Consider the following 49,289-nt stretch of genomic DNA (forward strand, 5'->3'; position numbering starts at 1 on the left):
CGGGTAAATCGGCAAGGATGCCGATTTAGCCGCGCCGGGCCATGGATGGCCCGTCGCGGCGGCCCGCGGAACCGGGCCGGAGTGCGGGCATGCCGAGCCTAGGCGAGGCACCGAGTGGTGGGGCAAAGACCTTTTGGTTACTTTTGGGGCGTTTGCCAAAAGTGACCCGCTGTAAGAGCGGAACCATAAGTAGCCGTTACCTAAATAACGGATATGTACTCAAAAAAACTCACACCCAGAAACAATTCCCCCCACACTCCGCCGCTACCAAAACTGTTCCCATGACGCGCACGTAACCCCCGCCTGTGACCTTTCTCTACGGCAAGGTGCCATCACCGCAAATGCAGTTACCCGCCTACACACTTAAACTCGGAAAAATCACGCACCCTTTTCGCGCATGCATTTCCTACACTGCCCTTTCCTGGATCAGAATCCACGGCGAAACCACCACCGCCCACAAACTCGGGTCCCGCTCAACCAGGTCCAATGCCCGCGTCGCAGACACCTCGCCAAGACTCCCCGCAGCCAGCCAGGCAGCGACTTTCTCACGGTTGTCCTCAGCCATGCCCTCGGCGGCCTCGATCAAATCCAGCCCGGCGTCGACCCACAATAGGGCACCCTTGGCAAAGAACGGCTCAAGCTCCTTCCAGGAAATTTCGGCAGTTTCACCAAGCAGCTTGGCATAGAGGGTGCTAGGTTCTTGCGTCATGGGAGTTCACCTGAAGAAAAAATCGGCGCAATCATACCGTCGAGCCCCAGGCAGAAAAACCCAGTTGCAAATGAGGCACCGAACGAAAGTGTCAGGAAAGCCAAGGATTGCCCGAAACTCTGGCATCACCCCGCCGCAATTCTGTCTTTTTCTTTCATTTAAGCGACATACCCGGGTTTTGCCCCCAGCAGCCAGCTTTTCAAGCGATCAACCGGCGCTCTACACTGTACCGGTACAGTTGCCAGGCCGCTGCCGGGGGATATCCGAGATATCTGATCCGGTTCTGCAGCTCACAAGGCCGCTAGAACTATAAAAAATACAACAGTAAGAGTGGAGCACTATGAATAAGGCTACTAAGCAGATTTCCAAACTGTTTGCCGCTATGGTCCTGGCCGGGGTTGCCAGCCATTCGTTCGCAGCTGACACCATCAAGATCGGTATTGCCGGCCCTAAAACCGGCCCTGTGACCCAGTACGGCGACATGCAGTTCATGGGTGCCAAGCAGGCCATCGCCGACATCAACGCCAAGGGCGGCGTAGATGGCAAAATGCTCGAAGCCAAGGAATACGACGACGCTTGCGATCCAAAACAAGCCGTGGCCGTAGCCAACAAAGTGGTCAACGACGGCGTCAAGTTCGTGGTCGGTCACCTTTGCTCCAGCTCCACTCAGCCAGCATCCGACATCTACGAAGACGAAGGCGTGATCATGATCACCCCGGCTGCCACCAGCCCGGAAATCACGTCCCGTGGCTACAAGCTGGTCTTCCGTACCATCGGCCTGGACAGCGCCCAGGGCCCAGCCGCCGGTAACTACATCGCCGACCACGTGAAGCCGAAAGTCGTAGCTGTTATCCACGACAAACAGCAATACGGTGAAGGCATCGCCACCGCCGTTAAACAAACCCTCGAGAAGAAAGGCGTGAAAGTTGCCCTCTTCGAAGGCATCAACGCTGGCGACAAAGACTTCGGTTCGCTGATCCAGAAGCTCAAGCAAGCCAACGTCGACTTCGTCTACTACGGCGGCTACCACCCTGAGCTGGGCCTGATCCTGCGCCAAGCCAAGGAAAAAGGCGTGAACGCCAAGTTCATGGGCCCTGAAGGCGTCGGCAACGACTCCATCTCGCAAATCGCCCAGGGCGCGTCCGAAGGCCTGCTGGTTACCCTGCCGAAATCCTTCGACACCGATCCTGCCAACAAGGCAATCGTTGAAGAGTTCACCAAGAACAAGCAGGACCCAACCGGTCCGTTCGTGTTCCCGGCCTACTCGGCAGTTGAAGTGATCGCCGGCGGTATCGCTGCCGCGAAGAGCGAAGACACCGCCAAGGTGGCAGCGGCCATCCACGCCGGTACCTTCAAGACCCCGACCGGCGACCTGAGCTTCGACGCCAAGGGCGACCTGAAGGACTTCAAGTTCGTGGTCTACGAATGGCACTTCGGCAAACCAAAAACCGAAGTTTCCCCTCAGTAAGCCAGGCGTTACTGGTCAACAAGCCCACTGTGCAAGCAGTGGGCTTTGTTTTACGAGGTTTATGGGCCTGTCACCCGCGATCCGGGCGCTGGCTCACCTGAAAATCTTAAAACCGTCACCAGCGGTTCGCTGGCAAACGCTTTGTGCAACCTGATCACAGAACAGGGCACCGAGCCGGAAATTGACTCCACCAGTGAAATGCGTATCGGGTTTTTAGGAGCGCTGTAATGCCTGAGATCTATCATTTTTTCCAAACGCTGGTTAACGGCATGACCGTTGGCAGCACCTATGCCTTGATAGCCATTGGCTACACAATGGTTTACGGCATCATTGGAATGATTAACTTCGCCCATGGCGAGGTGTACATGATTGGTTCCTACGTGGCCTTCATCGCCCTTGCCGGGCTGGCCATGCTGGGTATCCATTCCCTGCCGCTGTTGATGACCGCCGCATTCCTGGCGTCCATCGTCGTAACCAGTGCCTATGGCTACAGTATCGAACGCGTTGCGTACCGCCCCTTGCGTGGCAGCAACCGCTTGATCCCGCTGATCTCCGCGATCGGCATGTCGATTTTCCTGCAGAACACCGTATTGCTGTCCCAGGACTCCAAGGACAAATCCATTCCCAACCTGATCCCGGGGAGCATCTCCTTCGGCCCAGGCGGCGCACAGGAAGTGCTGATTTCCTATATGCAGATCCTGGTCTTCGTCGTCACCCTGGTGGCGATGCTCGGCCTGACCCTGTTCATCTCCCGCTCCCGTCTGGGGCGCGCCTGCCGGGCCTGCGCCGAAGACATCAAGATGGCCAACCTGTTGGGTATCAACACCAACAACATCATCGCCCTGACCTTCGTCATCGGTGCCGCACTGGCGGCCATCGCCGCTGTATTGCTGAGCATGCAGTATGGCGTGATCAACCCCAACGCCGGTTTCCTGGTGGGCCTCAAGGCCTTCACCGCGGCGGTATTGGGCGGCATCGGCAGCATTCCGGGCGCGATGCTCGGCGGGCTGGTGCTGGGTGTGGCTGAAGCCTTTGGCGCCGACGTATTCGGTGACCAGTACAAGGACGTGGTGGCATTCGGTCTATTGGTTCTGGTGCTGTTGTTCCGGCCGACCGGCATTCTGGGCCGTCCGGAGGTTGAGAAAGTATGAGCAGATATCTTAAATCGGCGTTTTTCAGCGCCTTGCTGGTCTGGGCCGTGGCCTTCCCGGTACTCGGGCTCAAGTTGAGCATTGTCGGGATCAACCTTGAAGTGCATGGCACCGGTCCCGTGACGTTGACCATCATTGCCCTATGCTCGGTGTTGATGTTCCTGCGCGTGCTGTTCACCCAACAGGTCGGTGCGCTCCTCAAGTCCAACCGTGGCCCGTTGGTATCGCCCAAGGTCAGCCAGTTCCTGACCCTGCCGCGCACCCAGCGCTACATCATCATCGGCCTGATCGTGGCCGCGCTGATCTGGCCGTTCTTCGGTTCCCGTGGTGCGGTGGATATCGCGACGCTGATCCTGATCTACGTGTTGCTGGGCCTGGGCCTGAACATCGTGGTGGGTCTCGCCGGCCTGCTCGACCTGGGCTATGTGGGCTTCTACGCGGTGGGTGCCTACACCTACGCGCTGCTCTCGCACTACCTGGGCTGGGGCTTCTGGATCTGCCTGCCACTGGCCGGCATGGCGGCGGCCACATTTGGCTTCCTGCTGGGCTTCCCGGTACTGCGCTTGCGCGGTGACTACCTGGCGATCGTGACCCTGGGCTTCGGTGAAATCATCCGTCTGTTCCTGCGTAACCTCACCGATATCACCGGCGGCCCCAACGGCATCAGCAGCATTCCCAAGCCGACGTTCTTCGGGCTGACGTTCGACCGCACCGCGGCCGAAGGCATGCAGACGTTCCACGAGTACTTCGGGATCGACTACAACCCGGTGAGCAAAGTGGTGTTCCTGTACCTGGTGGCCCTGCTGCTGGCACTGGCGGCGCTGTTCGTGATCAACCGCCTGCTGCGCATGCCGATCGGCCGTGCGTGGGAAGCGCTGCGCGAAGATGAAATCGCCTGCCGTGCACTAGGCATGAACCCGACCGTCATCAAGCTTTCGGCATTCACCCTCGGGGCAACCTTCGCCGGTTTTGCCGGCAGCTTCTTTGCCGCGCGCCAAGGCCTCGTGACCCCGGAGTCGTTCACCTTCATCGAGTCGGCAATCATCCTCGCCATCGTGGTACTGGGCGGCATGGGCTCGCAGCTGGGCGTGATCCTCGCGGCGATCGTGATGATCCTGCTGCCGGAAATGATGCGTGAATTCAGCGAATACCGCATGTTGATGTTCGGCGCCATGATGGTGCTGATGATGATCTGGCGACCTCAAGGCCTGCTGCCCATGCAACGTCCCCACATGGAGCTGCGCAAATGAGCCGCGAGATCCTGAAAGTCGAAAACTTGAGCATGCGCTTCGGCGGTTTGCTGGCGGTCAACGGCGTGGCCCTGACCGTGCAAGAGAAACAAGTCGTGGCCCTGATCGGCCCCAACGGCGCCGGCAAGACCACGGTGTTCAACTGCCTGACCGGCTTCTACAAGCCGGCTGGCGGCACCATCCTGCTGGACGGCCAGCCGATCCAGGGCCTGGCCGGCCACGAGATCGCCCGCAAGGGCGTGGTGCGGACCTTCCAGAACGTGCGGTTGTTCAAGGACATGACGGCGGTCGAGAACCTGTTGATCGCCCAGCATCGCCACCTGAACACCAACTTCTTTGCCGGCCTGTTCAAGACGCCGTCGTTCCGCAAGAGCGAGCGCGAGGCCATGGAATATGCAGCGTACTGGCTGGACAAGGTCAACCTCACCGAGTTTGCCAACCGTCCTGCCGGCACCCTGGCCTACGGTCAGCAACGGCGCCTGGAAATCGCCCGCTGCATGATGACCCGTCCGCGGATCCTCATGCTCGACGAACCGGCCGCCGGCTTGAACCCGAAGGAAACAGAAGACCTCAAGGCGCTGATCAGTGTGCTGCGTGAAGAAAACAACGCCACCGTGCTGCTGATCGAACACGACATGAAACTGGTCATGAGCATTTCCGACCATATCGTGGTGATCAACCAGGGCACGCCACTGGCCGACGGTACGCCGGAGCAGATCCGCGACAACCCGGAAGTGATCAAAGCCTATTTGGGGGAAGCGTAAAATGCTGCAATTCGAAAACGTTTCCACTTTCTACGGCAAGATCCAGGCGCTGCACAGCGTCAATGTGGAAGTGCGCCAGGGCGAAATCGTTACCCTGATCGGCGCCAACGGTGCCGGTAAATCCACGCTGCTGATGACCCTGTGCGGTTCGCCCCAGGCTCACAGCGGCAGCATCCGCTACATGGGTGAGGAGCTGGTGGGCCAGGCCTCCTCCGAGATCATGCGCAAGAGCATTGCCGTGGTTCCGGAAGGCCGCCGGGTATTTGCCCGCCTGACCGTGGAAGAGAACCTCGCCATGGGCGGGTTCTTCACCGACAAGGGCGATTACCAGGAGCAGATGGACAAGGTGCTGCACCTGTTCCCGCGGCTCAAGGAACGCTTCAGCCAGCGCGGCGGCACCATGTCCGGCGGCGAACAGCAAATGCTCGCCATCGGCCGCGCGCTGATGAGCAAGCCCAAGCTGTTGTTGCTGGACGAACCGTCCCTGGGGTTGGCGCCGATCATCATCCAGCAGATCTTCGACATCATCGAACAGCTGCGCAAGGACGGTGTGACAGTGTTCCTGGTGGAGCAGAACGCCAACCAGGCGCTGAAGATTGCCGACCGCGCCTACGTGCTGGAAAACGGCCGAGTGGTGATGCAGGGCAGCGGCGAACAACTGCTGACCGATCCGAAAGTACGTGAGGCTTATTTGGGCGGTTGATGCCCATCTGGTCAATGTATGAGCGGGCTTTTGTGGGAGCGGGCTTGCTCGCGAAGGCGGTGGATCAGCCAACTTGTTGGGTGACTTACCCACTGCCTTCGCGAGCAAGCCCGCTCCCACATTTGTTTGGTGTGAACCAAAGACTTTGGCGAAACCTGAAATTTTTTCCCCCGGCTTTGTAACGAATCCCTTCCCCCTTTCTCTAGTGGTGTAAGCAGGCGAACATGCCTGCCAACCCAACCCACTGCTGGAGATACACCATGACTACCAAAACCCGCTCGCTGTCCGCCGCCACCCTCGTCCTGGCCCTGGGTTCGGCCCTGAGCCTGTCCGCCCTGACCACCACCGCCCACGCCGCCGATGACATGCAGAAATGCTTCGGTGTAGCCGAAGCCGGCAAGAACGATTGCGCCGCAGGCGCCGGCACTTCCTGCGCGGGCACCTCGAAGGTCAAGGATCAGGCCAACGCCTGGAAACTGGTCCCGGCCGGTACCTGCCTGAAAACCCCAAGCACCACCTCGCCAACCGGCTTCGGCCAGGAAGCTGCCTTCACCGCCAAGTCCTGAAACCCTGCACAGCCTGAGTACTGACGATGACGCTCTCATTCACCCACTCCATCTCCCAGGCTCAGGCGCCCGGCCTCCCCCGTCGGGCCGGGCTGGGGCTCAAGAACGAGCACTTCAGTGAAGTGCTCGAGACGTCCCCCGATATCGGTTTTTTTGAAGTCCACGCCGAAAACTACATGGTGGCCGGCGGGCCTTTCCATCACTACCTGGGCTTGATCCGCGAACAGTACCCTCTGTCGCTGCACGGTGTAGGCCTGTCCATTGGCGGCGAAGGTCCGCTGAACGACGAGCACCTGGCGCGCTTGGCCACGCTGATCGAACGCTATCAACCCCACTCCTTTTCCGAACACCTGGCCTGGTCCAGCCACGGCCCGGTGTTTCTCAATGATTTGCTGCCGCTGGCGTATGACGATGAAACCCTGAAGCGGGTGTGCGAACACATCGACCAGGTACAAACCCGCCTGCAGCGGACCATGCTGCTGGAGAACCCGTCGACCTATCTGCAATTCCAGTGCTCCACCCTGGAAGAGACCGACTTCATCAGCGAAGCGATTCGCCGCACCGGCTGCGGGCTGCTGCTGGACGTGAACAATGTGTATGTGTCGTGCATCAACCATCAGCAAGACCCGCTGAAGTACATCGAGGCCTTGCCGTTGCACGCCGTGGGCGAGATTCACCTGGCAGGGTTTGCCGAAGACACCGACAGCCTCGGCGACCGTTTGCTGATTGACGATCACGGCGCCCCCATCGACAACGCGGTATGGCAGCTCTACCAGCACGTGCTCAGCCGCACCGGGCCGGTCGCCACGCTGATCGAGCGCGACAACCAGGTGCCGGCGTTCAGCGTGCTGCACGCTGAAGCACGCGAGGCCGACCGGTTTCTGCTGGAGGTGCGTGCATGAGCCGCCAGGACGTCTTTAGCCGCGCCCTGCTGTCCCCCGAGGAAAACTGCCCGCAAGGCTTGTTCAGCCGCAACGGCGCCGATCCGGCCGGTCGTTTTGCGGTGTATCGCAACAATGTCCATAGCTCGCTGATCAACGCGCTGGCCGCCGGCTACCCGGTCACCCTGCAACTGGTGGGCGATGAGTTTTTTCGGGCGATGGCCGGTGTGTATGTCCAGGGTTTCCCGCCGACAAGCCCTCTGATCAATGAATACGGCAGCGACCTGGCGGACTTTATCCAGGGCTTCGCCCCCGCCGCCAGCGTGCCTTACCTGGCTGACGTGGCGCGCCTGGAGCGATTGCGGGTGAGGGCCTACCACGCGGCGGACGCACAGCCACTGGATCAACAGGAGGTCATCGCCACCCTGCAACAACAGTCGGACCTGGGCGAACTGCGCCTGCAACTGCATCCATCCCTGGCCACCCTGAACTCGGCCTACGCCGTGGTGGCTTTATGGGGGGCGCATCAGACCGGCGAATCCCTCGCCACCCTCGACCCCTTCCATGCCCAAAGCGCGCTGGTGCTACGCAATGGCCTGCACGTGCAGGTATTTCACATCGACAGCGGCTCAGCGACGTTTATCAACAGCCTGAACAACGGTTGGCCATTGGAAATGGCCGTGGCCTACGCCCTCGATGCGGCCGCCGAATTTGACCTGCACCAATGCCTGGCCCTGCTGATCGGTCACGGCGCCATCACCCACTTGCACACAGAACCCAAGGTATCGCCATGAACACCACCGCTCCCGGGCTGATCCAACGGATCATCCAGTGCTTCGAGAAAATCCCCTACAGCCTGATCGCCTTTGTCGCACGCTTCTCTATCGCGGCGGTGTTCTGGAAATCCGGCCAGACCAAAGTGGAAGGCCTCGCCGTGGACCTGATCGGCGGGACCTTCCAGCTGGGCTGGCCGCACTTGGCGCCGTCCACCCTGCCGCTGTTTCGCAGCGAATACCACGTGCCGCTGCTGTCAGCGGAAGTGGCGGCGCATATGGCCGCGTTCGCCGAGCATTTTTTCCCGGTGCTGATCCTCGTGGGGTTTGCCACGCGATTCTCGGCGCTGGCGCTGCTGGGCATGACCCTGACCATCCAGCTTTTCGTCTACCCGGACGCCTACCCGACCCACGGCACCTGGATCGCATTGCTGCTGCTGTTGATGGCCAAGGGGCCGGGCAGCTTCTCGATTGATCACCTGATTGCGCGACGCTACCGCTAAAGGCGATCGAGGGCTTCGCCGCTGCGCTTGAACCAGCCCACCAGATAATCTGCGAGTACCTGGGTGCGGCGCGGCAGGCCGCCCTGATACGGATGGACCAGGTACATCGGCATGCTGCGGGTCTGATAATCCCGCAGGAGCCAGCGCAGGCGACCGTCAGCCAATTCCGCGTGCAGCACGTAGGACGGCAAGCGCGCGATGCCCGCCCCCACCAGTGCAGCCTTCTTCAACAAGTTGTAATGGTTGGAGGCAAAGGTCCCGGATACCCGAACCCGCAGCAGCTCATGCTGCTGGTGATACAGCCACTCTTCACGACCACTGTAGTGGCTGTTCAGCAAGCAGTTGTGGCCCACCAGTTCCGCCGGCGTCAGCGGCTCGCCGTGCTGTTCCAGGTAAGCCGGGCTGGCGCAGGTCATCTCGTGCCAGGCGAGCAACGGCTTGGCGACCAGACGCTCGTCGTTGGCGACCTCCGAACGTACCGCCAGGTCGAAGCCATCCCGCGCCAGGTCCCGGTACTGGTTGTTGAGTTCCAACTCGATCTGCACCTGTGGGTACTCCCGGGAAAACTCCAGCAACAGACCGTCGAAGAAGGTTTCGCCCAGGGACACCGGAACCGTCATACGCACCGGGCCGACGAGATCATCCTTGAGCCTGGCCAATGCCTGACGTGCCCGCTCCACTTGGACCACCAACGCCTGGGCTTGCGGCAACAGCGCCGCACCCGCCGCCGTCAGGCTCAGGCGGCGGGTGGTGCGATGCAACAACACCACCGAAAACTGCGCTTCCAACTGGCTGATGCGCTTGGACAGTTGCCCTTTGCTGCAGCCCAGTTGCTGGGCCGCCAAGGTAAAGCTGCCGGCTTCGATCAACACGGCAAACGCGGCGAGGTCATCCATTTCGCTCATGGATTGTTTCCAATTGAAAACCAAAGGTTGCCTATTAGTGCACTTATCCGCGCAAAAAATCACTCTAGACTGAAACCTCACCTACACATCTGGAGGAAGGCACGATGAAAATCCTGTTGATTGGCGCAAGCGGTACCGTGGGTTCGGCGGTGAAGGCAGAACTGTCCCAACGGCATGAAGTGATCAGCATCGGTCGCAAAAGTGGCGACTTCCAGGTCGATATCAGCGACAGCGCGTCGATCCGCAAACTGTTCGAACAGACCGGCAAATTCGACGCACTGATCTGCGCCGCCGGCAGCGTCAACTTCGTGCCCCTGGGCGACATGAGCGAAACCGATTTTGACCTGGGCCTGCAAGACAAGCTGATGGGCCAGGTCAACCTGCTGCTGATTGGCCGCGAGTTCGCCAATGACGGCGCGTCGTTCACCTTCACCAGCGGCATTCTCAACCGCGATCCGATTCGCACCGGTGCTTCGGCTGCCCTGGTCAACGGCGCGCTGGATGCATTCGTGAAAGCCGCTGCGATCGAACTGCCCCGCGGCCTGCGCATCAACTCGGTCAGCCCTACCGTCCTGCTGGAAGCCATGGGCAGCTACGCGCCGTACTTCCGTGGGTACAAACCGGCTCCGGGTGCAGAAGTGGCGTTGGCCTACGCGAAAAGCGTGGAAGGCTTGCAGACCGGGCAGACGTTTATCGTTGGTTGACCAGCCTGAAAAGCCGTCACCGTTGAACCCAGGGCATCCATTTACGGAGTATGTCCTGGGGGACGGAAAACTGTATTTCTCGTGTGTTCAGCACACCCATGACAGTGGCGCCATCACTCACGTTGTAGCCGTCTACGTATGTCGAAACCTGCTTGTTGTAAGCCAGTAACGTAATTGCAGCCGTGCGGGCCCTGGCCTCCGGGCTCAGCGTGACATTGACCGAAATAAAGTCCGGGCTACTGTCAGGCGTCCTCTTCACGGTGATCGAGATCTCGGTAAAGTCAGTGGCAGAGGAGTACTCCAGCCGCGCCGGTTCACTGCCCAGTGCAGAACCCGTCACCAGTAACAGCCCCCACAGATTCCATCGAATAGTCATCGCGGCTTTCCGAATAAAAGAGAAAGACGTTCCCATGACCGTTCAGATCCCTCTATAGGAAAAGTCCCAGCAGGGATGATCGCCCCCGGCACACCTTATTCAACCTGTGTCCCGGGCTTGTGATGCACCGCCAGCCTGCGTAACGTGGCGGCACTTATCAGGAGACCCGATAATGCGTGCCGCCCGTACCCTAGCCTTGTTTGCCCTGCTGCCCCTGTTCGCCGCCTGCCAGATGTTCGATAACGAGCCGGCCAAGCCCTCTCTCGCCGGGATGACCCGCATGCAGGGCGAGTTGACGGCCCAGGGTGACAAACTGCTGTTCCAGCCCTGCAACGACAAACGCAACTACGTGGTCAACGACACCGGTGGCACCAGCATCCTGCAGGAGGCCGCCTCCCTGGCCGGCCAGCAAGGCGCACTGTTTGCCGACCTGCGTGGCAAGTTCTCCGGCGTCGCCAGCGGCACCCAGGGCACGGTGGACCTGCAACAGGTGTACCGCGTCGAGCGCTCGACCTCGGCCTGTGATGACCCGGACTTCAAGCGCATGATCCTGCGGGCCAACGGCCACAAACCGGCCTGGGCGATGAACGTCACCGCCAAGGGCATGGTGCTGGAGCGTGAAGGCCAGCCACCATTGGCCGTGCCGTATGTGGAAGAGCAATCGGGCGACGGACGGTTCAACCTGATGACCGAAGCGAATAACCAGCACATCGAACTGTGGGTGGCCCCGCAACGCTGTGTCGACAGCGCCAGCGGCAGCCTGCAGCACATGTCCGCCGAGCTTCGGGTCAACGGCCAGGTGCAACGCGGTTGCGCGTCGTTCGGCGGTTCGCGAGACGACTGATTGCGCCCTGCGCTGTTTTAGCATGACGGGAAACCGCTGTTGGGGCTTATAATCGCCGGTTTGCAAAACAGCCGGCCTCTTTGCCCGCCGCCTACCGGATTCCTGTCATGTTACGAATCACCGAACTCAAGCTGCCCATCGACCATCCCGAAGAAGACCTGCGGCCTGCCATTGTGCAACGCCTGGGCATCGCCAGTGATGACCTGCTCGATTTCACCCTGTTCAAACGCAGCTACGACGCCCGCAAGAAATCGTCGGAGCTGTGCTTCATCTACACCATCGACCTGGAAGTCAAAGGCGAGGCGGCCCTGCTGCTCAAGTTCGCCGACGACCGCAACGTCAACCCGGCGCCGGACATCAGCTACAAGGTCGTGGGCCATGCGCCGGAAGGCCTGACCGAGCGGCCGATCGTCGTCGGTTTTGGCCCGTGCGGGATCTTCGCCGGGCTGTTGCTGGCACAGATGGGTTTCAAGCCGATCATCCTCGAGCGCGGCCGCGAAGTGCGCCAGCGCACCAAGGACACCTGGGGCCTGTGGCGCAAGAATGTGCTGAACCCGGAATCCAACGTGCAGTTCGGTGAAGGCGGCGCCGGGACCTTCTCCGACGGCAAGCTCTATAGCCAGATCAAGGACCCGAAATTCCACGGTCGCAAGGTGCTGCACGAGTTCGTCAAGGCCGGTGCGCCAGACGAAATCCTCTACGTCAGCAAGCCGCACATCGGTACGTTTCGCCTGACCGGCGTCGTGGAAAACATGCGCCAGCAGATCATCGCCCTGGGCGGTGAAGTGCGCTTCGAGCAGCGGGTCACCGACGTGCTGATCGAAGACGGCCAGTTGAATGGCGTGGTGGTGGATGGCGGCGAGCAGATCCTGTCCAAGCACGTAATCCTGGCCCTCGGCCACAGCGCCCGCGATACCTTCCGCATGCTGCATGGCCGTGGCGTGTACATGGAAGCCAAGCCGTTCTCGGTGGGTTTCCGTATCGAACACCCGCAGTCGCTGATCGACGCTGCACGCCTGGGCAAGTACGCCGGCCACCCGAAACTCGGGGCCGCCGATTACAAACTGGTGCACCACGCCAAGAACGGCCGTTCGGTGTACAGCTTCTGCATGTGCCCGGGCGGTACCGTGGTCGCGGCGACATCAGAGCCGAACCGCGTAGTAACCAACGGCATGAGCCAGTACTCCCGTAACGAACGCAACGCCAACTCCGGGATCGTGGTGGGCATCACCCCGGAAGTGGATTACCCGGGCGGCCCGCTGGCCGGGATCGAGTTGCAGGAACGCCTGGAATCCCACGCGTTCATCCTCGGCGGCAGCAACTACGAAGCACCGGCGCAGCTGGTGGGTGATTTCATCGCCGGCAAGCCGTCCACCGCCATCGGTACCGTGGAGCCATCCTACAAGCCCGGCGTAGCCCTGGGTGACCTGGCGCTGGCGTTGCCGGAGTTTGCCATCGAAGCCATCCGCGAAGCGTTGCCGGCGTTCGAGAAGCAGATCAAGGGCTACTCGCTGCACGACGCGGTCCTTACCGGGATCGAGACCCGCACTTCTTCGCCGCTGCGGATTACCCGTAACGAGTCGATGCAGAGCCTGAACGTGAAAGGCCTGTTCCCGGCGGGCGAAGGTGCCGGTTATGCCGGTGGGATTTTGTCGGCGGGTGTCGACGGGATTCGGATTGCCGAGGCGCTGGCGCGGGATATGTTGGGCCTGGAGGCTTAACCACTGCGCTGAAAACGCAGCAGATCAAATGTGGGAGCGGGCTTGCTCGCGAATGCGGTGGATCAGCCGAATCATGTATTGGCTGATCCACCGCATTCGCGAGCAAGCCCGCTCCCACATTGGTAATGCGGTGTTTCAAATATTGGCGCGCAGGATGCTTTCCGGCAACGGTTGCCCCCGCTCGACACTCGCCGCAACGGCCGCAATCAAACCCTCCAACTCATACCCCTGCCCTGCAAGCCAGGCCTGATCGTAATAGGTCGTGGCATAGCGCTCACCGCCGTCGCACAAGATCGCCACGATCGAGCCCGACTCCCCTGCCGCCTTCATCTGCTGCGCCGCGATCAACGCACCGATCAGGTTGGTGCCACTTGAGCCGCCTACTCGCCGCCCCAAGCGCTGCGCCAGGTAATGCATGGCCGCCAGGGACAGCGCATCCGGCACCTTGACCATCGCATCAATCACTTTCGGCAGGAAAGACGCCTCAACCCGTGGCCGGCCAATACCTTCGATGCGCGAGCCACAGTCCAGGCGCAGGCTGGCGTCGCCGCTCAGGTAGTAGTCGAAAAACACCGAACGCTCCGCGTCCGCGCACAACACTCGGGTGCAGTGCTGGCGATAACGCACATAACGCCCCAACGTCGCCGTGGTGCCACCCGTGCCGGGGCTGGAAATCAGCCAACTCGGCTCCGGATAACGCTCAAAGCGCAGTTGCTGGAAGATCGATTCAGCGATGTTGTTGTTGGCGCGCCAGTCAGTGGCACGTTCGGCATAGGTGAACTGGTCCATGAAATGGCCACCGCTTTCCTGCGCCAGGCGCTCGGATTCGGCGTAGATCTGCGTCGGATCCTGCACCAGATGGCTCTTGCCCCCGTAGAACGCGATCTGCGCAATCTTTTCCTGGGAAGTGGTGGCCGGCATCACCGCAATAAACGGCAAGCCCAGCAGCCTGGCGAAGTACGCCTCGGAAATCGCCGTGGAACCGCTGGAGGCTTCGATCACCGGTGCACCGGGCTTGAGCCAGCCGTTGCACAACGCATAGAGGAACAACGAACGCGCCAAACGATGTTTCAGGCTGCCGGTGGGATGGCTGGACTCATCCTTGAAATACAACTCGATACCTGGCAAGCCCTGCATTGGCAAGGGGATCAGGTGGGTGTCGGCGCTGCGCTGGAAGTCCGCTTCAATAATGCGAATGGCTTCGCGGGCCCATTGGCGGTTGTCGCTCATGATCGGTTTCTCTAAGGATTTCAGTCCTGATCTTAGGATGTTTCCTACACTCCACACAGATACAGTCATGACTCAATTGGACACACAATTTCCGGGGTCTGGCGCGCAAGTGATCAGACCGATCCCTTATAACAAATAAGAATATAACTTTTGTTTTAACAACTAACGGTACGGGTTAGGGTACCCACCTATTGAACTTTGATTGGAGAGCATCCCTTGCCTCTGCGTAGCACTTTCACCCGTTTCTTCCAGCTGGAAGCCGCCAGCGGTCTGCTCCTGATCGCTGCTGCCGCTTTGGCGCTGATCATCAACAACTCACCGCTGTCGCACCTCTACGCGAGTTTTCTCGACGTGCCGGTGGTCGCACAAATCGGCGCCCTGAAAATCGCCAAGCCGGCGCTGCTGTGGATCAACGACGGCCTGATGGCCCTGTTCTTCCTGCTGATCGGCCTTGAGGTCAAACGCGAGTTGCTCGACGGCCAACTGTCCAAGCCCTCGCAAGTGGTACTGCCGGGAGCGGCAGCCATCGGCGGCATGGTCGTGCCGGCGCTGATCTATTGGGCGCTGAACAAGGACAACCCGGCCGCCCTGGGTGGCTGGGCAATCCCCATGGCCACCGACATTGCCTTCGCCCTGGGCGTATTGGCCCTGCTGGGCAAGCGCGTGCCGGTTTCGCTGAAGTTGTTCCTGATGACCCTGGCCATCATCGACGACCTTGGCGCAATCATCGTGATCGCCATCTTCTACTCCACCGACCTGTCCGGGGCGTCATTGGCCGGCGCAGCGGCATGCCTGATCGCCTTGATAGCCATGAACCGGCTGGGTGTCGTCAAGCTGGGGCCCTACATGATTGTCGGGCTGATCCTGTGGGTCTGCGTGCTCAAGAGCGGCGTACACGCCACCCTGGCGGGCGTGACATTGGCCTTCTGCATCCCGCTGCGCACCAAAAACGCCGAGCCATCGCCGCTGCTGACCCTGGAACACGCCCTGCATCCCTGGGTGGCCTACGCGATCCTGCCGCTGTTTGCCTTTGCGAATGCCGGCGTCTCGCTGGCTGGCGTCAACCTCGAAAGCTTCACCCACCACGTGCCAATGGGCATCGCCGCCGGCCTGCTGCTGGGTAAGACCGTTGGCGTACTGGGTTTCACCTGGGTCATGGTAAAAACCGGCCTTGCCGCACTGCCCGCCGGCGCCAACTGGGGCCAGGTGCTGGGCGTGGCGGTCCTGTGCGGCATCGGCTTCACCATGAGCCTGTTTGTCGGCTCCCTGGCGTTTGTGCCGGGCAGCAGTGAATACGCGGGTATGGACCGGATGGGCATCCTGACCGGGTCGATACTGGCGGCGCTGATCGGGTATGCGGTGACGGCGATGGCCAGTCGCAAGCAGGCGCTCGTACAAGCCTGACCGTTAAGAACAATCGCTCCCCCAACAAAAAACCCCAACCGGCCACCCGGTTGGGGTTTTTCTTTTCCTGCAACCTTACCCTTAACGAGTAACGCGGCTGGTTCCGTCCACCGTCATGATGCGGACGCGGTCGCCGATGCGGAAGATTTCGTTCTCTTGAACCGCCTGGACGTAGGCGCGCATGCTGCCATCATCTTCGCGGACGGTGATTTCAACACCCTGGGTGCGGGTCAGGCCTTCCTCGGTGGCCGAGCCCAGCAGGCCGCCGGCGACTGCGCCGATAACGGCGGTCACGATGCTGCCACGGCCGCCGCCGATGGCGCTGCCGCCAACGCCGCCGATGACTGCGCCCGCAGCGCCGCCGATTGGGGTCTTGGTGCCTTCGATTTTCACCGGACGCAGGGATTCGATGGTGCCCATGCGAACAGTCTGTACACGACGAGCTTCGTCACGGGAGTACGAGTCGCCGGTCAGACTCGAGGCGCAGCCACCCAGCAGCAGCGACAGGGTGGTAAAGCAGGCAACTAGTAAAACGGACTTACGCATAGCATCAACTCCAAAGGACAGGTATCCATTAAACCGCTGTGGCTTGCCGCCTGTCACGGCATGCCGGGCAGAAAATTGTTTTCATTCAGCCTTAGTACAGAGAACCTGTACCGAAAAACTCGACGAACGGTAGCGTTCCCACCTCCCTCAGGATCTTGATGGACGCTGTCATCATTGTAGCTAACGGCCGCATAACGCAGCGCAGCGCTACCCATCCAAGGCCTCTGACTAGAGACTTCGGCGTGCAGCGCTACATTCAGGCGAGGTGACGAAAGGTGGGCTCAGGGCGCCAGGCGCTCACGGGTCCAGTCGGCCCCCTGCAAGCGGAAGTTCAAGCGGTCGTGCAAACGACTCGCGCGGCCTTGCCAGAACTCGATGCGCTCCGGCAGCAGGCGGTAACCACCCCAGTGTTCGGGGCAATCAGGCTGGGTATCGCTGAAGCGTTGTTCGGTGGCCTTGAGCAGCGCCTGCAACTCTTCGCGGTCCCTGATTACCCGGCTTTGCGGTGAAGCCCAGGCACCCAGGCGGCTACCCAGGGGACGGACCTGGAAGTAAGCATCCGACTCCTCGGGCGAGACCTTGACCACCCGACCTTCGATGCGCACCTGGCGCTCCAGGGTCGGCCAGAAGAAGGTCATGGCGGCAAACGGTCGCGCCGCGAGTTGTTCGCCCTTGGCGCTCTGATAATTGGTGAAGAAGGTAAAGCCCTGTGTATCCAGGCCCTTGAGCAGCAGGATCCGGCAGTGCGGGCGACCGTCCTGGTCCACCGTAGCCAGGGTCATGGCATTGGCCTCCACCGGTGGCTGTTCGGTTTTCACCGCGTCGGCGAACCACTGGTGGAACAAGGCAAACGGTTCATCCGGGGCCTGGGCCTCGCTCAAACCGTCCCGTGTGTAGTCACGGCGCATATCGGCCAGTGCCTGGGTCATGCGGCTTTATCCTTCTTGCTCAAATAATCAGTTCTTCGCCTGGTCGTTGGTAGCAGCTGGAGCGGCGGCCTTGGCAGGTGCTGGCTTTTTAGCAGCAGGCTTGGCCGGGGCCTTTTTGGCAGCCGGCTTGGCGGCAGCTTTCTTGGCGACGGTTTTTTTCGCCGGAGCGGCAGCTTTTTTGACCGGAGCAGCGGCTGGAGCAGGAACGTCCTGCACAGCGACCATTTCAGCCTTCGGCGGATTGGCCGAGTTGTACTTGCTCAACAAGGCCAGCATGGTGGTGCGCTGGGTGAACATGATTTCCATGCGACGGTTCAGGGCGCGGCCCTGGTTGCTGTCGTTGGCGGCACGCGGCATCAGGTCACCCATGCCACGCAGCATCAGGCGGTCCTGCTTCAGGCCGCTGAGGCTGAAGATCGAAGCGATGGACTGTGCACGTTCCTTGGTCAGGGCCTGGCTCACCGGCTCGGCACCCGAGGTATCTACATGGCCCAGGACCAGTACGGCAGTTTTCGGATCGCCTTCAACGGCCTTGGCAACACGGGTGAACGGACCCAGGGTCACCGGCAGCAACATCGCCGGGCGTTTCGGGTTGTAGGAGCCATCAACCGGGGCAATCACCACCAATACGTTGTCGCGGCGTTCCAGTTGCAGGTTGCTGTCCTTGATCGCGAGACGCAGGCGTGGCTCGTAGTCGTCCAGCCAGGCCTGGGTGATTTTTGGATCAGGCATCGGGATGTTGGCGACGTCGACCTTGGCCAATGGCTTTGGCTTGCTTTCGAACGGCCACCACCATTTGGTATCGGTATCCGTCTTGGCAACGGCAGGTGCAGCGGCCGGTGCATCAGCCGGGGCGCCGGAGGCAGGCGTTGCCGCCTTGAGGTCGGCCTTCAGGTCTGCCTTGGCGTCGTCGGCTTTCGACGAGAACGGCCACCAGCTCGAGCCGGTATCCGCCTTCGCAACCGGTGCAGGTGCAGCAGCAGCGGGTGCTACCGGCGCTGGCGCCTTGGCCGCGACCGCCGGCTTGGCATCCGGTTTGGTGTCGGCCTGGCTCACTGCGTCCTTGGTAGCAGCCTTATCGGAGCCAAATGACCACCAATGCCCGCCCTCGGCATCATTTTGTGGGGTTTGTGCACAGCCAGTAATAGTGAGGCATAGCGCCAGTGCCAAGGACTTGTTCGATAACATGAGATATCCACAAAATGAGAAAAAACCAGGGGCCTGAATGACCCGTTAAACAGACGCTTTTGGAACATTAAAGTTACAACATTTTGCCTAGCGTCTTTTTGTATGTGCCTTTGTAACAAAAAAACGCAAGACAGCAAGCTATTTACAGACAACCGGCCAATATTCTTACCAACTTTTGCGCCCGCGGGTCCATAAGTACATAAGGGCCCAATGTATTGGTCACGAAACCAAAGGCTACATCATGTTCCGGATCGGCAAACCCCACCGAACCACCGGCCCCGGGATGCCCAAAGGCCCGTGGGCCAAGGCCGAAGGTGGCGTTTGGCACGTGCGGTTGATCCAACATGCAACCCAGCCCGAACCGGGTTTGTGTCAATAAGGTTTTATCCGGGCCGATACTGTGTTCGCGGGTCAACTCTTCGAGCATATCGGCTTCCAGCAAACTACCGTCGAGCAGCCCACTATAAAAACCCGCCAGACTTCGCGCATTACCGTGACCATTTGCCGCTGGCTGCTGCATACGCCGCCATTCGGGTTTATTAGTGCTGGTCAGAATAGACGGTGGATTGGTAAATGCACGGGTAGTCATCGCCGTCGGCTCGCGCATCGTTACTTGAAGTAAACGTTGTGCCGCCTCATCGCCAACATTGCCCTTGCCTCGGGCTATATGGGCAACTCGATAAAACTCTTCATCCGCCAACCCCACATGAAAATCCAGGCCCAGTGGCCGTGCAACCCGGGCCACGATGGACTCGCCCGGCCCACGACCGTCGGCGCGGCGCAGCAACTCGCCCACCAGCCAACCATAGGTAATCGCCGCATAACCGTGCCCTTCCCCGAGCTTCCACCATGGCGCTTCGGCGGCGAGGGCGTCGACCATCATCTGCCAGTCGTACAGGGCTTCGGCGGGCAGCGTTTCACGCAGGGCCGGCAACCCGGCCTGGTGACAGAGCAGATGACGCAGGGTGATGGCTTCCTTGCCCGCGGCAGCAAACTCCGGCCAGTACTTGGCGACCGGCGCATCCAGCCGCAACTTGCCTTCGGCCACCAGTTGCAGCGCCGTGACGGCCGTAAAGGTCTTGGTGCAGGAGAACAGATTGGCAATGGTGTCGCTGTGCCAGGCCTCGGCACCGTCCTTGTCGGCGGTACCGGCCCACAAGTCGACGACGGTTTCGCCGCCAATCTGGATGCACAGCGCGGCACCACGTTCCTGAGGGTCGTCGAACAGCGCGGCGAAGGCTTCACGCACCGCTTCGAATTGAAGCTCGTAATGACCCTGAATCTGCACCTAAGCCCCCTTGGAAAAGTACTACAGAAAGTGGCCGACATTGTTCCAGCCATTGAGCGATTTGTGAACCCGCTCTCGTCGATCAGCCCCCATCAATGACCTTTGCCGGAATGCCCGCCGGAATGCTCTGCACCCGGCGCTGCTGCATTGCCTTCACGCCCGGGCTTGCCGCCCTCACCGGCGTGGACCGCTGCGGCAGCCTTGGCCTTTTCGGCCTCCTTGCCCAGCTGATCGACGGCAGCCAGGTTACTTTTGCGCACACTGTCGACAAACCCCTGGAACGGCACATCGGTGATGCCGACCAGGCCGAAATGGCCGTTTTCGCCGTCAAGCAAACGGCCGGTAACCGGCTGGTCCAGGTACTGGAACCAATGCACGCCGACGATCGACGGCTCGGCCATGGCCTGCTTCAGGAAGTTGGCGTAGGCAACCCCACGATCCTCTTCCCGGGCCAGCTGCGTCACGCCGCCCCAGAACGGGCCGCGGTCCGCCGAGCCGAAGTTGAATTCGGTGATCAGCACCGGCTTGTCCAACGTCCGCAGGGCCGCGAAGTCGTAGCCGTCCTGAGGCTTGAGGGTGTACATGTTGAAGCTCAGCACATCGCAATATTGCGCGCAGGACGCCACCGCTTCCGGCGTGCTGACCGCGTATCGGCCACCCAGCAACAGCTGGTTGGGCGCATGCCATTTCAATGCATCGGAGATGGTCTTGAAGTAGGCGTCGGCAAAGGTCTTCTGGAAGTACTTGAAGTCCGCTTCGATTTCCGGGTGCTCCGGGCTTGGCATTGGCGGCACAAAGCCCGGGTCTTCCATCAGTTCCCAGGCGGGCAGCTCGATGCCCCAGGCCCTGGAAAGCCCCTCCTGGTTGCGGTACTTGTCGCGCAATTGCTTGAGAAACGCGCGCTTGGCCGGCACGTCGGTGGTCATGCGCAGGGTGCCGTAGGCCAGGGCGTAGCGGGATTTCGCATCATCACCGGGACCGGCCCAGGCCAGTTCGTTGTCGGCAAAGAAGCCGATCAGCCACGGGTCGTCGCGATGGTCACGGGCGGCAATTGCCACCGCACGCTCGGTGGCCATGGCGAAGCGCGGGTCGAACGGGTCGGGCATGCCGCCCCACCAATCGGTGCCGGTGCTGATGCTCGCGTAATCACCGACGATCGACAGTGGCAAGGTGTAAGGCACGCGGTCGGCGGTCGCCAGCTGCGGCGCACTCCAGTTGCCGACAGTATTGAAACCCCAGGCCCGCAGGCGGTCGAGGGTGTGGCTGACCCAACGTTTCTGGTCGAAACCTTCCGGAGCACAAGGTGCCGGCGGCACGCACGGCTGGCCATAGGTACGCTGCAGGTTGGCGCCATAGAAGTCGTACCAGCGGCCGACATTAAAGCTGCGCCCCTGATCGGCACCATTGCCGCTGCGGCTGTCACCGCTGCCGTAGTATTTGTCGAAAGGCTCGCCGGCCTTGGGCAGCGCGGCAAACATCCATTCGCGGCCCGCCACGTAGGTCTGGCTGTTGTCCGGGGCGACGGTGTTGACGCCCAGGGAGTAGAACGGATGGCCTTCCGGTGTCACCAGGTACCAGCGCCCGTCGCGCTTCTCGGTGCGGAAGAAGCCGCTGGCGTCAAAGGCCGGGCCCTTGTTCCAGCCGCCGAATTTGTCCAGGGAGGCCTTGTCGCGCTCGGCCAGCCAGCCCTTGAGCTGTTGCTGTTCCTTGACCGCTGCGGCCCTCAACTGCTCGTCGCTGCTGACTTTCTCCGGCCACCGGGCGCGGGTGGACTGCCCATAGGCGTCCACCAGATCGCTGTAGGTAGCCTTGAGTACCGGCGCGATGTCCTGCACGCCAAAGCGTTCGAGCAAGATGCTTTGGGCAACGTTCGGCTTGATCATCGACAGGGTCACCGACACGATCTGGCTGCGGTCGATCTCCCCTTCGCTGCTGGCCAGCAGCACGCGCTGGCCATCGACAGTGATCGGCATCGGCGGGCCGGCCTTCATCCCCTGGCTCAGGGGCGAGTTGGCTTGCAGCGGAATCAACAGCGTTTGCGCGGGACCGGCTGGCAGGTCGATACGGCTGAACAGCGTTCGGCCGTCATTGCTCTGCACCTTGATGTACAGGGTCAGCGCCCAGTCCATCGCACTTTGAATCCGCAGGCTCATGGCACCGGATTGCGACCAGTCCCAGGCGCCGGTCTGCGGGCTGAGCACCAGGCTAGGTTCGGCCGCCGGGTTGAAGGTGATACGGCGCAGCACTTCGCCTTCAGCGGTTTGTTCGGCGTTGTATTGCGGCAGGCTGGCGTCCTGGGTCGCCACCTTGACCACATCGGCGGGCCGTACAAAGTTGAACAAGGTTTGTTGCCCGGCAGGCGCAGCCAGCAATGGCGCGGCAAACAACAGGGCAAAAACAGCGGGCAGCGTGCGAATCATGTGAACAAGGTTCTCCCAAACGGCCGGTGACTGGCCTGATGACGTGAAGCGATGGTGAGATAGACCACAAAGTGGGCGAATTCGCCCACTGGGCCTTAAGAAATTTCCCGCCGAAACGGCGGTAAAGCATTCAGGATAGCTTTCCCATAGCGCTGGGTAACCAGACGCCGGTCAAGCAAGGTGATGGTGCCGCGATCTTCTTCGGTACGCAGCAGGCGGCCGCAGGCCTGGACCAGTTTCAAGGAAGCGTCCGGCACCGAGATCTCCATGAACGGATTGCCGCCCCGGGCTTCGATCCATTCGGCCAACGCGGCTTCCACCGGATCATCCGGCACCGAGAACGGGATCTTGGCGATCACCACGTGTTCGCAGTAGGCACCGGGCAAATCCACACCCTCGGCGAAACTCGCGAGGCCGAACAGCACGCTGGAATCGCCGCCATCCACCCGCGCCTTATGCTTGTTCAGGGTTTCCTGTTTCGACAGGTTGCCCTGGATAAACACCTGCTTGCGCCAGTCACGGTCGAGGCCGTCGAACACGTCCTGCATCTGTTTGCGGGACGAGAACAACACCAGCGTGCCCCGGGAACCCTCTACCAATGAGGGCAGGTCACGAATGATCGCCGCCGTATGGGCCGGCGCATCCCGTGGGTCGGCCTTGAGGTCCGGTACCCGCAGCACACCGGCGTCGGCGTGATGGAACGGGCTGGGCACCACGGCGGTGACGGCCTTCTTCGGCAGCCCGGCGCGCATGCGGAAGCGGTCGAAGGTGCCCAGGGCCGTCAGCGTAGCCGAGGTGACCAAGGCACCGTAGGCCACGTTCCACAGATTGCGTCGGAGCATTTCCGCCGCCAGGATCGGGCTGGCGTTGACCTCGATATCGAACAGCGCACCGCTTTCCGACAGGGTCAGCCAACGGGCCATGGGCGGGTTGTCTTCCGGGTCTTCGACGGTAAAGGCGGTCCACAACTCCCAGTTGCCCTGGGAACGGGACAGCAGGCTGCCAAACAGCGGGTACCATTCTTCAGCCTGATTGCTGGCGATGCCGATATTGACCTCGCCATCCATGCCTTCCTTGAGCAAATCGGTGAGACGGGTGAACAAGTCGGTCAGGCGCGAAAAGCCCTTTTTCAGCTCGACGCCCATTTCGCGCATGTGCTCGGGGATCAGCCCGCCAACGAAACGATGGCGCGGCCGTTCGCGGCCTTCCACGTCTTCGCCGGGCTTGAAGTCTGCCACCTGCTCGCAGGCGCTGAACATGAATTGCTGCTGGGTCTTGATCTCCCGCGCCAGCTCCGGCACCTGCTCGATCAACTTGCCCAGGTCGCCCGGCAGCGGGTGCTGGGCGAGCAACTTGGTGAGGTTCTTGGCCGTGGTTTCCAGCCAGTCGGCGGTGGAGCGCAGCCGCGTGTAGTGAGCAAAGTGGCCGATGGCCTTGTCGGGCAGGTGATGGCCTTCGTCGAACACGTAGAGTGTGTCGCGCGGGTCGGGCAACACGGCGCCGCCCCCCAGGGCCAGGTCGGCGAGGACCATGTCATGGTTGGTGACAATAACGTCGACCTTGCCCATGCCCTCCCGGGCCTTGTAGAAGGCGCACTGGCCGAAGTTGGGGCAATGCCGGTTGGTGCACTGGCTGTGATCAGTGGTCAGGCGTGCCCAGTCGGCGTCTTCCAGGGCATTGGGCCAGCTGTCGCGGTCGCCGTCCCATTTATTGCCCGCCAGTTTCTCGATCATGCTGGTAAACAGCTTCTGACTGACCTCATCGACTTCGATCTTGAAGCCTTCTTCTTCGAACAGCGAGGCAGTGGCGGTTTGCGCGTGACCTTCCTGCAACAGCACGTCGAGCTTGGACAGGCACATATAGCGCCCACGGCCCTTGGCCAGGGCGAAGGTGAAATTCAGGCCGCTGTTGCGCATCAGGTCGGGCAGGTCCTTGTAGACAATCTGCTCTTGCAGGGCGACGGTGGCGGTGGCAATCACCAGGCGCTTGCCGGCGGCCTTGGCGGTGGGGATCGCCGCCAGGCTGTAGGCCACGGTTTTACCGGTACCGGTGCCGGCCTCGACGGCCACCACGGCGGGGTCGCCACTGCGCCGACCTTCGTCGTCGGTGTCGATATCCCCGAGGACCTTGGCGACTTCGGCGATCATCAGGCGCTGGCCGTACCGCGGTTTCAAGCTCTTGGCTTCGAGAAAACGCGAGTAGGCGCCCTGGATCGTGGTTTTGAGTTCAGTGCTGATCATGGATAGTCGGGCGCAAAAAACGCTGGATAAATTTTCAGTGGTTCGGATCGGCCGCTATCATACCCCGCTAATTAATCCCGCGCAGAACGGAGTACCCCAATGACCGTCTTTAGCTTCGCTTACACCCTGCATGTACTGGCCGCCCTGATCTGGGTCGGCAGTATGTTTTTCGCCTGGATGATCCTGCGCCCCGCCGCCATGGCCGCGCTGGACGGGCCGGCCCGGCTGAAACTCTGGGTAAATGTGTTTCAACGTTTTTTCGTGTGGGTCTGGGTGGCGGTGCTGGTGTTGCCGATCAGCGGTGTCGGCCTGCTGCAACTGCGCTTCAGCGGGTTTGAGACCGCGCCGCGTTATGTACAGGTCATGATGGGGTTGTATGTGGTGATGACGGCGCTGTTTATCCGGATTCAGGCGCTGAAGTTGCCGGAGCTGCGCGTGGCGGTGGCGGCTGAGGATTGGCCGGCCGGGGCTGCGGCGTTGGGGCAGATTCGTAAATTGGTGGGGATCAACTTGATAGTGGGGTTGGTGCTGGTGGCGATTGCTTCGGCACGGCCGATGTTCTAAAGCGCCTAGTAGACCGCTTTCGCGAGCAAGCCCGCTCCCACATTTGGAATGCGTTTCAAATGTGGGAGCGGGCTTGCTCGCGAAAGCGTCAGGCCAGTCGCCTCAGAGCCTCTGAATGGTCACAGCACCCGCAGGCCCCGCTGGCCCCGGCTGCCCTTCCAACCCGGCCCGGCCCTTTTCGCCGCCATCCGCGCGGTACACCAGGCACCCCTTGGACTGCCCGCCTTTACCCGGCTTGCCCGCCGTGCCCGCCAAGCCACCGGCTCCGCCGTCCACCCAGACCTTGATTTTCTCGCCCGGGAAGTCCTGCGGCAATTCCACACGAACCTGCGCGCCCGCCGCGCCCGGCAGCCCGTCGCCGCCGTTGTCGCCATTGGCACCGCGCCCGGCCGAACCCCAGGTGCAGCCCGGGTCTTCGCCGTTGGCACCATCCAGCCCGGCATAACCCTGGGCACCCGCGCCACCGCGGGCATCCACCGACAGCTCATCGGCCGTCAGCGAGTTAATCCGCAACACCAGGTCACGCCCCGCCTTGGCCGGGCGCTCATGGGTACCGGGAGCGCCGCGTGAGGTGATCTGGCTGCCCTGCTCCAGCTGCGCCTGACGCACCTGCAGTTGCAACGTGGTGCTACCGGGCACGATGGCGATTCGCGCGTCGCGGCCCAGGTGCAGTTCATCCACGGTCACCTGGGTGATATTGGCGGGAATCAGCAAGGTGCCGTAATCCGCCACGTCCAGTCGCTCCAGTTGCAACACACCACTGCTGTTGGGCAGGCGCATCAACGAGTTGGTCTCGACGCTGACGCTCTGGGCCAGGGCAATGGGGCTGACCAGCAGGGCCAACAGAAAAACCTTACGCATGATTGGCCTCCTTGTTTACATCATTAGTCGGTGTCGGCGTCGAAAAGCTCTGCACATGGAACATACCCACCAGCAGGATCTGCAAGCGGTCACGCCAGGGATGGGCACGGGTTTTCACACTGCCGTTGAACAACAGCAGTTCCAGAACATGGGTCAGCAACAACAGGCTGCCGGCCAGGTTGACCAACAGGTGGAACGGGTTGATCAGCGGTGTGATCAGGTTGACCACCACCACGACCCAGAACAGCAACGTCAAGAATTTACCCAGCCCCCAAAACACCTTCATCCCGCACGCTCCCCTTGCACATTATTCTTTGGGCGCACAGTAACGACTTCTACAGGCGTTGTGCCAGTGAAGGATTAAAAAATTGATGAAGGGGCCCCTGGGGATTCCGCAGGGGCCTTGAGGCGGGGTCAGCGGTTGATCTGGATTTCCACGCGGCGGTTCAGCGCGCGTCCATCAGCGGTTTTGTTATCGGCTACGGGGTGGCTTTCGCCGGCGCCGGTCACGGAGACAAAACTGCTGCGCGGGATGCCGGAACTGACCAGGTAGTCGGTCACCGAATGAGCGCGTCGTTCAGAGAGTTTCTGGTTGTAGGCATCTTTACCGACACTGTCGGTATGCCCGCTGACGCGCAGCTGCGCACTCGGGGCCTCTTTTTTCAGGCGGGTGGCAATCACGTCGAGCTTGGTTTTGTCGGCAGCCGTGAGCTTCGCGGAGTCGAACTCGAAGTGCACGTCACGAATCACGATGGTTTCTTCCTTGACCACCACCACTTCCTCTTGAACCACCGCTACAGGCACCGGAGGGCAGCCATTGGCGTCGACTTGCACGCCTTTTGGCGTGCCAGGGCACTTGTCGCGGCTGTCCGGTACGCCATCGCCGTCCTCGTCACCGTCGCCATGCACCCAGCAATAGGCGCCAGCCATGCCGCCAATCAGCAGTGCGCCGTAGCCTGCATAGGACGAGCTTTGGGTCGCACCAATGGCAGCACCTGTCACACCGCCGACGGCGGCACAGGTGGGCCAGTCGGTTTTTTGCAAGCCTGCGCAACCTGTCAATACTCCGGTTAGCAGAACCAAGGGTAGAGCTGTCCGCATGATGCTCATCTGACTTTCTCCTGAGGGGATCGGCGGGGGCCGACGAGTGGAGTAAAGACGGCTCTTTTCATCTGCGCCAGCGTGTCACACCCCAGTATTCATTGGGCCGAGCGGTTTATTCTCGCCGCCCGCTCTAGGCCCGCACGCTCAGGCAGGCTAGTCTCTACGGTCCTGATGTGAGGATCTTCGATGACTGCCGGTATTTCTTCCCGTACACCCCAGCAAGCGCTCGCTGCGCTGCTTGATCTTCACGCGCCCAAACGCCTGCTGTTATTGGGCGCCAGCCAGTTCCCGGCGCTGGATGCCTTTAAGGAAGCACACCCGGATACCGTGGTGTCCTTCGCCGAGCCCGGCCCCTTGCCCACCGACCTCGCGGCCCAGCGTTTTGACCTGGCACTGGCGGTCGGTTGCCTGGAACACCTGTCAAAACCTGCGGGCCTGACCTTGCTGGGGGGCATTCGCAACCTCAATGCCAGCCGCATTGCGGTGCTGGTGGACCTGGCCGCCTGCCACTGGAAAGACACCGACTTCTTCTCCCTGGCCCTGCAAGCCAGCGAGCGTTTCCAGCGCGACGATCAGGTTTTGACGCTGTTTACCTATGATCTGCTTGACTATAAACAGGTGCCGGATTGGCTGAACGCCCGCTTCTGGGCCAACCCGCAAAATTTTGGAAAGTATTGGTGGTAACCCGATGAGTACATCCATTTGCCCCTGCGGCAGCGGCAACCTGCTGGATGCCTGCTGCGGTCATTATCACGCCGGCCACCCGGCCCCCTGCGCCGAAGCGTTGATGCGTTCGCGCTACAGCGCCTATGTGCTGGGCCTGGTGGACTACCTGGTGGCAACCACCCTGCCTGCGCAGCAAGCCGGGCTGGACACCACCGCCATCGGCGCCTGGAGCGCCCAAAGCACCTGGCTGGGCCTTTCAGTGGAAAGCTCCGAGGTGTTCGGCGGCCAGCCGGAACACGCCTTCGTGACCTTTACCGCTCGCTGGCATGACAGCACCGGCGAACACAGCCACCGCGAGCGCTCATCTTTCGTACAGAACAATGAGCACTGGTACTTTATCGACCCGACGGTGGACGTGAAGGCCGGGCGTAATGACGCCTGCGTGTGTGGCAGCGGGCAGAAATTCAAGAAGTGCTGTTCCGGCTACCTCTGACATTCATTGATACCCGACAGGCTCTCGCTTGCTATGCTGACTCTTCACACGGAGTAACGGCATGGTTTCTCAGGCGCGGGTATTCAGGACTTACAGCCTTCTGCTGGCATTGATGCTGGGGCTCTCCGGCTGCGCGTCGTGGTTCGCCGACGATACGCCCGCCCCCGAGGTGCGTCTGGTCAAGGTCGACCCCGTGCGGGTCAAGTTGCTGGAGCAGAAGTTCAAGCTGTATTTCCGCGTGGATAACCGTGACGACAACGACCTGACGGTACGCGGCCTGGTTTACAAGGTCAGCCTCGGCACGATGGTGCTGACCGAAGGCGAGTCCAACGAATGGCTGACCGTGCCACCCCACAGCCACGCTTTTTTCCGGGTATCGGTGCGCACCAACCTGTGGCCGCAGATCCGCGATGTGGTCGACATGCTGAAAAATCCGCGCGATCCCGTGCCCTATCGTCTTGAAGGCGAGTTGAAAACCGGTTTATTTATCGGGAACGACGTGCAGGTGTTGCGCAATGGCGAGATAATCCCCGGCGATTTTATTCCGGAGCGACATCGATGACTCAGCAACCCCATGTCCATGGTCCTGACTGCAACCACGATCACGATCATCATGATCACGACCACGGCCATGTCCACGGCCCGAACTGCGGCCACGCTCACCAGGAGCCGGTGCGCAATACGTTGAAGGACGTGGGTCGTAACGATCCTTGCCCGTGCGGCAGCGAGAAGAAATTCAAGAAGTGCCACGGGGCTTGAGTTAAGAAACCCGATTCTCGAAACACTGCACATCCAAATGTGGGAGCGGGCTTGCTCGCGAAAGCGCAGTGTCAGTCAACCTCTCTGATACTGATACACCGCTTTCGCGAGCAAGCCCGCTCCCACATTTAGCCTGCATTTCAAGGCCAGGATTTGCGCTGAAACTCCAACACCACCTCCAATCCCCCACCCTCCCGATTGCTCAAGCCCAACCGCCCGTCATGGGCACTGGCGATCGTATGCGCGATACTCAACCCCAGCCCGTAACCACCAGTTTCCACATTGCGTGAGCCTTCCACCCGGTAAAACGGCTCCATCACCTGTTCCAGTTGCTCCTGGGGAATTCCCGGCCCACGGTCGCTGATGACAATCTTCAAACTGTCCGCCTTGTCTTCTACCCGCACCACCACCTCGGAGCCATAACGCACCGCGTTCTCCAGCAGGTTCTGCACGCAACGCTTGAGACTGCGGGCATACCCCGGCAATGGCTGTTTGGCCCGCCCTTCTATCGTCACCGTCTCGCCCACGTCCTGCAGGTCCGCCTGCAAGCTTTGCAGCAAGGCGTTGATGTCGATGTTCTGGCGCTTCTCGTTGATTTCGCCGCTGCTGACGAAGTCCAGGGTGCTGGAAACCATGTGCTCCATTTCTTCCAGGTCGCTGCGAAAACGTTCTTTGGTGCGGTTGTCGTCGAGCATTTCCGTACGTAACCGCAGGCGCGTAATGGGCGAGCGCAGGTCGTGGGAAATCGCCGCCAGGAAGCGCGTCCGCTCGGCGATGTTGGCGATCAGCCGCTGCTGCATGGCGTTGAACGCCTGGGCGGCGCGGCGCACTTCGGTGGGCCCATCGAGGGCCAGCGGTGGCCGCTGGATGTCCCGGCCCAAGGCTTCGGCAGCCTTGGCCAGGGCGTTGAGCGGGCGAATGGCCAGGCGCACCGCCACCAGGGCAATGATCACCAGCACCAATACCCGCAGCAGATAAATGCGCATCACGTAATCGAACAGCAAGTCCATCGGCGAAGTACTGGTCCAGCCTTGTTCTTCGGTGGCCTGCACCTGCAGCCAGCGCCCGTCCGGCAAACGCAGGTCAATCAGGAATTGCCCCACCACAGGCCTGGAGCTGAGCAGAGTCGACAGCCCGGCATGCTGGCCCTCGGCATCCAGCAACTTGAGGCTCAACAGATGCAGGTTCTGGGTGTAGCCGGTTTTCTCCGAGAGCACTTTATTCAGCAAGCGCTCGGTGGCCTGGTCGCTGTCGCTGATGCTGCTTGTCACATCACTGGCCTGGTCACTCAGAGTCAGGCGAAAGCGCGGCGTATCGAGCAGCTTGATCAGCACATCCGCCTGCGCCGGATCGCTGTGTACCAGCCGCACCACGTCCGCCAGCCGCGTGGCGATCAGCCGGCTGGGGATTTCCAGCACCTGGCCGTGGCGCATGTCGTACCAGATGCTGCTGGTCAGGGCCTGGGCCGCGAGCATGCCGCTGACCAGGATCAGCACCAGCCGGCCGAACAGCGAACGCGGCAGCAGTTTCACGATTGCAGCGCCACGTCGTCGGCGGTGAGCATGTAACCCTCGTTGCGCACGGTCTTGATCAACCCGGCCGGCAACTGCGAGCGCAGTCGGCTGACGCACACATCAATCGAGCGGTCGAACGGCGTGCTGTCTTTGTCGAACACGTGGTTGAGCAAAAAGTCGCGGCTCAGCGGCCGGTTGGGATGCTGCAACAACAGACGCAACACCCGGTAATCGGAGTTGCCGAGGCTGACCACCACGCCTTCCGGCGAAAGCAATTGGCGGGCCCGGGTGTCCAGCTGCCAGCCGGCAAAGCTGATGCTCGGAGCTTCATCGAGCCGCGCCCGGTCCGGAAAACTCTGCACCCGGCGCAGCACCACCTTGATCCGCACCAGCAACTCCCGCGGGTCGAACGGCTTGGGCAGGTAATCGTCGGCGCCGATTTCCAGGCCGACGATCCGGTCGATCAGCGTGCCCTTGGCGGTGAGCATGATCACCGGCGTGTTGGAGCTGACGCGCAATTCGCGGCACAAACTCAGGCCGTCTTCGCCGGGCAACATCAGGTCGAGGACGATCAGGTCGATGACATTCAGCGCCAGGCGGCGGCGCATTTCCTTGCCGTCGCCGGCGGTGGACACCTGGAAGCCGGCGTCACTCAGATAGTCGCACAGCAATTGGCGGATTTGCGGGTCGTCATCAACGATCAGCAGGTGGTCTTGCTTGGCCATGGGGCAATTCGTCCGAAACTCAAAAGGCAGGAGATAGCCGAAACTTCAGCCAGGAGTACGCGCAAATGTAATGGAATGTTGTGGGAAGCGGTAATCACGCATCCACATTACAAAGCCACGGCATGGCGGCCGGTATCGGTCTTTAGACTACCGAATCTAAATGAGATTAATTGTAATTTAGCCTAGGTCACTCCGAATGCCATTGCCTACCCCTCGCGCCCTGTCGCTGCAATCTACCCTTGCGCCGATGTTCGGCCTGCTTGCCGCCGGCAGCGTTTCTCCCACCGCCTGGGCCGATGCGCCGGTGGCGGCGTCGAATGATTCAGTGCTGAGCCTGCCGGAAATCAAGATCGACGGTGAAGCCACTTCCGCCTTTAAAGTCGACCGGGTGACCTCGGCAAAAATCAGCCAGCCGCTGCTTGATGCCCCGCAAAGCGTAACCATCGTCCCGCAGCAAGTGCTCAAGGAGCAAAACGCGCAGACCTTGCAGGAAGTGTTGCGCAACGTGCCGGGCATCACCTTCATGTCCGGCGAAGGCAACCTGGGCTGGGGCGACCTGTTTTCGATTCGCGGGTTTTCTTCGGAGCAGAGCCTGACCGTCGACGGTGTGCGCGATGCCGGCCAATCGACCCGCACCGACACCTTCAACCTGCAACAGGCAGAAGTGTTCAAGGGCACCGGCTCGATCGAATCCGGCGTTTCCGCGGTAGGCGGCAGCGTCAACCTGGTGAGTAAAGAGGCGCACCTGGGGGATGCCAACAAACTCTCGGCCGGCATCGGCACCGACAGCTACCGCCGCCTCACCGGCGATTTCAACCAACAACTGAATGACACCACCGCCCTGCGCATCAACCTGATGAAGCACTACAACCAGGTGGCCGAGCGTGACGACGTGGACTACGACCGCTGGGGCATCGCGACCTCCCTCGGCTTCGGCCTGGGCACCGACACCCGCCTGTTTATCGACACCTTCTACCAGAAGGACGACAACACGCCGGACGGCGGTGTGCCGATCCAGCGCGGCACCGACGGCGACCGCATGCCGGGAGTCAAGCGCTCCAACTGGTATGGCGACTCGCACCTGTACACCCAGCAGACCAAAACCACTTCGCTGACCACCCGCTTCGAGCATGATTTCGACTGGAACGAAGCGACCCTGAAGAACCAGACCAAGTGGGAACGCACCGACAACTTCGCGGTGCTCTCGCCCGCGCGCTTCTTCGCCGCCAACGGCAATGGCCAGAAAACCTGCACCGGCACGCGCTGTGCGACCTTGGGCTACACCGGCGTAGGACCGATCAGCCAAGTGCCCGGCAGCACGGTAAATGCGTACCCGGGATACGCCAACAGCGGTAACACCGCCTACGGTATTTTGCGAGGGAGCGACTTCGGCCAGTCGACGCGCTACACCATCCTCGACAACCAGACCGACTTCGCCTTCAAGCTCAATACCGGCGGGCTGGAACACGCGGTGGTCAGCGGGCTCGAGTTCTATCACGAGACCTACGGCGGCCTGAAACGCAACGCCGAAGTGCCGGCCGGCGACCTGTTCTTCGACATGAACGACCCGAACCACAGCTTCGCCAGCACCGAAGTGACCAAGGGTGAAGGCCAGCCACGCTCAGTGATCGACAACGCCGGCATCTACCTGGGTGACACCATCACCCTGAATGAACAGTGGCAAGTGCTCGGCTCCCTGCGCTACGACAACTGGCAGGCCAAAACCACCCAGCGTGGCCAAGCGTCCATCGACAGCACCGACGGTGCCGTGAGCGGCCGGATCGGCGCGGTGTACAAGCCGTTGCCTAACGGCAGCATCTACGTGTCCTACAGCGAAGCGGCACAACCGTCAGCCCTGGGCGCGTCGACCAACAACCAGATCTACGGCGCCGCGAGCACCAGCAACTACACCCCGGCCAAGTCGAAGACCTACGAGATCGGCACCAAGTGGGACATTGCCCACGACCTGCTGAACGTCACCGCCGCGATCTTCCGCACCGAACTGGACAACTCCTGGGAATACCAGGACGGCGAAAGCGCTCCGGTACGCGCCCTCCCCGCCAAGCGCGTAGACGGTGTGGAACTGGGCCTGCAAGGCAATATCAGCCCGCGCTGGACGGTGTACAGCGGGTTCTCCGCGCTGAAAAGCACCCAGACCAAAGGGGCCAACAAAGGCGAGGAAGCCAAGAACGTTCCCGACCTGACCGCCAACCTGTGGACCACCTACGCCGTCACCGACGACCTGAGCCTGAGTTACGGCGCGCAATACGTAGGACGCCGCCGCTACAGCGACAACAAATACGTCGGCGGCCTGAACAACAACAGCAGCTACGCCACCGGCCCGTCCGGCGTGTACGCGATCTACACCCGCGACCACGAAAAGGCGCCCGGCTACTGGCTCAACAACGTGGCTGCGCAATACAAGGTGAGCAAGCAGACCACGGTCAACCTCAACCTGAACAACGTGTTTAACAAGTTCTACTACAGCCAGATCGGCGCGTCCCTGGACGGCTTCCAGCTCTACGGCATCCCGGGCGCCGGGCGCACGCTCACCGCCAGCGTCGACTATGAGTTTTAAGCCGTGCTGATCGAAATCCCGGCCCTGTTGAGTGCCGAAGAAGTCGAGGTGGCCGTCGCCACCCTGCTCGATCAACCGTGGGTCGACGGCAAGGTCACCGCCGGGCAACGCTCGGCCAGGGCGAAAAACAACCGGCAGCTGTCGGAAGATGCGCCGGTAGCGATTCGCCTGGGTGAGCAGATTCTGTCGCGGCTGTCGGACAACGCGCTGTTCATGTCCGCCGCCCTGCCGAAGAAAATCTACCCGCCGCTGTTCAACCGCTACAGCGGCGGCGAGGCCTTCGACTGGCATATCGACAATGCGATTCGCGGCCTCAAGGGCGTGCGCGAACGGGTGCGCACCGACATCTCCGCCACCTTGTTCCTGGCTGATCCGGCCAGCTACGGCGGCGGCGAACTGGTGATCCGCGACACCTTCGGCGAACACGCGGTGAAGCTGCCCGCCGGGCACCTGCTGATTTATCCCGGCAGCAGTTTGCACAAGATCAACCCGGTCACCCGCGGCGAGCGCATCGCCAGTTTCTTCTGGATCGAAAGCCTGGTGCGCGAAGACAGCCAGCGCCAACTGCTGCTGGACATGGACGTGGCGATTCAACGCCTCACCGCGCAACACGCCGACGACCACGCGTTGCTGCAACTGAGCGGCGCCTATCACAACCTTTTGCGGCGCTGGAGCGATGTCTGATGCGCCGCCTTCACCTGGAGTTCTCGCCATGCTGAAACCCCGCAACTTCCTCAAGCTGGGCGCACTGTTTGCCGTGCTGATCCTCGGCCACGCCGAAACCGCCGCCGCCCATGAAGTCACCGACGTGCTGGGCCGCAAGGTCGAGGTGCCAGACCACGTGCAGCGCGTGGTGCTCGGCGAAGGCCGGCTGATTTCGGCCTTTGCCTTGCTGGACAAGGACGCGCCATTCCAACGGATTGTCGGCTGGCAGAATGATTTGAAACTGTTGGACGCCCACACCTATAACGCCTACGTGGCGAAATTTCCGACGGTAAAAGACATTCCGCTGATTGGCCAGGCGTCGGAGCAAAGCGTCAGCGCCGAGGAAATTCTTTCGCTGAAGCCGGACCTGGCGGTGTTCAGCATTTCCGGCCATGGCCCGACTGAACACAGCCCGGTGGCGGACGTGTTGGCCAAGGCGGGCATTGCAGTGTTGTTCGTCGACTTCCGCATCAACCCGGTGCAAGGCACCCACGCCAGCATGACCGCCCTGGGCCAGGCCCTGGGCCGGGAGACCCAGGCCAAGGCGTTCCTCGACTTTTATGACCAGCACATCAAGGTGATCACCGACGCCGTCGCCACCTTGCCGGCCGGGCCGCGCCCGAGCGTGTTCCTGGAATTGCTCGCCGGCGCCTGGCAGGCACCGGGGCACACCACTGGCAAGAGCGGCATGGGTGAAGTGATCAAGCTGGTGGGCGGGCGCAACATCGCCGCCGACGTGGTGCCGGGGGCGCTGGGAGATATCAGTGTCGAGTACGCGCTGAAAGCTGACCCGGATGTGTATGTGGCCACCGGCAATCACAAGCCCGGGTTGATTCTGGGTGCTGGCGTGAGCAACGAAGACGCGCGTGCCGCGTTTGACGCCGTGCTGGCCCGCCCTGAGTTTGTGAACCTTCGGGCGATTCGTGAGGGCAATTCCCACGGTCTGTGGCATGACTTCTACAACTCGCCGTACAACCTGCTGGCGATTGAAGCGCTGGCCAAGTGGGTGCATCCGGAATTGTTCGCCAAGCTGGATCCCAAGGCGACCATGGGAGCGATGAACCAACAGTTCCTCGGCATGCCGCTGCAGGGTGCTTACTGGATTGATGGCAAACCCAAGTAACTAAGGCTCACAACCCATTCCCTGCCTGGACACGGTTCCTGTGGGAGCTGGCTTGCCTGCGATAGCGGTGTTGGATTCACCATCGCCATCGCAGGCAAGCCAGCTCCCACACTGACCGTGTACCGGCAGGGATTTTCGTCGTTTTCAAGGCTGCGAATCCAATGACCACTCAAACCCTCGACCTCGCCACCGCCAGCCAAGGCTATCGCCGCCTGCTGGCCCGCCGCTTCTGGCTGCTGGCCCTGCTGGGTGGCGCGCTGATGTGCGCGATCCTCGTGGACCTGGCCAGCGGCCCGTCGGGCATGGGCCTTGGCGCCCTGCTCGATGGCTTGCTGCACCCGGCCCACCTGAGCGCCACCGACCAGGTGATCATCTGGAACGTGCGCCTGCCCTACGCCTTGATGGCGGTGTTGGTCGGTTGCGCGCTGTCGCTGGCGGGCGCCGAGATGCAGGCGATCCTTAACAACCCGCTCGCCAGTCCATTCACCCTGGGGGTTTCCTCGGCGGCGGCGTTGGGCGCGTCCCTGGTGATTGTGTTTCCGGTGACGACGCTGTGGGTGTCGGTCAATACGGCGATTTCCATTTCAGCCTTTGTGTTTGCCGCCGCCTCGGTCTTTTTGCTGCAGGCCATGTCGCGCCTGCGCGGAGCCGGGGTGGAAAGCCTGGTGCTGTTCGGGATTGCCCTGGTGTTCAGTTGCAACGCGGTGGTCGCCCTGTTGCAACTGGTCGCCACCGAAGATGTGCTGCAACAACTGGTGTTCTGGACCCTGGGCAGCGTGACCCGGGCCAACTGGGACAAGCTCGGCATCCTCGCGTTGGTGGTCGCCGTGGTCATGCCCTTTTCCTTCGCGGCCGCGCCACGCCTGACCCTGTTGCGCATGGGCGAAGACCGCGCGCAAAGCTTCGGTGTCGATGTGAAGCGCCTGCGGTTTTTCTCGTTGTTGCGCATCAGCCTGCTGTCGGCCACCGCCGTGGCGTTTGTGGGAACCATCGGATTTATCGGCCTGGTGGGTCCGCACATCGCGCGGATTCTGGTGGGTGAAGACCAGCGCTTCCTGCTGCCGGCCAGCGCGCTTGTCGGCGCGTTACTGTTGTCGCTGTCATCCATCGCCAGCAAGCTGATCATGCCCGGGGTGATCGTACCCGTGGGTATCGTCACCGCTCTGGTGGGCGTGCCGATTTTCGTGTTGCTGGTGTTCAAGCGCGGGAGGCAGTTATGAGCAGCGGGCTGTCGATTCAGAACGCCCAGGTCAGCTATGGCCGGCGCCAGATTGTGTATGACCTGAGTTTGCCAACCTTGGCCCACGGCAGCCTGACCGCGTTGATCGGGCCGAACGGTGCGGGCAAGTCGACGTTGCTGAGGGCGGTGGCGGGGCTGGAAAAGATGCAGGGCGTTGTCAGATTGGGTGACCTGGACCTGACGAAAATGTCCGTCGGTGAACGCGCCCGGCGTGTGACCTATATGCCGCAAAACCTTCCGCCGGGCTTGAGCCTGAGTGTGATGGAAAGCGTGATCGCGGCGCTGCGGGTGGCGAACGTCGAGGGCATTGCGCTTTCAAGCGACGCGTGCATGCGCGAGGCCTTTGATGCGTTGCAAAGGATTGGCATCGCTCATCTGGCGGATCAGCTATTGAGCACGTTATCCGGCGGCCAGCGGCAACTGGTCAGCCTGGCGCAACTGATTGCGCGTCGGCCACAGGTGATGCTGCTGGATGAACCCACCAGTGCGCTGGACTTGAACTACCAGTTGAAGGTCATGGATTGCGTGCGCGACCTGGTGCGGGAACACAACCTGATCGCCGTGGTGGTGCTGCACGACATCAACCTCGCGGCGCGCTATGCCGACCATATCGCGGTGCTGCGCCAGGGCCGGCTGTACGCCAGTGGCGCGGCGGATGACGTGCTGGATACGGCGCTGTTTGCCGAAGTCTATGGTGTGCGGGTACGCATCGAGCGATGCTCACAACAAACGTTGCAGGTGTTGGTGGACGGCGCGGTGGCTTAGATCCTCTGTGGCGAGGGAGCTTGCTCCCGTTGGGCTGCGTAGCAGCCCCAAAATCTGTGCACGCGCGTCTTCAGGCGGACTGAGGTGAGGCACTCGGGAGCGCTTCGCACTGGAGCTCCAGCCTGGTCCAGCGGGAGCAAGCTCCCTCGCCACAACGGTCACTCCAGCAACTGTTTGGAGGAAATCACTGTGGCGTACTCGCCGTGCAGGTTGCCCAACGACATGGCATGTACCGCCTGCGCCGAATGCATCTGCCCGAAAAAGTCCGCCTTGTCGAAGGTGTAGCAGGCATCTTCGATAACCCACGTCTCAAACCCCAGGTTGCCGGCACTGCGGGCCGTGGCCTCCACCGAGTTATGGGTGGCCACGCCCACCAGCACCACTTGCCGAAGCCCGGCCTCACGCAACCTCGCTTCCAGCCCCGTCCCACAAAATGCGTCCGGCACCCGTTTCTGGATCAACTGCTCACCCGCCTGCGGAATAAACGCGTCCTGAAACTCCACCCCCGACTGCTGCGGCCAGAACACCGATTCCGGCGAATGGGACAGATGCTGCACATGAATCACCGGCCAGCCTTCGCGCCGCCAATGCGCCAGCAACGCCAGCATGCGCGCCTCGGCGTGCGGATTATTGCGCCGTCCCAGCCTGGGATGATGAATGCCTTTTTGCTGGTCAATCAGAATCAACGCTGCGCCCGCACGAATTTCCATATCGATAGACCCAAATGTTTCATTGAATTTTCGTCACCCTAACATCACCTATACCTACAGGCATTCGCTCAAGCATCACCACCCTTGGAGAGCTTCATGATCGACCTGTATTACTGGACCACCCCCAACGGTCACAAAGTATCGTTGTTCCTGGAAGAAGCCGGCCTGCCTTACGAGGTACACCCGATCAACATCGGCCAGGGCGATCAGTTCAAGCCCGACTTCCTGAAGATCGCCCCCAATAACCGCATCCCGGCCATCGTCGATCAGAACCCGACCGACGGCGGCGCGCCGATTTCCCTGTTCGAATCCGGTGCGATCCTGCTGTACCTCGCGGAAAAAACCGGCAAGTTCATTCCCCAGGACCTGCGTGGTCGTCAGGAAGCGCTGCAATGGCTGTTCTGGCAAATGGGTGGCCTGGGGCCGATGGCCGGCCAAAATCACCACTTCAGCCAGTTCGCCCCGGAAAAGATTCCCTACGCGATCAAACGCTATGTGGATGAGACCGCCCGCCTGTATGGCGTGCTGGACCGGCGCCTGGCCGACCGCACGTTCGTGGCCGGCGAGGAATACAGCATTGCCGACATGGCGATCTACCCGTGGATCGTTTCCCACAAGTGGCAGAGCCAGAAGCTGGAAGACTTCCCACATGTAGAACGCTGGTTCAACCACATCAAGCAACGCCCGGCGACGGTGCGTGCCTATGAGCTGGTGCAGAAGGTCAATCCGCCAAAATCCTGAAGGTCAACGGGATCAAAATGTGGGAGCGGGCTTGCTCGCGAATGCGGTGGATCAGCCACAACTCTTTTAGCTGATACACCGCATTCGCGAGCAAACCCGCTCCCACACTGATTTGTGCCCGACTGGAAACCTTACGCAAATCCTGAAATAAGCATCGCCTCCCGCTTGCGTCGTTTCGCCGCGCTCACTAACGTAGCGCCTTTACTGACGCTACCCCCCGCAGGAGCTTTGCCATGGCCTCGCCAGCCCTCTCACATTTTCTTCCCCGGTTCGGCGTTGCCGCGGCAATTGCCAGTGCCTTGGGCCTGGCCGGTTGCCAGTTACAGAGCACCCAAGACACCCTGCCTCCGGTTTCCGGCGTACAGCCGATCAAGGGCCTGGCGCAGAACGTTTCGGTGCGCCGCAACAGCCAGGGCATCCCGCTGATTGAAAGCAGCACCTTCCACGATGCGCTGTTCACCCTGGGCTACGTGCACGCCAGCGACCGCATCACCCAGATGGTCACCCTGCGCCTGCTGGCCCAGGGCCGCCTGGCGGAAATGTCCGGGCCGGATGTGCTGGATGTCGACCGTTTCATGCGGGCGGTCAACCTGCGCAAAAGCGCCGGCGAGCTTTATAACGCCTCGTCGCCGCGCCTCAAGCGCTTCTTTGAGGTGTATGCGCGCGGGGTCAACGCCTACCTGTTCCGCTACCGCGACAAGCTGCCGCCAGACCTGGCCCAGACTGGCTACAAGCCTGAATACTGGAAGCCGGAAGATTCGGCGCTGCTGTTCTGCCTGCTGAATTTCAGCGAGTCGACCAACTTGCAGGAAGAGCTGTCGTCATTGGTGCTCGCGCAAAAAGTCGGTGCCGACAAACTCGCCTGGCTGACCCCGAGCTACCCGGATGAACCGCTGCCAGTGGCCGAGTCCGACAAGCTCAAGGGCATCAACCTGGGCCAGATCCCGGGCCTCGCTGCGCTGACCAGCCTCAGCGAGCACCTCGGCACCCTCAACACCCTGGGCACGTCCAGCTCCAGCAACTGGGCGATCGGCCCGCAGCGCAGCCGCAGCAACAAGAGCCTGCTGGCCAATGACCTGTCGACCTCGATGCAGGCCCCGTCGCTGTGGAACTACGTGCAGATCCGCTCGCCGAAATACCAGGCCGCCGGTGTGTCCATCGCCGGTTTGCCAACCCTGCTTTCCGGCTTCAACGGCAAGGTGGCCTGGAGCATGAGCCAGGTCTCGGGTGACACCCAGGACGTATTCCTGGAGAAGGTCAAGCGCCAGGGCAACGCGCTGTACTACGAAAACAACGGCAAATGGCTGCCCGCCATCGTGCGCAATGAAACCTACTTCGCCAAGGGCCAGCGGCCGATTCGCGAAGCGGTGTACGAAACCCGCCACGGGCCGCTGCTCAACAGTGCCCAGTCGCTGACCAGCGGCTACGGCCTGGCGTTGCAAACCGCCGATTTCAAGGACGACAAGAGCCTGGACGCGTTCTTCGACCTGTCCCGTGCGCAAACCGCCGGTAAAGCGTCTGACGCCACCCGGGAAATTCGCGCAATTGCCTTGAACATGGTCTTCGCCGACGCCAGCAGCATTGGCTGGCAAGTGACCGGGCGCTTCCCCAACCGCCGTGAAGGCGAAGGCCTGGTGCCATCGCCGGGCTGGGACGGGCGTTTCGACTGGGATGGCTACGCCGACGCGATGCTGCACCCCTACGATCAGGACCCGGCCCAGGGTTGGATCGGCACGGCCAACCAGCGCACCATTCCCCGTGGCTACGGCATGCAACTGTCCAACTCGTGGGCCGCGCCGGAACGCGCCGAACGTATCGCGCAACTGGCCGGCAGCGGCAAGCATGACAGCCGCAGCATGATTGCCATGCAGTACGACCAGACCACCACGTTTGCCGCCAAGCTCAAGAGCATGTTCCAGGCGCCGGGCATGGCCCAGCCGCTGAAACAGGCAATCGATGGATTGCCGGTGGCAGACCAGGCCAAGGCGCGGGAAGCACTGGGCCGCCTGATGGCCTTCGACGGTCGGCTGGCATCCACCTCCGCCGACGCGGCGATTTATGAGTTGTTCCTGCAGGAAAGCGCCAAGCAGATTTTCCTCGACGAACTCGGTCCGGAAAACAGCGCCACCTGGAAAGCCTTCATCGGTAACGCCAACCTGTCGTACTCGGCGGTGGCCGACCACCTGCTGGGGCGCGAAGACAGCCCGTTCTGGAATGACGCCCGCACCGGGCAGAAAACCGACAAGCCGGCGATCCTCGCCCGCAGCCTGGCCGCCGCGATCACCGCAGGCGACAGCGCGCTGGGCGCCGATCACAAGGCCTGGCAGTGGGGCAAACTGCACAGCTACACCTGGAAGAACACCAGCGGCCAGGCCATTCGCGGCCCACTGGCCGCGGGCGGCGATCACAACACCCTGAACAGCGCACCGTATAGCTGGGGCCAGAGTTTCGACACGACCCAGGTGCCGGCGCTGCGGATGATTGTCGACTTCGGCCTGGCGGAACCGATGATGGGCCAAAGCGGCATCGGCCAATCCGGCAACCCGGCCAGCCCGAACTATGCCAATGGCATCGACCCGTGGCTGAAGGCGCAATACCTGAGCTTCCCGATGCAGCCACAGAACTTTGACGGGGTGTACGGGAAGACGCGGTTGACGCTGGTGCCGGGCAAGTAACCCGGTTTCCCAGACTCAACCGGATCAAAATGTGGGAGCGGGCTTGCTCGCGAAAGCGGCGGATCAGTCACCAGAGCTATTGACTGACACACCGCATTCGCGAGCAAGCCCGCTCCCACATTTGATTGCATGCATTCCGATAGAACTTCTCCACCCGCCCCCGCCTCATAATTAACAAGCCCACCTCCACGGCACGCCCATGGACCTTGTTATCGCCCGGCCCGAAGGCCTCTACTGCCCCGCCGGGGATTTCTACATCGACCCCTGGCGCCCGGTGGAACGTTCGGTCATCACCCACGCCCACGGCGACCACGCCCGCACCGGCAACCAACACTACCTGGCCGCCGCCCCCGGCGAAGGCATCCTGCGCTCGCGCCTCGGCCAGGACATCAACCTGCAAACCCTGGCCTACGGCGAAAGCCTGCGCCACCACGGCGTCACCTTGAGTTTCCACCCCGCCGGCCATGTCCTCGGCTCCGCCCAGGTGCGCCTGGAATACCAGGGTGAAGTCTGGGTCGCCTCCGGCGACTATAAAGTCGAGCCCGACGGCACCTGCGCGCCGTTCGAACCGGTGCGCTGCCATACGTTTATCACCGAATCGACCTTCGGCCTGCCGATCTACCGCTGGCAGCCCCAGGCGCAGATTTTTGCCGGGATCAACGACTGGTGGCAGGCCAATATCGCCGCCGGCAAGGCCAGCGTGTTGTTCTGTTATTCCTTCGGCAAAGCCCAGCGGATTCTCCACGGCATCGACGCCAGCATCGGCCCGATCCTCAGCCATGGCGCGGTCGAACCCTTGAACCGGGTGTACCGCGAAGCTGGCATCTATATCCCTGAAACCCTCTACGCCGGCGACTTCAAAAAGACCGACCCTTTGTTGCGCCAGGCCCTGATCATCGCCCCGCCCTCCGCCGGTGGCAGCACCTGGATGCGCCGCTTCGGCGACTACAGTGACGCCTTCGCCAGCGGCTGGATGCGCCTGCGCGGCACCCGGCGGCGGCGCGGCGTGGATCGCGGCTTTGTGCTCTCGGACCACGCCGATTGGCCCGGACTGTTATGGGCCATTGAGCAAACCGGTGCCGAGCGGGTAATGGTCACCCACGGTTCTGTGGGCGTATTGGTCAGGCACCTGCGGGAAAAGGGCCTGGATGCCCAGGGATTCACCACCGAATACGGCGATGACGAAGAGGAGGCCACGTCATGAAAGCCTTCGCCGAGCTGTACGCCAACCTCGACGCCACCACCTCCAGCAACGCCAAGCTCGCCGCCTTGCAGGCTTATTTCCTACAGGCGCCCGCGGAAGATGCTGCGTGGGCGGTGTACTTTTTATCCGGCGGCCGGCCCCGACAACTGGTACCCACGCGGTTGCTGCGGGACATGGCCACCGAAGCCGCGAGCATTGAGCCGTGGCTGTTCGAAGAGAGTTATCAGTCGGTAGGGGACCTGGCGGAAACCATTTCCCTGCTGTTACCGGAATCGCCCCACACCTCGGACGATGGTCTGGCCGTGTGGCTGGAAGAAAAACTCCTGCCCTTGCGCGGCCTGCCGCCAGAAGAACTGGCAGAACGCCTGCCCGCGTTGTGGGCACAGCTGGATCAGCCGAGCCTGATGCTCTGCATCAAGCTGATCACCGGCAGCTTCCGGGTCGGTGTGTCGAAGTTGCTGGTCACCCGCGCCCTGGCCGCCATGGCCGGGCTGGACAGCAAACGCGTGGCCCAGCGGCTGGTGGGCTACACCGACCTGTCGAACCGTCCGACGGCCGAAGGCTACTTGAAGCTGATTGCCGCCGAATCGTCCGACGAACACGCCCAGCGTGGCGGGCAGCCTTATCCGTTTTTCCTGGCCCATGGCCTGGCCCAGCCGGTGGAACAGTTCGATGCCTTGCTCGGCTCCCCTGCTGACTGGCAAGTGGAATGGAAGTGGGACGGTATCCGCGCACAACTGGTCAAGCGCGAAGGCCGCTTGTGGGTCTGGTCTCGGGGCGAAGAACTGGTCACCGAGCGCTTTCCGGAGCTTCATGACCTGGAAAACAGCCTGCCCGATGGCACGGTGATCGACGGCGAAATCGTGGTGTGGAAGGACTCGGTGCAACCCTTCGCCCTGCTGCAACAGCGCATTGGCCGCAAGACCCTGGGCAAGAAAATCCTCGAAGACGCGCCGGTCGCCGTGCTGGCTTATGACCTGCTGGAACACCACGGCGAAGACTGGCGCAACCACACCCAGGCCGAACGCCGGGCGCAACTGGAGCTGGTGGTCAGCGACTGCGACCAGCCAACGTTGCGCACGTCGCCATTGCTGATCGGCGATAGCTGGCAAGACTTGGCAGAGCAGCGTGAGGCGTCCCGCAGCCTGGGCGTGGAAGGCATGATGCTCAAGGCCCGGGACGGGCTCTACGGCGTGGGCCGGACCAAGGACATGGGCGTGTGGTGGAAGTGGAAAGTCGACCCGTTCAGCGTCGATGCGGTGTTGATCTACGCCCAGCGCGGCCATGGCCGGCGCGCCAGCCTGTACAGCGACTACACCTTTGCGGTGTGGGACGGCCCGCCCGGTACTGAGCGTACGTTGGTGCCGTTCGCCAAGGCGTATTCGGGGCTGACCGATGAGGAAATGCGCAAGGTCGACGCCATCGTGCGCAAGACCACCGTGGAGAAATTCGGCCCGGTCAGCAGCGTCACGCCGAGCATGGTGTTTGAACTGGGTTTTGAAGGGATTGCCCTGTCCAAGCGGCACAAGAGCGGGATTGCGGTGCGTTTCCCGAGGATGTTGCGCTGGCGCCAGGACAAGGCCGTCGAGGAAGCCGACAACCTGGCGACCCTGCAGGATTTACTGGCCTGACACGTCTCTCACGAACGCCACCGATCAATGTGGGAGCGGGCTTGCTCGCGAATGCGGTGTGTCAGTCAATACATGTACCGACTGATCCACCGCATTCGCGAGCAAGCCCGCTCCCACATTTGAAAACCTCACACGCCCCAAAATAATGCATAGATTGATCAATGCCCATTTTCGGGCATTTCCTACTGGCACAACTCCTTAATCTCACCTTTTAAAACGACCATTCGGAACTATGGTGCAGAAATTGCTACTTGAGTCCGGTCTGACACCGTTCAGTAACAGTCCTAACCGCGCCACAAGCGCTTATCTTGGTTTCCAGGGATTACATAATGAAAAAAGCATTGCTGACCCTTTCTGCACTGGCTCTGTGCATGGCCGCCGGTTCCGCGCTGGCCAAGGAATACAAGGAATTGCGTTTTGGTGTCGATCCGTCCTACGCGCCATTTGAGTCTAAAGCCGCTGACGGCAGCCTGGTGGGCTTCGATATCGACCTGGGCAATGCCATCTGTGCCGAGCTGAAGGTCAAGTGCAAGTGGGTCGAAAGTGATTTCGACGGCATGATTCCAGGCCTCAACGCCAACAAGTTTGACGGCGTGATTTCCTCGATGACCGTGACCGAAGCCCGTGAAAAGGCGATCGACTTCTCCAACGAGCTGTTCTCCGGCCCAACCTCGCTGGTGTTCAAAAAGGGCGCAAACTTCTCCACGCCTGAGTCCCTGAAGGGTAAAACCGTGGGCTACGAGCAAGGCACCATCCAGGAAGCCTACGCCAAGGCCGTACTGGACAAGGCCGGTGTCACCACCAAGGCCTACGCCAACCAGGACCAGGTGTACGCCGACCTGACTTCCGGCCGCCTGGACGCTTCCGTGCAGGACATGCTGCAAGCCGAACTGGGCTTTTTGAAGTCGCCAGCCGGTGCTGACTACGAAGTCAGCAAGGCCATCGACGATCCACTGCTGCCGTCCAAAACTGCGGTCGGTATCAAAAAAGGTAACAAAGACCTCAAGGCCTTGTTGGATAAAGGTATCAAAGCGTTACACGATGATGGCACCTACGCCACCATCCAGAAGAAACACTTTGGCGATCTGAACCTGTACAGCGGCAAATAATGCCTGGGGCGCCCTTCCTCTGGAGGGGCGCTTTTTTATCGCCATAGGTCCTGATTTATGTTCGAAGATCTTTTGCAAACCCTGGGGCTCAGTGCCTTCAGCTTGAAGGGTTTCGGCCCGCTGTTGCTGCAAGGCACCTGGATGACCGTCAAGTTGTCAGTGTTCTCCCTGGCCGTCAGCGTGTTGCTGGGCCTGCTCGGGGCTACCGCCAAACTGTCCAGCCTGCCGTTCCTGCGGATTCCCGCGCAGATCTACACCACCCTGATTCGCGGCGTGCCCGACCTGGTGCTGATGCTGCTGATTTTCTACAGCCTGCAAATCTGGCTGACCAGCTTTACCGACTTTATGGAATGGGACTACATCGAGATCGACCCATTCAGCGCCGGGGTCATCACCCTGGGCTTTATCTACGGTGCGTATTTCACCGAGACCTTTCGCGGCGCGATCCTCGCCGTGCCCCGTGGCCAGTTGGAGGCCGCCACGGCCTACGGGCTCACGCGTGGCCAGCGGTTTCGCTTCGTGACCTTCCCGCAGATGATGCGCTTCGCCCTGCCGGGCATTAACAACAACTGGTGCGTGATGCTCAAGGCCACCGCCCTGGTGTCGATCATCGGCCTGGCCGACCTGGTCAAGGCCGCTCAGGATGCCGGCAAGAGTACTTATCAGCTGTTCTATTTCCTGGTGATCGCCGCGTTTATCTACCTGTTGATCACCAGCGCGTCCAACTTCGTCCTGCGCCGCCTCGAACGGCGCTACTCCGCAGGCTCCCGGGAGGCAGTGCGATGATCGAACTTATCCAGCAATACTGGCGCCCCTTCCTTTACAGCGACGGCCAGCACATCACCGGGCTGGCCATGACGATGTGGCTGCTCAGCGCGTCGATCTTCATCGGCTTCCTGGTATCGATCCCGCTGTCCATTGCGCGGGTGTCGCGCAATCGCTGGGTACGCTGGCCGGTGCAGTTCTACACCTACCTGTTTCGCGGCACGCCGCTGTATATCCAGTTGCTGATTTGCTACACCGGGATCTACAGCATCGCGGCGGTTCGCGCGCAGCCGGTGCTGGACGCGTTCTTTCGTGATGCGATGAACTGCACGATTCTCGCCTTCGCCCTCAACACCTGCGCCTACACCACGGAGATTTTTGCCGGGGCGATCCGCAGCATGGCCCACGGCGAAGTCGAAGCGGCGAAAGCCTACGGCCTCAGCGGCTGGAAGCTGTATGCCTACGTGATCATGCCGTCGGCCCTGCGCCGCTCGCTGCCGTACTACAGTAATGAAGTGATCCTGATGCTGCACTCGACGACGGTGGCCTTCACCGCGACCATCCCGGATATCCTGAAAGTCGCCCGGGACGCCAACTCGGCCACCTACATGACCTTTCAATCATTCGGTATCGCTGCGCTGATCTACCTGACCGTGACCTTTGCCCTGGTCGGTCTGTTTCGTCTGGCGGAGCGTCGCTGGCTGGCCTTTCTCGGCCCCAGCCACTAAGGAGCCTTCATGCGTCATCAGATTCATCCACTTGTGGCGCCGGTGCCGGGCACGGAGCGACAAATCCACAGTTTCCACTTCGGGCCGGAGCAGGCCGAAGGCAAGGTCTACATCCAGTCGTCACTGCACGCCGACGAATTGCCGGGCATGCTGGTGGCCTGGCACTTGAAGGCGCGCCTGGCGGAGCTGGCTGCGGCCGGCCGCCTGCGCAGCGAGATCGTGCTGGTACCGATCGCCAACCCGACCGGCCTGGAACAGGTGTTGATGGACATCCCCCTGGGCCGCTACGAGCTGGAAAGCGGGCAGAACTTCAACCGCCTGTTTGTCGACCTGTCCGACGAGGTTGGCAATCAAGTCGAAGGCCTGCTGGGAGATGATCCTGCGCACAACGTCGAACTGATCCGCGATGCGCTGACCATGGCCCTGGCGGCGCAAACGCCCGTCACACAACTCGAATCCCAACGCCTGGTGCTGCAACGACTGGCGTGTGATGCCGACATGGTGCTGGACCTGCACTGCGACTTCGAAGCCGTGGCGCACCTGTACACCACCCCCGAAGCGTGGCCCCGGGTGGAGCCGCTGGCGCGCTATATCGGTTCGGAAGCCAGCCTGTTGGCCACCGACTCCGGCGGGCAGTCATTCGATGAATGCTTCACGCTGGTGTGGTGGCAATTGCAACAACGGTTTGGCGAGCACTTCCCGATCCCGATGGGCAGCTTTTCGGTAACCGTCGAATTGCGCGGCCAGGGCGACGTCAACCACGGCCTGGCCAGCCTCGACTGCCAGGCGATCATCGATTACCTGATTCACTTCGGCGCAATCAGCGGCGAGCCGGCACCGCTGCCGGAATTGCCCTACCCCGCCACACCGCTGGCGGGCGTCGAGCCGGTGGCCACAGCCGTGGGCGGTTTGCTGGTATTCAGCGCGCTGCCTGGGGAATACGTGGACGCCGGGCAACTGATCGCCGAAATCATCGACCCCATTTCCGACCGCGTAACGCCAGTGCATTGCCGCAATGCCGGGCTGCTTTACGCTCGTTCGCTGCGGCGCATGGCCACTGCCGGGATGGTCATTGCCCATGTCGCCGGCACTGAAGCCTATCGCAGCGGCTACCTACTTTCGCCTTGAGGATGCACGCCCCATGTACAAATTGACCGTTGAAGGCCTGCATAAAAGCTATGGCGACAATGAGGTGCTCAAAGGTGTCTCGCTCAAGGCCAGGACCGGTGATGTGATCAGCTTGATCGGCGCCAGTGGCTCGGGCAAGAGTACCTTTTTGCGGTGTATCAATTTTCTTGAACAGCCGAATGACGGCGCCATGACGCTGGATGGGCAGCAGATTCGCATGGTCAGTGACCGCCATGGGATGCGCGTGGCGGATGATGCTGAGTTGCAGCGCCTGCGTACGCGGTTGGCGATGGTGTTTCAGCATTTCAACCTGTGGAGCCACATGAGTGTGCTGGAGAACATCACCATGGCGCCGCGCCGGGTGCTGGGTTGCAGCAAGAAGGACGCCGAGGATCGCGCTCGCCGGTATCTGGACAAGGTGGGGTTGCCGGCGCGGGTGGCCGGTCAATATCCGGCGTTTTTGTCGGGTGGCCAGCAACAGCGGGTGGCGATTGCCAGGGCGCTGGCGATGGAGCCGGAGGTGATGCTGTTTGACGAGCCGACTTCGGCGCTGGACCCGGAGTTGGTGGGTGAGGTGTTGAAGGTGATCCAGGGTTTGGCTGAGGAAGGCCGGACGATGATCATGGTGACCCATGAGATGAGCTTTGCGCGCAAGGTGTCAAGCCAGGTGCTGTTTTTGCACAAGGGGTTGGTGGAGGAACAGGGTGCGCCGGAGGATGTGCTGGGTAATCCGAAGAGCGAGCGGTTGCAGCAGTTTTTGAGTGGGAATTTGAAGTAGCCCGCAGGGGTTGGGTGTATATCCGTTATTTAGGTAACGGCCACTTATGGTTCCGCTCTTACAGCGGCTCACTTTTGAACAGCGCAAAAGTAAGCAAAACGCTCTTGCCCCACCACTCGGCACCTCGCCTAGGCTCGGTGTTCCCTCACTCCGGCTTTGG

The 49,289-nt window shown here is 61.5% G+C and carries 49 protein-coding genes; 33 read left to right on the forward strand and 16 right to left on the reverse strand.

All coding sequences use genetic code 11. From position 1 onward, the window contains the following. Positions 1–406: 406 nt before the first annotated feature. Entirely contained in the window at positions 407–709 is a 303-nt protein-coding gene (locus tag HX805_RS26780; RefSeq protein ID WP_003211652.1) for a DUF2288 domain-containing protein, read from the reverse strand. Positions 710–1,049: 340 nt separating this feature from the next. Between HX805_RS26780 and HX805_RS26785 the strand changes: the two genes are divergently transcribed. The 10 genes from HX805_RS26785 (at position 1,050) to HX805_RS26830 (ending at position 8,768) form a co-directional block, all read left to right on the forward strand. Beyond that, positions 1,050–2,177, forward strand: a complete 1,128-nt coding sequence (locus HX805_RS26785) for a branched-chain amino acid ABC transporter substrate-binding protein (protein ID WP_003211654.1) — start codon at positions 1,050–1,052, stop codon at positions 2,175–2,177. 45 nt (positions 2,178–2,222) lie between these two features. Continuing rightward, positions 2,223–2,405 carry a hypothetical protein gene (locus tag HX805_RS26790; protein WP_003211657.1) on the forward strand — a complete coding sequence of 61 codons (183 nt, stop codon included), beginning with the start codon at positions 2,223–2,225 and terminating at the stop codon, positions 2,403–2,405. After that, a complete protein-coding gene (livH, locus tag HX805_RS26795; RefSeq protein WP_003211659.1) occupies positions 2,405–3,328 on the forward strand; it encodes a high-affinity branched-chain amino acid ABC transporter permease LivH in 924 nt (307 codons plus the stop codon). The genes HX805_RS26790 and livH overlap by 1 nt, the downstream gene beginning before the upstream one ends. Further along, positions 3,325–4,578, forward strand: coding sequence for a high-affinity branched-chain amino acid ABC transporter permease LivM (locus HX805_RS26800; protein ID WP_003211661.1), 1,254 nt, complete (start codon positions 3,325–3,327; stop codon positions 4,576–4,578). The genes livH and HX805_RS26800 overlap by 4 nt, the downstream gene beginning before the upstream one ends. After that, on the forward strand, positions 4,575–5,342 hold the full coding sequence (livG, locus tag HX805_RS26805) for a high-affinity branched-chain amino acid ABC transporter ATP-binding protein LivG (RefSeq protein ID WP_003211663.1): 768 nt from the start codon (positions 4,575–4,577) through the stop codon (positions 5,340–5,342). Before HX805_RS26800 ends, livG begins: the two co-directional genes overlap by 4 nt. Position 5,343: 1 nt before the next feature. Then, on the forward strand, positions 5,344–6,045 hold the full coding sequence (locus HX805_RS26810; protein WP_003211664.1) for an ABC transporter ATP-binding protein: 702 nt from the start codon (positions 5,344–5,346) through the stop codon (positions 6,043–6,045). A 260-nt stretch (positions 6,046–6,305) separates the two neighbouring features. Then, positions 6,306–6,611, forward strand: coding sequence for a DUF2282 domain-containing protein (locus tag HX805_RS26815; RefSeq protein WP_003211666.1), 306 nt, complete (start codon positions 6,306–6,308; stop codon positions 6,609–6,611). Positions 6,612–6,637: 26 nt separating this feature from the next. Beyond that, a complete protein-coding gene (locus HX805_RS26820; RefSeq protein ID WP_003211668.1) occupies positions 6,638–7,513 on the forward strand; it encodes a DUF692 domain-containing protein in 876 nt (291 codons plus the stop codon). After that, a complete protein-coding gene (locus HX805_RS26825; RefSeq protein ID WP_177081100.1) occupies positions 7,510–8,286 on the forward strand; it encodes a DUF2063 domain-containing protein in 777 nt (258 codons plus the stop codon). The genes HX805_RS26820 and HX805_RS26825 overlap by 4 nt, the downstream gene beginning before the upstream one ends. Then, entirely contained in the window at positions 8,283–8,768 is a 486-nt protein-coding gene (locus tag HX805_RS26830) for a DoxX family protein (protein WP_003211673.1), read from the forward strand. The genes HX805_RS26825 and HX805_RS26830 overlap by 4 nt, the downstream gene beginning before the upstream one ends. On the opposite strand, the gene HX805_RS26835 is transcribed toward HX805_RS26830, so the two are convergent. Then, positions 8,765–9,673, reverse strand: coding sequence for a LysR family transcriptional regulator (locus tag HX805_RS26835; protein ID WP_003211675.1), 909 nt, complete (start codon positions 9,671–9,673; stop codon positions 8,765–8,767). The two genes, HX805_RS26830 and HX805_RS26835, sit on opposite strands and share 4 nt — an antisense overlap. A gap of 104 nt (positions 9,674–9,777) precedes the next feature. Here HX805_RS26835 and HX805_RS26840 point away from each other — a divergent pair, with 104 nt between their 5' ends. Beyond that, entirely contained in the window at positions 9,778–10,377 is a 600-nt protein-coding gene (locus HX805_RS26840) for a short chain dehydrogenase (protein WP_003211677.1), read from the forward strand. Positions 10,378–10,393: 16 nt separating this feature from the next. On the opposite strand, the gene HX805_RS26845 is transcribed toward HX805_RS26840, so the two are convergent. Continuing rightward, positions 10,394–10,753: a hypothetical protein gene (locus HX805_RS26845; protein WP_177117452.1), complete on the reverse strand. Its 360-nt coding sequence runs from the start codon at positions 10,751–10,753 to the stop codon at positions 10,394–10,396. 172 nt (positions 10,754–10,925) lie between these two features. Here HX805_RS26845 and HX805_RS26850 point away from each other — a divergent pair, with 172 nt between their 5' ends. Next, complete coding sequence (locus HX805_RS26850; RefSeq protein WP_003211681.1) at positions 10,926–11,597, forward strand: COG3650 family protein; 672 nt, start codon at positions 10,926–10,928, stop codon at positions 11,595–11,597. A gap of 107 nt (positions 11,598–11,704) precedes the next feature. Then, positions 11,705–13,318, forward strand: coding sequence for an NAD(P)/FAD-dependent oxidoreductase (locus HX805_RS26855; protein WP_102368251.1), 1,614 nt, complete (start codon positions 11,705–11,707; stop codon positions 13,316–13,318). 135 nt (positions 13,319–13,453) lie between these two features. Here the strand turns inward: HX805_RS26855 and HX805_RS26860 are convergent, their stop codons facing one another. Beyond that, the gene (locus HX805_RS26860; protein WP_173406096.1) at positions 13,454–14,551 is read right to left on the reverse strand and encodes a PLP-dependent cysteine synthase family protein; all 1,098 of its coding nucleotides are present in this window, start codon (positions 14,549–14,551) and stop codon (positions 13,454–13,456) included. Positions 14,552–14,764: 213 nt separating this feature from the next. Between HX805_RS26860 and nhaA the strand changes: the two genes are divergently transcribed. Then, positions 14,765–15,952 (forward strand): Na+/H+ antiporter NhaA, encoded by a 1,188-nt coding sequence (nhaA, locus tag HX805_RS26865; RefSeq protein WP_177081102.1) that lies wholly within the window; start codon positions 14,765–14,767, stop codon positions 15,950–15,952. Positions 15,953–16,033: 81 nt separating this feature from the next. On the opposite strand, the gene HX805_RS26870 is transcribed toward nhaA, so the two are convergent. The 6 genes from HX805_RS26870 to dinG all read right to left on the reverse strand — a co-directional run bounded on the left by HX805_RS26870 (position 16,034) and on the right by dinG (position 24,563). Beyond that, positions 16,034–16,498: a glycine zipper 2TM domain-containing protein gene (locus tag HX805_RS26870; protein WP_003189251.1), complete on the reverse strand. Its 465-nt coding sequence runs from the start codon at positions 16,496–16,498 to the stop codon at positions 16,034–16,036. Between the two features lie 281 nt (positions 16,499–16,779). After that, positions 16,780–17,427: a pyridoxamine 5'-phosphate oxidase gene (pdxH, locus tag HX805_RS26875; RefSeq protein ID WP_003211693.1), complete on the reverse strand. Its 648-nt coding sequence runs from the start codon at positions 17,425–17,427 to the stop codon at positions 16,780–16,782. Between the two features lie 27 nt (positions 17,428–17,454). Beyond that, a complete protein-coding gene (locus tag HX805_RS26880) occupies positions 17,455–18,615 on the reverse strand; it encodes an OmpA family protein (RefSeq protein WP_177021286.1) in 1,161 nt (386 codons plus the stop codon). Between the two features lie 142 nt (positions 18,616–18,757). After that, positions 18,758–19,903 carry a serine hydrolase domain-containing protein gene (locus tag HX805_RS26885; protein ID WP_177081103.1) on the reverse strand — a complete coding sequence of 382 codons (1,146 nt, stop codon included), beginning with the start codon at positions 19,901–19,903 and terminating at the stop codon, positions 18,758–18,760. A gap of 92 nt (positions 19,904–19,995) precedes the next feature. Further along, complete coding sequence (locus HX805_RS26890) at positions 19,996–22,323, reverse strand: beta-galactosidase (RefSeq protein WP_177081104.1); 2,328 nt, start codon at positions 22,321–22,323, stop codon at positions 19,996–19,998. Positions 22,324–22,418: 95 nt separating this feature from the next. After that, positions 22,419–24,563, reverse strand: a complete 2,145-nt coding sequence (dinG, locus tag HX805_RS26895) for an ATP-dependent DNA helicase DinG (RefSeq protein WP_008432096.1) — start codon at positions 24,561–24,563, stop codon at positions 22,419–22,421. A gap of 99 nt (positions 24,564–24,662) precedes the next feature. On the opposite strand from dinG, the gene HX805_RS26900 reads away from it, so the two are divergent. After that, entirely contained in the window at positions 24,663–25,127 is a 465-nt protein-coding gene (locus HX805_RS26900; protein ID WP_177081105.1) for a CopD family protein, read from the forward strand. A gap of 102 nt (positions 25,128–25,229) precedes the next feature. Here the strand turns inward: HX805_RS26900 and HX805_RS26905 are convergent, their stop codons facing one another. From HX805_RS26905 to HX805_RS26915, 3 genes are all read right to left on the reverse strand, one after another. Then, the gene (locus tag HX805_RS26905; protein WP_003213707.1) at positions 25,230–25,988 is read right to left on the reverse strand and encodes a hypothetical protein; all 759 of its coding nucleotides are present in this window, start codon (positions 25,986–25,988) and stop codon (positions 25,230–25,232) included. Beyond that, positions 25,981–26,274, reverse strand: a complete 294-nt coding sequence (locus HX805_RS26910; RefSeq protein ID WP_102368245.1) for a DUF1145 domain-containing protein — start codon at positions 26,272–26,274, stop codon at positions 25,981–25,983. The genes HX805_RS26905 and HX805_RS26910 overlap by 8 nt, the downstream gene beginning before the upstream one ends. Before the next feature lie 128 nt (positions 26,275–26,402). Next, the gene (locus HX805_RS26915; RefSeq protein WP_008432103.1) at positions 26,403–27,098 is read right to left on the reverse strand and encodes an OmpA family protein; all 696 of its coding nucleotides are present in this window, start codon (positions 27,096–27,098) and stop codon (positions 26,403–26,405) included. Between the two features lie 180 nt (positions 27,099–27,278). Here HX805_RS26915 and HX805_RS26920 point away from each other — a divergent pair, with 180 nt between their 5' ends. The 4 genes from HX805_RS26920 to HX805_RS26935 all read left to right on the forward strand — a co-directional run bounded on the left by HX805_RS26920 (position 27,279) and on the right by HX805_RS26935 (position 29,010). Next, complete coding sequence (locus HX805_RS26920) at positions 27,279–27,776, forward strand: DUF6231 family protein (protein WP_177081106.1); 498 nt, start codon at positions 27,279–27,281, stop codon at positions 27,774–27,776. Positions 27,777–27,780: 4 nt separating this feature from the next. After that, the gene (locus tag HX805_RS26925) at positions 27,781–28,251 is read left to right on the forward strand and encodes a YchJ family protein (protein ID WP_177009888.1); all 471 of its coding nucleotides are present in this window, start codon (positions 27,781–27,783) and stop codon (positions 28,249–28,251) included. A 61-nt stretch (positions 28,252–28,312) separates the two neighbouring features. Then, entirely contained in the window at positions 28,313–28,813 is a 501-nt protein-coding gene (locus HX805_RS26930; RefSeq protein WP_003213697.1) for an LEA type 2 family protein, read from the forward strand. After that, positions 28,810–29,010, forward strand: coding sequence for an SEC-C metal-binding domain-containing protein (locus HX805_RS26935; protein ID WP_003213695.1), 201 nt, complete (start codon positions 28,810–28,812; stop codon positions 29,008–29,010). Before HX805_RS26930 ends, HX805_RS26935 begins: the two co-directional genes overlap by 4 nt. A gap of 140 nt (positions 29,011–29,150) precedes the next feature. On the opposite strand, the gene HX805_RS26940 is transcribed toward HX805_RS26935, so the two are convergent. Both HX805_RS26940 and HX805_RS26945 read right to left on the reverse strand, forming a co-directional pair. Continuing rightward, a complete protein-coding gene (locus tag HX805_RS26940) occupies positions 29,151–30,542 on the reverse strand; it encodes an ATP-binding protein (protein WP_003213693.1) in 1,392 nt (463 codons plus the stop codon). Continuing rightward, the gene (locus tag HX805_RS26945; protein ID WP_003213692.1) at positions 30,539–31,249 is read right to left on the reverse strand and encodes a response regulator; all 711 of its coding nucleotides are present in this window, start codon (positions 31,247–31,249) and stop codon (positions 30,539–30,541) included. The genes HX805_RS26940 and HX805_RS26945 overlap by 4 nt, the downstream gene beginning before the upstream one ends. 196 nt (positions 31,250–31,445) lie before the next feature. On the opposite strand from HX805_RS26945, the gene HX805_RS26950 reads away from it, so the two are divergent. The 5 genes from HX805_RS26950 to HX805_RS26970 all read left to right on the forward strand — a co-directional run bounded on the left by HX805_RS26950 (position 31,446) and on the right by HX805_RS26970 (position 37,660). After that, positions 31,446–33,827, forward strand: coding sequence for a TonB-dependent siderophore receptor (locus HX805_RS26950; RefSeq protein ID WP_177081107.1), 2,382 nt, complete (start codon positions 31,446–31,448; stop codon positions 33,825–33,827). Between the two features lie 3 nt (positions 33,828–33,830). Then, positions 33,831–34,511, forward strand: coding sequence for a Fe2+-dependent dioxygenase (locus tag HX805_RS26955; RefSeq protein ID WP_177081108.1), 681 nt, complete (start codon positions 33,831–33,833; stop codon positions 34,509–34,511). Between the two features lie 28 nt (positions 34,512–34,539). Continuing rightward, positions 34,540–35,655, forward strand: a complete 1,116-nt coding sequence (locus HX805_RS26960; protein WP_177081109.1) for an ABC transporter substrate-binding protein — start codon at positions 34,540–34,542, stop codon at positions 35,653–35,655. Between the two features lie 161 nt (positions 35,656–35,816). Beyond that, positions 35,817–36,875, forward strand: coding sequence for an iron ABC transporter permease (locus HX805_RS26965; RefSeq protein WP_177050497.1), 1,059 nt, complete (start codon positions 35,817–35,819; stop codon positions 36,873–36,875). Next, complete coding sequence (locus HX805_RS26970) at positions 36,872–37,660, forward strand: ABC transporter ATP-binding protein (RefSeq protein ID WP_177081111.1); 789 nt, start codon at positions 36,872–36,874, stop codon at positions 37,658–37,660. Before HX805_RS26965 ends, HX805_RS26970 begins: the two co-directional genes overlap by 4 nt. A 158-nt stretch (positions 37,661–37,818) precedes the next feature. On the opposite strand, the gene HX805_RS26975 is transcribed toward HX805_RS26970, so the two are convergent. Then, positions 37,819–38,370, reverse strand: coding sequence for a cysteine hydrolase family protein (locus tag HX805_RS26975; RefSeq protein WP_102368239.1), 552 nt, complete (start codon positions 38,368–38,370; stop codon positions 37,819–37,821). Between the two features lie 96 nt (positions 38,371–38,466). On the opposite strand from HX805_RS26975, the gene HX805_RS26980 reads away from it, so the two are divergent. The 9 genes from HX805_RS26980 to HX805_RS27020 all read left to right on the forward strand — a co-directional run bounded on the left by HX805_RS26980 (position 38,467) and on the right by HX805_RS27020 (position 49,129). Further along, positions 38,467–39,111, forward strand: coding sequence for a glutathione binding-like protein (locus HX805_RS26980; RefSeq protein ID WP_003213676.1), 645 nt, complete (start codon positions 38,467–38,469; stop codon positions 39,109–39,111). A 233-nt stretch (positions 39,112–39,344) separates the two neighbouring features. Then, complete coding sequence (locus HX805_RS26985) at positions 39,345–41,786, forward strand: penicillin acylase family protein (RefSeq protein WP_003213673.1); 2,442 nt, start codon at positions 39,345–39,347, stop codon at positions 41,784–41,786. A 199-nt stretch (positions 41,787–41,985) separates the two neighbouring features. After that, entirely contained in the window at positions 41,986–42,990 is a 1,005-nt protein-coding gene (locus HX805_RS26990) for a ligase-associated DNA damage response exonuclease (protein ID WP_003213671.1), read from the forward strand. After that, positions 42,987–44,621 (forward strand): ATP-dependent DNA ligase, encoded by a 1,635-nt coding sequence (locus tag HX805_RS26995; protein ID WP_177037041.1) that lies wholly within the window; start codon positions 42,987–42,989, stop codon positions 44,619–44,621. The genes HX805_RS26990 and HX805_RS26995 overlap by 4 nt, the downstream gene beginning before the upstream one ends. Positions 44,622–44,950: 329 nt before the next feature. Continuing rightward, positions 44,951–45,730 (forward strand): transporter substrate-binding domain-containing protein, encoded by a 780-nt coding sequence (locus tag HX805_RS27000; RefSeq protein WP_134325838.1) that lies wholly within the window; start codon positions 44,951–44,953, stop codon positions 45,728–45,730. A gap of 57 nt (positions 45,731–45,787) precedes the next feature. Beyond that, the gene (locus tag HX805_RS27005) at positions 45,788–46,516 is read left to right on the forward strand and encodes an ABC transporter permease (RefSeq protein WP_134325837.1); all 729 of its coding nucleotides are present in this window, start codon (positions 45,788–45,790) and stop codon (positions 46,514–46,516) included. Further along, positions 46,513–47,223, forward strand: coding sequence for an ABC transporter permease (locus HX805_RS27010; protein ID WP_003209532.1), 711 nt, complete (start codon positions 46,513–46,515; stop codon positions 47,221–47,223). The genes HX805_RS27005 and HX805_RS27010 overlap by 4 nt, the downstream gene beginning before the upstream one ends. A 9-nt stretch (positions 47,224–47,232) precedes the next feature. After that, positions 47,233–48,351: a succinylglutamate desuccinylase/aspartoacylase family protein gene (locus HX805_RS27015; RefSeq protein WP_177117453.1), complete on the forward strand. Its 1,119-nt coding sequence runs from the start codon at positions 47,233–47,235 to the stop codon at positions 48,349–48,351. Positions 48,352–48,364: 13 nt separating this feature from the next. Beyond that, complete coding sequence (locus HX805_RS27020; protein ID WP_008432141.1) at positions 48,365–49,129, forward strand: ABC transporter ATP-binding protein; 765 nt, start codon at positions 48,365–48,367, stop codon at positions 49,127–49,129. Positions 49,130–49,289: the final 160 nt, after the last annotated feature.

This window comes from Pseudomonas sp. G5001, assembly GCF_013385475.1.
Taxonomy (GTDB): Bacteria; Pseudomonadota; Gammaproteobacteria; order Pseudomonadales; family Pseudomonadaceae; genus Aquipseudomonas.

Coding starts and splice junctions, on each gene's coding strand:
- HX805_RS26900 (WP_177081105.1), top strand. CDS start 24,663: ATGACCGTCTTTAGCTTCGCTTACACCCTGCATGTACTGGCCGCCCTG.
- HX805_RS26960 (WP_177081109.1), top strand. CDS start 34,540: ATGCTGAAACCCCGCAACTTCCTCAAGCTGGGCGCACTGTTTGCCGTG.
- HX805_RS26945 (WP_003213692.1), bottom strand. CDS start 31,249: ATGGCCAAGCAAGACCACCTGCTGATCGTTGATGACGACCCGCAAATC.
- HX805_RS26890 (WP_177081104.1), bottom strand. CDS start 22,323: ATGATTCGCACGCTGCCCGCTGTTTTTGCCCTGTTGTTTGCCGCGCCA.
- dinG (WP_008432096.1), bottom strand. CDS start 24,563: ATGATCAGCACTGAACTCAAAACCACGATCCAGGGCGCCTACTCGCGT.
- HX805_RS26975 (WP_102368239.1), bottom strand. CDS start 38,370: ATGGAAATTCGTGCGGGCGCAGCGTTGATTCTGATTGACCAGCAAAAA.
- HX805_RS27005 (WP_134325837.1), top strand. CDS start 45,788: ATGTTCGAAGATCTTTTGCAAACCCTGGGGCTCAGTGCCTTCAGCTTG.
- livH (WP_003211659.1), top strand. CDS start 2,405: ATGCCTGAGATCTATCATTTTTTCCAAACGCTGGTTAACGGCATGACC.
- HX805_RS26920 (WP_177081106.1), top strand. CDS start 27,279: ATGACTGCCGGTATTTCTTCCCGTACACCCCAGCAAGCGCTCGCTGCG.
- HX805_RS27000 (WP_134325838.1), top strand. CDS start 44,951: ATGAAAAAAGCATTGCTGACCCTTTCTGCACTGGCTCTGTGCATGGCC.
- HX805_RS26800 (WP_003211661.1), top strand. CDS start 3,325: ATGAGCAGATATCTTAAATCGGCGTTTTTCAGCGCCTTGCTGGTCTGG.
- HX805_RS26880 (WP_177021286.1), bottom strand. CDS start 18,615: ATGTTATCGAACAAGTCCTTGGCACTGGCGCTATGCCTCACTATTACT.
- HX805_RS26980 (WP_003213676.1), top strand. CDS start 38,467: ATGATCGACCTGTATTACTGGACCACCCCCAACGGTCACAAAGTATCG.
- HX805_RS26970 (WP_177081111.1), top strand. CDS start 36,872: ATGAGCAGCGGGCTGTCGATTCAGAACGCCCAGGTCAGCTATGGCCGG.
- HX805_RS26925 (WP_177009888.1), top strand. CDS start 27,781: ATGAGTACATCCATTTGCCCCTGCGGCAGCGGCAACCTGCTGGATGCC.
- HX805_RS26990 (WP_003213671.1), top strand. CDS start 41,986: ATGGACCTTGTTATCGCCCGGCCCGAAGGCCTCTACTGCCCCGCCGGG.
- HX805_RS26950 (WP_177081107.1), top strand. CDS start 31,446: ATGCCATTGCCTACCCCTCGCGCCCTGTCGCTGCAATCTACCCTTGCG.
- HX805_RS26780 (WP_003211652.1), bottom strand. CDS start 709: ATGACGCAAGAACCTAGCACCCTCTATGCCAAGCTGCTTGGTGAAACT.
- HX805_RS26820 (WP_003211668.1), top strand. CDS start 6,638: ATGACGCTCTCATTCACCCACTCCATCTCCCAGGCTCAGGCGCCCGGC.
- HX805_RS26830 (WP_003211673.1), top strand. CDS start 8,283: ATGAACACCACCGCTCCCGGGCTGATCCAACGGATCATCCAGTGCTTC.
- HX805_RS26995 (WP_177037041.1), top strand. CDS start 42,987: ATGAAAGCCTTCGCCGAGCTGTACGCCAACCTCGACGCCACCACCTCC.
- HX805_RS27020 (WP_008432141.1), top strand. CDS start 48,365: ATGTACAAATTGACCGTTGAAGGCCTGCATAAAAGCTATGGCGACAAT.
- HX805_RS26825 (WP_177081100.1), top strand. CDS start 7,510: ATGAGCCGCCAGGACGTCTTTAGCCGCGCCCTGCTGTCCCCCGAGGAA.
- HX805_RS26985 (WP_003213673.1), top strand. CDS start 39,345: ATGGCCTCGCCAGCCCTCTCACATTTTCTTCCCCGGTTCGGCGTTGCC.
- HX805_RS26785 (WP_003211654.1), top strand. CDS start 1,050: ATGAATAAGGCTACTAAGCAGATTTCCAAACTGTTTGCCGCTATGGTC.
- HX805_RS26930 (WP_003213697.1), top strand. CDS start 28,313: ATGGTTTCTCAGGCGCGGGTATTCAGGACTTACAGCCTTCTGCTGGCA.
- HX805_RS26905 (WP_003213707.1), bottom strand. CDS start 25,988: ATGCGTAAGGTTTTTCTGTTGGCCCTGCTGGTCAGCCCCATTGCCCTG.
- livG (WP_003211663.1), top strand. CDS start 4,575: ATGAGCCGCGAGATCCTGAAAGTCGAAAACTTGAGCATGCGCTTCGGC.
- HX805_RS26835 (WP_003211675.1), bottom strand. CDS start 9,673: ATGAGCGAAATGGATGACCTCGCCGCGTTTGCCGTGTTGATCGAAGCC.
- HX805_RS26915 (WP_008432103.1), bottom strand. CDS start 27,098: ATGAGCATCATGCGGACAGCTCTACCCTTGGTTCTGCTAACCGGAGTA.
- HX805_RS26850 (WP_003211681.1), top strand. CDS start 10,926: ATGCGTGCCGCCCGTACCCTAGCCTTGTTTGCCCTGCTGCCCCTGTTC.
- HX805_RS26965 (WP_177050497.1), top strand. CDS start 35,817: ATGACCACTCAAACCCTCGACCTCGCCACCGCCAGCCAAGGCTATCGC.
- pdxH (WP_003211693.1), bottom strand. CDS start 17,427: ATGACCCAGGCACTGGCCGATATGCGCCGTGACTACACACGGGACGGT.
- HX805_RS27010 (WP_003209532.1), top strand. CDS start 46,513: ATGATCGAACTTATCCAGCAATACTGGCGCCCCTTCCTTTACAGCGAC.
- HX805_RS26810 (WP_003211664.1), top strand. CDS start 5,344: ATGCTGCAATTCGAAAACGTTTCCACTTTCTACGGCAAGATCCAGGCG.
- HX805_RS26840 (WP_003211677.1), top strand. CDS start 9,778: ATGAAAATCCTGTTGATTGGCGCAAGCGGTACCGTGGGTTCGGCGGTG.
- HX805_RS26845 (WP_177117452.1), bottom strand. CDS start 10,753: ATGACTATTCGATGGAATCTGTGGGGGCTGTTACTGGTGACGGGTTCT.
- HX805_RS26855 (WP_102368251.1), top strand. CDS start 11,705: ATGTTACGAATCACCGAACTCAAGCTGCCCATCGACCATCCCGAAGAA.
- HX805_RS27015 (WP_177117453.1), top strand. CDS start 47,233: ATGCGTCATCAGATTCATCCACTTGTGGCGCCGGTGCCGGGCACGGAG.
- HX805_RS26815 (WP_003211666.1), top strand. CDS start 6,306: ATGACTACCAAAACCCGCTCGCTGTCCGCCGCCACCCTCGTCCTGGCC.
- HX805_RS26935 (WP_003213695.1), top strand. CDS start 28,810: ATGACTCAGCAACCCCATGTCCATGGTCCTGACTGCAACCACGATCAC.
- HX805_RS26910 (WP_102368245.1), bottom strand. CDS start 26,274: ATGAAGGTGTTTTGGGGGCTGGGTAAATTCTTGACGTTGCTGTTCTGG.
- HX805_RS26870 (WP_003189251.1), bottom strand. CDS start 16,498: ATGCGTAAGTCCGTTTTACTAGTTGCCTGCTTTACCACCCTGTCGCTG.